This is a genomic window from Pauljensenia sp. 20925_1_25 (assembly GCF_041433955.1).
Classification (GTDB): Bacteria; Actinomycetota; Actinomycetes; order Actinomycetales; family Actinomycetaceae; genus Pauljensenia.
Genome location: NZ_JAPWCL010000002.1, coordinates 115,183 through 172,853, shown reverse-complemented (window position 1 = coordinate 172,853; position 57,671 = coordinate 115,183). Strand labels below are relative to the sequence as shown.

General features: G+C 65.7%; 47 protein-coding genes, 2 tRNA genes and 1 riboswitch (2 of these 50 only partly in view). Of the genes, 32 read left to right on the top strand and 17 right to left on the bottom strand.

What is annotated here, in order from left to right; all coding sequences use genetic code 11:
• From O3932_RS02060 to fbaA, 3 genes are all read left to right on the top strand, one after another.
• Positions 1 to 224, top strand: the final stretch of a protein-coding gene (locus O3932_RS02060; RefSeq protein WP_314735908.1) for a TrmH family RNA methyltransferase. It extends 520 nt beyond the left edge of the window; only the last 224 of its 744 coding nucleotides appear in the window; its start codon lies beyond the left edge, outside the window; its stop codon occupies positions 222 to 224.
• A 281-nt stretch (positions 225 to 505) separates the two neighbouring features.
• Positions 506 to 3,448, top strand: coding sequence for a family 20 glycosylhydrolase (locus tag O3932_RS02055; protein ID WP_371535839.1), 2,943 nt, complete (start codon positions 506 to 508; stop codon positions 3,446 to 3,448).
• A 147-nt stretch (positions 3,449 to 3,595) separates the two neighbouring features.
• The gene (fbaA, locus tag O3932_RS02050) at positions 3,596 to 4,621 is read left to right on the top strand and encodes a class II fructose-bisphosphate aldolase (protein ID WP_009648940.1); all 1,026 of its coding nucleotides are present in this window, start codon (positions 3,596 to 3,598) and stop codon (positions 4,619 to 4,621) included.
• A 336-nt stretch (positions 4,622 to 4,957) separates the two neighbouring features.
• Here the strand turns inward: fbaA and O3932_RS02045 are convergent, their stop codons facing one another.
• Positions 4,958 to 5,380: a hypothetical protein gene (locus O3932_RS02045; protein WP_371535837.1), complete on the bottom strand. Its 423-nt coding sequence runs from the start codon at positions 5,378 to 5,380 to the stop codon at positions 4,958 to 4,960.
• Between the two features lie 451 nt (positions 5,381 to 5,831).
• Entirely contained in the window at positions 5,832 to 7,298 is a 1,467-nt protein-coding gene (locus O3932_RS02040) for a flotillin family protein (protein WP_371535834.1), read from the bottom strand.
• Positions 7,299 to 7,549: 251 nt separating this feature from the next.
• On the opposite strand from O3932_RS02040, the gene O3932_RS02035 reads away from it, so the two are divergent.
• Together O3932_RS02035 and O3932_RS02030 are read left to right on the top strand one after the other, a co-directional pair.
• Complete coding sequence (locus O3932_RS02035) at positions 7,550 to 8,320, top strand: hypothetical protein (protein WP_371535831.1); 771 nt, start codon at positions 7,550 to 7,552, stop codon at positions 8,318 to 8,320.
• Between the two features lie 102 nt (positions 8,321 to 8,422).
• On the top strand, positions 8,423 to 9,628 hold the full coding sequence (locus tag O3932_RS02030) for a hypothetical protein (protein WP_371535829.1): 1,206 nt from the start codon (positions 8,423 to 8,425) through the stop codon (positions 9,626 to 9,628).
• 85 nt (positions 9,629 to 9,713) lie between these two features.
• On the opposite strand, the gene O3932_RS02025 is transcribed toward O3932_RS02030, so the two are convergent.
• The 3 genes from O3932_RS02025 to O3932_RS02015 all read right to left on the bottom strand — a co-directional run bounded on the left by O3932_RS02025 (position 9,714) and on the right by O3932_RS02015 (position 13,046).
• On the bottom strand, positions 9,714 to 10,457 hold the full coding sequence (locus tag O3932_RS02025) for a glycerophosphoryl diester phosphodiesterase (protein ID WP_009648938.1): 744 nt from the start codon (positions 10,455 to 10,457) through the stop codon (positions 9,714 to 9,716).
• Positions 10,458 to 10,493: 36 nt separating this feature from the next.
• A complete protein-coding gene (locus tag O3932_RS02020) occupies positions 10,494 to 11,756 on the bottom strand; it encodes a DUF4032 domain-containing protein (RefSeq protein WP_009648942.1) in 1,263 nt (420 codons plus the stop codon).
• Between the two features lie 159 nt (positions 11,757 to 11,915).
• On the bottom strand, positions 11,916 to 13,046 hold the full coding sequence (locus O3932_RS02015; RefSeq protein WP_296502001.1) for an ABC transporter ATP-binding protein: 1,131 nt from the start codon (positions 13,044 to 13,046) through the stop codon (positions 11,916 to 11,918).
• 270 nt (positions 13,047 to 13,316) lie between these two features.
• On the opposite strand from O3932_RS02015, the gene O3932_RS02010 reads away from it, so the two are divergent.
• The 3 genes from O3932_RS02010 (at position 13,317) to O3932_RS02000 (ending at position 16,787) form a co-directional block, all read left to right on the top strand.
• The gene (locus tag O3932_RS02010) at positions 13,317 to 15,536 is read left to right on the top strand and encodes a protein kinase (RefSeq protein ID WP_371535826.1); all 2,220 of its coding nucleotides are present in this window, start codon (positions 13,317 to 13,319) and stop codon (positions 15,534 to 15,536) included.
• Positions 15,537 to 15,596: 60 nt separating this feature from the next.
• Complete coding sequence (locus tag O3932_RS02005; protein ID WP_009648949.1) at positions 15,597 to 16,532, top strand: thioredoxin; 936 nt, start codon at positions 15,597 to 15,599, stop codon at positions 16,530 to 16,532.
• Between the two features lie 182 nt (positions 16,533 to 16,714).
• Positions 16,715 to 16,787 (top strand) — tRNA-Thr (locus tag O3932_RS02000).
• A 133-nt stretch (positions 16,788 to 16,920) separates the two neighbouring features.
• On the opposite strand, the gene O3932_RS01995 is transcribed toward O3932_RS02000, so the two are convergent.
• Entirely contained in the window at positions 16,921 to 17,622 is a 702-nt protein-coding gene (locus tag O3932_RS01995) for a uracil-DNA glycosylase (protein WP_296501998.1), read from the bottom strand.
• Positions 17,623 to 17,756: 134 nt separating this feature from the next.
• Here O3932_RS01995 and O3932_RS01990 point away from each other — a divergent pair, with 134 nt between their 5' ends.
• Together O3932_RS01990 and groL are read left to right on the top strand one after the other, a co-directional pair.
• Positions 17,757 to 18,308 (top strand): LytR C-terminal domain-containing protein, encoded by a 552-nt coding sequence (locus O3932_RS01990; RefSeq protein ID WP_034505216.1) that lies wholly within the window; start codon positions 17,757 to 17,759, stop codon positions 18,306 to 18,308.
• A 274-nt stretch (positions 18,309 to 18,582) separates the two neighbouring features.
• Positions 18,583 to 20,211: a chaperonin GroEL gene (gene groL, locus O3932_RS01985; protein WP_009648536.1), complete on the top strand. Its 1,629-nt coding sequence runs from the start codon at positions 18,583 to 18,585 to the stop codon at positions 20,209 to 20,211.
• Positions 20,212 to 20,349: 138 nt separating this feature from the next.
• Here the strand turns inward: groL and O3932_RS01980 are convergent, their stop codons facing one another.
• The 4 genes from O3932_RS01980 to O3932_RS01965 form a co-directional block, all read right to left on the bottom strand.
• The gene (locus O3932_RS01980) at positions 20,350 to 20,637 is read right to left on the bottom strand and encodes a WXG100 family type VII secretion target (RefSeq protein ID WP_009648554.1); all 288 of its coding nucleotides are present in this window, start codon (positions 20,635 to 20,637) and stop codon (positions 20,350 to 20,352) included.
• Positions 20,638 to 20,851: 214 nt separating this feature from the next.
• Positions 20,852 to 21,814, bottom strand: a complete 963-nt coding sequence (locus tag O3932_RS01975) for a hypothetical protein (RefSeq protein WP_299239530.1) — start codon at positions 21,812 to 21,814, stop codon at positions 20,852 to 20,854.
• A gap of 175 nt (positions 21,815 to 21,989) precedes the next feature.
• Positions 21,990 to 23,456 (bottom strand): cell wall metabolism sensor histidine kinase WalK, encoded by a 1,467-nt coding sequence (locus O3932_RS01970; protein ID WP_299239529.1) that lies wholly within the window; start codon positions 23,454 to 23,456, stop codon positions 21,990 to 21,992.
• Between the two features lies 1 nt (position 23,457).
• Positions 23,458 to 24,162 carry a response regulator transcription factor gene (locus O3932_RS01965; RefSeq protein ID WP_009648563.1) on the bottom strand — a complete coding sequence of 235 codons (705 nt, stop codon included), beginning with the start codon at positions 24,160 to 24,162 and terminating at the stop codon, positions 23,458 to 23,460.
• A gap of 150 nt (positions 24,163 to 24,312) precedes the next feature.
• Here O3932_RS01965 and O3932_RS01960 point away from each other — a divergent pair, with 150 nt between their 5' ends.
• From O3932_RS01960 to O3932_RS01935, 6 genes are all read left to right on the top strand, one after another.
• On the top strand, positions 24,313 to 24,813 hold the full coding sequence (locus O3932_RS01960) for a PH domain-containing protein (protein ID WP_371535822.1): 501 nt from the start codon (positions 24,313 to 24,315) through the stop codon (positions 24,811 to 24,813).
• The gene (locus O3932_RS01955) at positions 24,810 to 26,369 is read left to right on the top strand and encodes a PH domain-containing protein (RefSeq protein ID WP_371535819.1); all 1,560 of its coding nucleotides are present in this window, start codon (positions 24,810 to 24,812) and stop codon (positions 26,367 to 26,369) included. Before O3932_RS01960 ends, O3932_RS01955 begins: the two co-directional genes overlap by 4 nt.
• Positions 26,370 to 26,394: 25 nt before the next feature.
• Complete coding sequence (locus O3932_RS01950; protein ID WP_299238763.1) at positions 26,395 to 27,282, top strand: Rossmann-like and DUF2520 domain-containing protein; 888 nt, start codon at positions 26,395 to 26,397, stop codon at positions 27,280 to 27,282.
• Positions 27,283 to 27,397: 115 nt separating this feature from the next.
• Positions 27,398 to 28,342: a pantoate--beta-alanine ligase gene (panC, locus tag O3932_RS01945; RefSeq protein ID WP_314567386.1), complete on the top strand. Its 945-nt coding sequence runs from the start codon at positions 27,398 to 27,400 to the stop codon at positions 28,340 to 28,342.
• Positions 28,339 to 28,773, top strand: coding sequence for an aspartate 1-decarboxylase (gene panD / locus O3932_RS01940; protein WP_009648537.1), 435 nt, complete (start codon positions 28,339 to 28,341; stop codon positions 28,771 to 28,773). Before panC ends, panD begins: the two co-directional genes overlap by 4 nt.
• A 355-nt stretch (positions 28,774 to 29,128) precedes the next feature.
• Positions 29,129 to 30,748 carry a lysine--tRNA ligase gene (locus tag O3932_RS01935; protein ID WP_034505221.1) on the top strand — a complete coding sequence of 540 codons (1,620 nt, stop codon included), beginning with the start codon at positions 29,129 to 29,131 and terminating at the stop codon, positions 30,746 to 30,748.
• 117 nt (positions 30,749 to 30,865) lie between these two features.
• On the opposite strand, the gene O3932_RS01930 is transcribed toward O3932_RS01935, so the two are convergent.
• A complete protein-coding gene (locus tag O3932_RS01930) occupies positions 30,866 to 31,807 on the bottom strand; it encodes a sugar-binding transcriptional regulator (RefSeq protein WP_034505223.1) in 942 nt (313 codons plus the stop codon).
• Positions 31,808 to 32,117: 310 nt separating this feature from the next.
• Between O3932_RS01930 and O3932_RS01925 the strand changes: the two genes are divergently transcribed.
• Both O3932_RS01925 and glpK read left to right on the top strand, forming a co-directional pair.
• A complete protein-coding gene (locus O3932_RS01925; RefSeq protein WP_314735919.1) occupies positions 32,118 to 32,903 on the top strand; it encodes an MIP/aquaporin family protein in 786 nt (261 codons plus the stop codon).
• Positions 32,904 to 33,058: 155 nt separating this feature from the next.
• Positions 33,059 to 34,582 carry a glycerol kinase GlpK gene (gene glpK / locus O3932_RS01920; protein ID WP_009648566.1) on the top strand — a complete coding sequence of 508 codons (1,524 nt, stop codon included), beginning with the start codon at positions 33,059 to 33,061 and terminating at the stop codon, positions 34,580 to 34,582.
• Between the two features lie 78 nt (positions 34,583 to 34,660).
• Here glpK and O3932_RS01915 read toward each other — a convergent pair whose 3' ends face one another.
• On the bottom strand, positions 34,661 to 36,949 hold the full coding sequence (locus tag O3932_RS01915) for an FAD-dependent oxidoreductase (protein WP_371535813.1): 2,289 nt from the start codon (positions 36,947 to 36,949) through the stop codon (positions 34,661 to 34,663).
• Between the two features lie 91 nt (positions 36,950 to 37,040).
• On the opposite strand from O3932_RS01915, the gene O3932_RS01910 reads away from it, so the two are divergent.
• Both O3932_RS01910 and O3932_RS01905 read left to right on the top strand, forming a co-directional pair.
• The gene (locus O3932_RS01910) at positions 37,041 to 37,664 is read left to right on the top strand and encodes a TetR/AcrR family transcriptional regulator (RefSeq protein WP_009648544.1); all 624 of its coding nucleotides are present in this window, start codon (positions 37,041 to 37,043) and stop codon (positions 37,662 to 37,664) included.
• A 48-nt stretch (positions 37,665 to 37,712) separates the two neighbouring features.
• Entirely contained in the window at positions 37,713 to 38,285 is a 573-nt protein-coding gene (locus O3932_RS01905; RefSeq protein ID WP_009648561.1) for an NYN domain-containing protein, read from the top strand.
• A gap of 107 nt (positions 38,286 to 38,392) precedes the next feature.
• Here the strand turns inward: O3932_RS01905 and O3932_RS01900 are convergent, their stop codons facing one another.
• Together O3932_RS01900 and O3932_RS01895 are read right to left on the bottom strand one after the other, a co-directional pair.
• Positions 38,393 to 39,109 carry a PspA/IM30 family protein gene (locus tag O3932_RS01900; RefSeq protein WP_291449393.1) on the bottom strand — a complete coding sequence of 239 codons (717 nt, stop codon included), beginning with the start codon at positions 39,107 to 39,109 and terminating at the stop codon, positions 38,393 to 38,395.
• Positions 39,110 to 39,334: 225 nt separating this feature from the next.
• On the bottom strand, positions 39,335 to 41,362 hold the full coding sequence (locus O3932_RS01895; RefSeq protein WP_371535809.1) for a TPM domain-containing protein: 2,028 nt from the start codon (positions 41,360 to 41,362) through the stop codon (positions 39,335 to 39,337).
• A gap of 236 nt (positions 41,363 to 41,598) precedes the next feature.
• On the opposite strand from O3932_RS01895, the gene O3932_RS01890 reads away from it, so the two are divergent.
• From O3932_RS01890 to O3932_RS01875, 4 genes are all read left to right on the top strand, one after another.
• Positions 41,599 to 41,976: a cold-shock protein gene (locus O3932_RS01890; RefSeq protein ID WP_009648571.1), complete on the top strand. Its 378-nt coding sequence runs from the start codon at positions 41,599 to 41,601 to the stop codon at positions 41,974 to 41,976.
• Entirely contained in the window at positions 41,969 to 42,832 is an 864-nt protein-coding gene (locus O3932_RS01885) for a DUF3027 domain-containing protein (protein WP_371535807.1), read from the top strand. Before O3932_RS01890 ends, O3932_RS01885 begins: the two co-directional genes overlap by 8 nt.
• Positions 42,833 to 42,952: 120 nt before the next feature.
• Positions 42,953 to 44,404 (top strand): NCS2 family permease, encoded by a 1,452-nt coding sequence (locus O3932_RS01880; RefSeq protein ID WP_371535804.1) that lies wholly within the window; start codon positions 42,953 to 42,955, stop codon positions 44,402 to 44,404.
• A gap of 143 nt (positions 44,405 to 44,547) precedes the next feature.
• Positions 44,548 to 45,837 (top strand): MFS transporter, encoded by a 1,290-nt coding sequence (locus O3932_RS01875; RefSeq protein WP_371535802.1) that lies wholly within the window; start codon positions 44,548 to 44,550, stop codon positions 45,835 to 45,837.
• Positions 45,838 to 45,868: 31 nt separating this feature from the next.
• Here O3932_RS01875 and serC read toward each other — a convergent pair whose 3' ends face one another.
• A complete protein-coding gene (gene serC / locus O3932_RS01870; RefSeq protein ID WP_371535800.1) occupies positions 45,869 to 46,996 on the bottom strand; it encodes a phosphoserine transaminase in 1,128 nt (375 codons plus the stop codon).
• A gap of 174 nt (positions 46,997 to 47,170) precedes the next feature.
• Here serC and O3932_RS01865 point away from each other — a divergent pair, with 174 nt between their 5' ends.
• From O3932_RS01865 to O3932_RS01835, 7 genes are all read left to right on the top strand, one after another.
• Positions 47,171 to 47,848 carry a metal-dependent transcriptional regulator gene (locus O3932_RS01865; RefSeq protein ID WP_371535797.1) on the top strand — a complete coding sequence of 226 codons (678 nt, stop codon included), beginning with the start codon at positions 47,171 to 47,173 and terminating at the stop codon, positions 47,846 to 47,848.
• Between the two features lie 257 nt (positions 47,849 to 48,105).
• Positions 48,106 to 48,245: riboswitch (cyclic di-AMP (ydaO/yuaA leader) on the top strand.
• A 2-nt stretch (positions 48,246 to 48,247) separates the two neighbouring features.
• Positions 48,248 to 49,018: a C40 family peptidase gene (locus O3932_RS01860; RefSeq protein WP_009648560.1), complete on the top strand. Its 771-nt coding sequence runs from the start codon at positions 48,248 to 48,250 to the stop codon at positions 49,016 to 49,018.
• Positions 49,019 to 49,151: 133 nt separating this feature from the next.
• On the top strand, positions 49,152 to 50,084 hold the full coding sequence (locus O3932_RS01855) for a universal stress protein (RefSeq protein WP_034505241.1): 933 nt from the start codon (positions 49,152 to 49,154) through the stop codon (positions 50,082 to 50,084).
• Between the two features lie 155 nt (positions 50,085 to 50,239).
• A tRNA-Arg gene (locus tag O3932_RS01850) sits at positions 50,240 to 50,312 on the top strand.
• Between the two features lie 15 nt (positions 50,313 to 50,327).
• Positions 50,328 to 51,245 (top strand): DMT family transporter, encoded by a 918-nt coding sequence (locus O3932_RS01845; protein WP_296501965.1) that lies wholly within the window; start codon positions 50,328 to 50,330, stop codon positions 51,243 to 51,245.
• Between the two features lie 25 nt (positions 51,246 to 51,270).
• Complete coding sequence (locus tag O3932_RS01840) at positions 51,271 to 55,542, top strand: prevent-host-death family protein (protein WP_371535793.1); 4,272 nt, start codon at positions 51,271 to 51,273, stop codon at positions 55,540 to 55,542.
• Complete coding sequence (locus O3932_RS01835) at positions 55,535 to 55,759, top strand: hypothetical protein (protein ID WP_009648553.1); 225 nt, start codon at positions 55,535 to 55,537, stop codon at positions 55,757 to 55,759. Before O3932_RS01840 ends, O3932_RS01835 begins: the two co-directional genes overlap by 8 nt.
• 551 nt (positions 55,760 to 56,310) lie before the next feature.
• Here O3932_RS01835 and mscL read toward each other — a convergent pair.
• Positions 56,311 to 56,703, bottom strand: a complete 393-nt coding sequence (mscL, locus tag O3932_RS01830; protein WP_371535791.1) for a large conductance mechanosensitive channel protein MscL — start codon at positions 56,701 to 56,703, stop codon at positions 56,311 to 56,313.
• Between the two features lie 271 nt (positions 56,704 to 56,974).
• Positions 56,975 to 57,619, bottom strand: coding sequence for a 5-formyltetrahydrofolate cyclo-ligase (locus tag O3932_RS01825; RefSeq protein WP_291449354.1), 645 nt, complete (start codon positions 57,617 to 57,619; stop codon positions 56,975 to 56,977).
• Between the two features lie 39 nt (positions 57,620 to 57,658).
• Here O3932_RS01825 and O3932_RS01820 point away from each other — a divergent pair, with 39 nt between their 5' ends.
• Positions 57,659 to 57,671: the 5' end (the start) of a UTP--glucose-1-phosphate uridylyltransferase gene (locus O3932_RS01820; RefSeq protein ID WP_198002824.1), read on the top strand. It continues 911 nt past the right edge of the window; only the first 13 of its 924 coding nucleotides appear in the window; the start codon lies at positions 57,659 to 57,661; its stop codon lies off the right edge, out of view.

Genomic DNA, 57,671 nt, shown 5'->3' with positions numbered 1-57,671 from the left:
ATGTCGAGGGGTCCGTCGCCCTCGAAGGGGTACTCCTGCCCGAGCGCGCCTGCCTGGTCTTCGGGTCCGAGGCCTCGGGCCTCAGTGAGGAGATGCTGGCTGCCTGCCAGGTCGTCGTCGCCATCACCCAGCGGGGATCGACGCGCTCCATGAATGTCGGCCACGCCGCCGCCATTGTCATGTGGGCGCACGCCTCGCGTTTAGGAGCGCTCAACCAGGCCTGACAATGTCACGTTTTTGCAATTTTCTATGGGTTTTTTCTGAGTTCCGTGGTAAGTGTAATCTGACCATTGGTATTGTATTTGAGCAGTAAGTGTCGGTAGCATTGGTGCTCCAAAGGCTCGATGGAATGGGTATCTGTTACCCATTTTTATTTGCACGTTGGAAAGTTTGCGTGGAAGCAAATCGCTGAACAGGAGAATTAATGCTTCAGTCATCACCAAGCCATGTGCGGGTACCACGGCTCGCACGCACCCGAGCGAAAGTCGCGCTCATCCTCACATCCGTGTGCGCCCTCGTCGCCGCGGTCCTCATCCCTCTCACATCCCATCTGAACGCGCAGGCGGCTACCCAGGTTCCCGGAACCATCCCGTCCCTCGAAGGTTGGACCCCGGCCTCGGGCACGTGGACCCCCGCCGGCGGTCTGCAGATCGTTCACACGGACTCCGCCGAAGCCGCCGGAGTCAGCGCCCTGCTGAGCCGCGCCCTCACCGACTCCGGCATTACCGGCATCACCGACGGTACCGGCGCTGCCCCCTCAACCAACGCCGTCAGCCTGACAATCGACCCCTCTCAGTCAACCCTCGGCGATGAGGGCTACCAGCTGACCGTCACCGGAAACGGTGCCCAGGTCGTGGCCGCCACCCGCGCCGGCCTCCTCTGGGGTGCCCGCACCCTCGAGCAGGCAGTTCGCTCGGGCAAGGGAACCGTGCCCACCGGTAGCATCACCGACATCCCGCGCTTCCCCGATCGCGGCGTCACCCTGTGCGCGTGCGGCACCCACATCACGCCGGACTGGATCAACCGACAGATCGACCGCATGTCCGACCTGAAGATGAACTACCTGTCCCTCGAGCTGCGCATCAAGTCCGACAAGTACCCGGCCACCACCTCCTTCTCCTACTACACGAAGGATGAAGTCAAGGCCATCGTCGAGCATGGCCGCGAGGTCGGCGTCCGCGTCGTCCCGCTCCTCAACGCTCCCGGCCACACCGGCACCATCCTCGGTAACTTCCCGCAGTTCCAGGTCGCTGACGACTCTGGTACGAAGAGCGCCAACCACCTCAACTTCATCGACCCCGCCGCCCAGCAGTTCTACTTCGACCTCATCGACGAATACATGGACGCGTTCGGCTCCACCGAATGGCACATGGGTGCCGACGAGTTCTTCTTCCAGCAGGGCCCCGAGCACTACTCCAAGTACCTCGCACAGATCCGCGACGCATACGGCGACCAGTCGATGACTTTCGACGCCGCATTCAACGACTTCATCAACAAGGTCAACGCGCACGTCAAGTCCCGCGGCGGCACGCTGCGCCTGTGGAACGACGGTATCGCCGACATCTCGCGCACCCCCATCGACAAGGACGTCATCATCGAATACTGGGGTAAGGGCGAGTCCAGCCAGAAGGACGCCAACCGAGGCCTGCCCGCCAAGACCCTCGTCGACGCCGGCTACACCCTCGTGAACGCGTCCTCCGCCCTGTACTACTACCGCGATCAGCCCTCCTCCTACGTCATGCAGGTGCAGGGCCTCGACGGCGTGTACGGAAAGTGGACGATGAACTCGTTCTACCAGAACGAAGACTACACGGTGCCCGACGCCTCCATCCGCGGCGGCAAGGTTTCCATTTGGCAGGGAGGTCACGGCAAGGTGACCGACCATGAGACCGAGGCGTGGATCGCCGACGGCCTGCGCTACGGCGCTCAGATGTTCTGGAATGGCAAGACCCCGAAGGCTGACCCTGATGCGCAGGCCTTCAAGGCTCGCATTGATGCGCTCGGCGAACCTTCCACCTACACCGACCCCACCCGTGACACCCTCACTCCCGGCCAGTACACGATCACATTGGCCGACGGACAAGGCCTCAGCGTGACGGGCGGCACCCCGACCGTGGGCGCATCCTCTGACAACTGGGAGTTCGTTGCCACCCCCGACGGCTACTACCAGATCCGCTCGGTCAACTCGAACCGCTGCCTCGCCGTCTACTCTGAAGACACCCCCAACTCTGAGACACACGTGTCCACCACCCCCGGCCACCCGGTGGTCGCCTACGCGTGCGCCGATGCGAGCCAGAAGTTCACCCCCACGGCTCAGGGCGACTACGCGACGCGTAACCCCCAGAAGTGGGTCGCAGAACCAGCCGGCGACGGCTTCCGCCTGCGCAACGCCATGACCAACCAGTACCTGAGCGTCATCGACTCCGGCTACCTGTCTCGCCGTCCCAACGGCGGTGAAAAGACCGCCGAAGGCACCGTCGCGCAGCTGCCCCTCGACGTTACTGTCGACAGTGGCTCGGTCTTCACCCTCACCTCCCAGGCCTCCTCGACCCTCGACGTGAGCATCGCGCGCGAGGGCGACGAGGCGTACCCGAAGAACGCCCTGTCCGGCATGGACCGTGCCTCCCTGCCCATCATCGGCGACGACAACTGGGGCGAAAGCGTCCTCAATGTCTCCGTCACCAACAAGGGCACGGCAGAGGTCACCGGCATCCACCTGACCCCCTCGGTCTCCAACTCCTGGGTCCTCGCCAACGGCCCCCAGCCCATCGACCGCCTCGCCCCCGGCGAGACCCGCGTCGTGAAGTTCTGGGCGCGCCCCACCACCGAATTCGGTGAAGCGACCTTCACAGTCGACGTCTCTTACGCCGGCCAGAAGACCGTGGCCAGCGAAGGCCTCGTCGGCGTGTGCGGTCCCCGCATTAAGGCCGAGGCCGTGGCCGCCGACTCCGTCGAAACCCGCTGGGAGTATGGTGAGGAATACAAGGCCACCGATGGCGACCCCGCGACCTACTGGCACTCCCAGTACATCGACGCCAACAAGGCCAGGCTGCCCGAGACCGACACCGCCCGCAAGTGGCCGCACTGGATCGACCTGAAGATCGGTGACGGCAGCACCGGATACGACGTCTGTGCGCTCAGTTACACGCCTCGCGCCGGTGACGGTCCCAAGGCCTCGGGCCGCGCCAAGGACGTCCAGATCTACCTCGCGGGTAGCCTCGACGGCCTCAAGGGCCAGGGCGACAACAAGGGCAAACCGGATGCACAAGGCAACCCCGCCCTCGCCACCACCCTGGCGAACGTCCCCGGCACCGTCGACATCCCCGTCGCCGGCAACGGCTCCTACCTCCGATTCCGTGGCACGAATGCGCAGGGTGACGTCGCGGAGACCCTTACCGACGTCATGTCTGTCGCCGAACTCGGAGTCCGCGTCGGTCACGCCAACTGACACATAACAGAGGTGTCAACCGACGCATAACGACAGGGGAGGGGTTGGAAGAAAACCGTCCAAACGGGACTTCCTGCCCCTCCCCACACGTACAAAATGTGAGAGAATCGATCTCGACAAAACTGTCACTCGATTAGGAGGCTCCAAGTGCCTATCGCAACCCCTGAGGTCTACGCAGAGATGCTGAATCGCGCACGGGATGGCAAGTTCGCCTACCCCGCGATCAACGTGACCTCGTCCCAGACCATCACCGCTGCCCTCCAGGGCTTCGCCGAGGCAGAGTCCGACGGCATCATCCAGGTGTCCGTCGGCGGCGCCGAATACGGCTCCGGCTCCACCATCAAGAACCGCGTCACCGGCTCGCTGGCCCTCGCCGCCTACGCCTACGAGGTTGCCAAGAACTACGGCATCACCGTCGCCCTGCACACCGACCACTGCGCCAAGCAGAACATCGACTCCTGGGTCCGCCCCCTCCTCGAGATCGAGGCCGGCCAGGTTGCCGACGGCAAGCTCCCCACCTTCCAGTCCCACATGTGGGACGGTTCCGCGATCCCGCTCGACGAGAACCTCGAGATCGCGAAGGAACTGCTCGCCATGTCCGTCAAGGCCAACACCATCCTCGAGATCGAGGTCGGCGCTGTTGGCGGCGAGGAAGACGGCGTCGTTGGCGAGATCAACGAGAAGCTCTACACCTCCACCGCAGACGGCATCAAGACCGTTGAGGCCCTGGGCCTCGGCGAGAACGGCCGCTACATCACCGCTCTGACCTTCGGCAACGTGCACGGCGCCTACAAGCCCGGCCACGTGAAGCTGCGTCCCGAGCTGCTCGGCACCATCCAGAAGGAGGTCGCGGAGCACTTCGGCCTCGACCACCGTCCCTTCGACCTGGTCATGCACGGCGGCTCCGGCTCCACCGCCGAGGAGATCGCCACCGCTGTCGCCAACGGCGTCATCAAGATGAACGTCGACACCGACACCCAGTACGCGTTCACCCGCCCGGTCGTTGACCACATGCTGCGCAACTACGACGGTGTCCTCAAGATCGATGGCGAGGTCGGCGTCAAGAAGCAGTACGACCCGCGCACGTGGGGCAAGTCGGCCGAGGCCGGCATGGCCGCCCGCGTCGTCGAGGCTTGCCAGCGCCTGGGTTCCGACGGCACCCAGATGCGCTGAACCTTTCGCTGATGGCTGCCTAGCGGCCTGACGCGTGAGCTGCCCGGCCCCCTGTGGGGCCGGGCAGCTTCGTTGTGCCTATGTGCTTGTGGCTGAGTGTTTGTGCCTGCGTGTTGGTGCCGGTGGGCGGCGTCCCGCCCGCGAGATCGCCACACGCGAGCTTCGCTCGGAGTGGTCAATCTCGAAGCCCGGCCAGGCCCTGCCGCCGCCCACCGGCACCGCGGCCTGGCCCTCCTCTGGTCCCTGCGACACTACGCCAATCCCAACAGCGCTGACCGGCCTCGTGGCGGCCTCCAGTCGGTCGGGGTTGTTGTCTGTGTGTTGCCTGCCCTGGCTCTATGAGGATTTCGCGGTGCGTGCGCCGAGCGTGAGGAGGCGTGCGATTGTTGCCGACAGTATGAGCGTGCCGACGCACACGTACATAAAGGGGCCGGGTGCCTCTCCGATAAGGAACCCCTCAAGCAACCAGGTGAGCAGGAAGAGACCGAAGAAACCCCACATGCATCTCGCTGCGCATGTCATCAGCTGCTGTAGCGACAGCGTGTGGATGCGCACCGTGATGAGACCGAAGAAGAATGCGAGCGGCAGTGGGATGAGTACGCCGAGGACAGTAAAAACAGTGCGGTAACCGAGGTACGGATACGTGTCGTATGTGTCGGTGACAAACAGGTAGGCCAGTCCTGACACACCAAGAAGAACGAGGCCACTCAGGGCAGCGCCAACCCTCACGAGGAGGGAACCTTTCGCTATGCGTTCCATGCTTAAGTATAAGCATGGTGGCTACGTAGTGTAAAGGGTGTCGGTGGCTTTTTGCTCTAGGTTCTAGCTAGGTTCTGCTAGATTCTAGTGGTTCTTGTAACGCCGGGAAGCCAGGTCGCGACACATTATGGTTTCCCTCCAATGTCGCACGTAATTCCCCCGTGGCTACTTAAAGGTATGAAATAGCATCGTTGGAATTACAGTGCTTTTGGGCTGTTTCTAAAAGTTACCGGATTAAATTACGTGCGACTTTTGTGGGGGAGGCGGGTGTAACAGTGGGGTGGAACGCCGATAGCTGGGTGGGTCGCCGACGGCGGGAAAGCTGGGCAGAGCAGCGGGGCGGGACCCCGAAGGATCCCGCCCCGTGTCGCTAGCGACCCGCCTCACGAGCGGTTCGCCTCGTGCGCTCGCATCACAGACGGCTACTGCCCGCGTTGAGCACGAGCCGCGCTCACTGCTGCGGAGGCTTCGGGACGGAGGCGTCGCGCACGCCCTCCTCAACAGCCTCGGAGATGGTGGGGGAGACGACCTTGGCACCTACGAGCGCCGTGAACATCTGCTGCAGGTCCAGGCCCAGCGAATCGCCCAGGCCCGCGTTGATCTGGCTGATCGACTTCGTGATATCGCCGACCATCTGAGCGTTGTTGCCCTCGCCGTACATGGTGATCGTGTCGACCTTGGACAGCGGCTCGGCCACGGCGCGAGCGACCTCAGGCAGGGCACGGAAGTACATCTCCAGGACGGCCGCCTGGTTCATCTTCGTCATGGCCTCGGCCTTCTTTTCGAGGCCCTCGGCCTCGGCCGTCAGCTTCGCGCCAATCGCGGACGCCTCGGCGCGGCCACGCGCCTCGATACCCTGGGCCTCGGCGAGCATGGCCTGCTTGTCGGCGTCGGCCTTCTTGGTGCGCTCGAAGGCCTCGGCCTCGGCCTGACGCTGACGCGCGTACAGGGCCGCGTCGGCCTTCTTCTCGGCGGCGTAGCGCTCGGCGTCGGCCTTCGCGTTCACTTCGGCCTGCAGGGCCTGCTTGGTGACGACGACTTCCTTCTCCTTGATGACCGCCTGCTGCTCCTGCTTGACAATGTCGGCCTGCGCGGTCTCGCGCTCAATGTCGCGGCGCTGAATCTGCGACTGGATCTCGTAGGCGGCGTCCGCCTTCGCCTTCTCGGTGTCGGCCTCGACCTTCAGAGCCGCCTGGCGCTTAGCGAGGTCCGTCTGCTTCTGGGCGATTTCCAGCTGCGAGGCGACCTGCGCGTCGTTCGCTTCCTTCTGGGCGATGGCGGTCGCCTGCGCGACCTCCTTCTGCGCGTTCGCCTTGGCGATGGCGGCGGTCTTGCGGATCTGCTCGGTGTTGTCGATACCGAGGTTGTCGATGACGCCGTTCTGATCGGTGACGTTCTGGATGTTGAACGCGACGATCAGGAGGCCCATCTCCTCCAGGTCCTGCTTCGCGTTCTCCTGGACGCGCTCGGAGAAGGCGGCGCGGTCGGTGATGATGTCGGTGAGCTTCATCTGGCCGATGATGGCGCGCAGGTGCCCCTCAAGGGTGTCACGTACCTCCTCGGAGATTTCGGAGGTCGTCTTGTAGAGGAAGTTACGCGTCGCTGCCTTGAACAGCGTGTCATCATCGGTCGCGATGCGGACCTTGACGGCCGCGTCGACGCGCACGTTGATGTAGTCGTTGGTGGGAACGAAGTCCGTGGTCTGAGCGTCGACGGAGATCATCGAGGCGGTCATGGTGTCCACGCGCTCGAGGAGGGGAATCTTCCACCCCGTCTTGCCGTGGAGGACGCGCTGGCCGCGCGGGCCGGAAATGACCTTGACTTCGCCCGGGGAAGCGGACACGAAGCTTGCCCACAGGAAGAGGGAGATGAGGACGAATGCAGCGACGATGAGTGCCGCGATGGTTACGAAAGGCATGATTGGTGCTTTCAGGTGAGGGGTGCGACGCGCTCGTGGGTGGCGCCGCGCAACTGGTCAGAATAGCAGCGTCGGGCGTGTGACTCAATGCATCGTCTCATTCTCGGGTGACGAGGCCGTGGCTGGGTGCCGGTGGAAGGTAGGAACGTTGAAAGCGCTGGAAGGGGTTGCTTATGATGGTGCCACGCGGGCCGACTGCCGCGACTGAGTGAGCGCCCACCGCTGGGCCGCACGGGAAGGACACGGGTGTCATGAGGAAAACGCTGATCATCATTGTGTCGGTCATCGTCGGAGCGATTATTGGCACTGTTGTTCTCGTGTTCGGGGTGCTTCCCACGTTTGAAGATGAGTGCGCGGGGGACGAGTGCACGCAGACGGACAGCCCCACTCTCGTTCCTGTTCCGCTTCCGACGAGGATGCCCACACGGGAAAAGGCTTATAAGCCGGTCCTGTACCTGTATCCGCAGGAGGAGCGGCAGCTGGCGGTGACACTGGACGTTGAGGGTGAGCTGGGGACGGTGTATCCCGCCCCGGAGCGTCAGGTGCAGACGGAGGAGGGGACCCGGGCCTCGTGGACCATCAGTGCCGCGCCCGACGGCACGCTCACCGACGCGAGTGGGCGCACCTATCCCTCCCTGTTCTGGGACGGGCCGGTCTCCTTGACGTCTCCCGAGCAGGGCTTCGTCGTTGCGCGTGAGGATGCGGTGCCGTTCCTGGAGGAGAAGCTGGGACAGTTGGGGCTGAGCGACAAGGAGGCAGCTGACTTCATCACCTACTGGGCACCGCGCATCCGCGCGAACGAGTACACGTTCGTGTCCTTCGACGCCTCCTCCTACGCTCAGCAGGTGACCTATTCGTTCGCGGACGAGGCCGGTAACCAGGTTACGCCCGACACCTTTATTCGGGTGTTCATGACAATCCGTGCGGCGGACGCCTCCACGGTTGTCACGCCGCAGAATTTCGCTCCGACACCGACGCGCAGCGGTTTCACGGTCGTCGAGTGGGGCGGCACGGAACAATAACTTTCTCGGAACTGACCGCGCGGCGAGCGAAAACGCATGCCACGCGACACAATGGAACAATGTGTGGTGAGATGACCTCGCCACGAACAGGAAGGTAGTGACATGGCCCAGGACTGGACCCGCATTGAAGGCATGATCATCGGTCACGAGCTGGACCCCAGCGCCGTCGCCGGCGAACTGAAGAAACGCGCGATCCTCACTCAGATCGAATGGTTCCCCTCCTCGCCGCAGCTGCTCGGCCTCAATGTCGCGGTTGCCGATGAGCGCGTCGCTACCGTCCCCGCGGGCGCGACGACAGTCGTTCCCGGCCCGACCCCCGCGGAGCTGGCCGACGAACTCGCCATTCTCTTCAAGGCTGAAGTCCGCATCGGCAACGCCAGTGCCGACCACCTGCCCGAGGGAGATTCGCCACTGGGTAAGGTGTGGCCCTCGGAGGAGGAAACGACCGAGGCCACAGAGGCAAAGCCCACACGCATCGTTGAGATTGGCCGCACCCCCGCGTCGTCCGTACCGCTCCTGGCGGCCCTTGAAGGCGTCGACCTGGGGGACCTGGAGCTTGCCGACGATCACCGCGCGCTCCTCGCGGAGCTGCCCGCCGAGAAGGAAGGCTGGAACTTCGGCGACCTGCCGCTCGTCACCCTATCCGTCACAGACGGCGAGTTCCAGGTATTCCTGGTGACCGACGACCACCTCGAGCACATCGTGTCCCACAACTGGGGCATGGACGCGGCCATCGTGCCCGGCGGCCACGACAAGGCCCAGGACCTGCCCGGCGAGATCATCGACCTGGTGGGCGATCGCCTCGACCTGCTGGCCATCGCCCGAGCCGTGCCCGGTGCCGACGCTGACGCCCTGTGGGCCTCCGTGGCGACCACGGGCGAAGAATCCGTGTGGAAGGTCGTGCGCGCCCTCGGCCTGCCCGGCTCCGTCGCGGGATTCCTCCTGGGCACTACCGATGCTGAGGACGTCGAAGGCGTCACCGTGCACCTCGCGCGCGGCATTTCCAACGCGATCGGCCGCAGCGTGGACATCATGATGGGGCAGCCGCAGTCGATGGTCAAGCCCCTGTGGAACTCCTACGAGTCGGTCGCCGTCGAACGCCCGTGGATTATCCACGCCGCCGTCGCGGCCGAGGCCATCGTCGGCGTCAGCATGCTGGTGGCCGCCGTGCGCGCTCCCGCGCCCCGCTCCGGCTGGCTGCGCTTCGCTGGCATCGTTGGTGGCCTCATGGTCGTTGACTCGATTGCGGAGCTGTCGCTCGCCAAGCACGTCTCCAAGCGTTTCGCGCGCCGCGCGGGCGAGGCGTAAGCCCTCACGCTTGATGAAGGACGGCCGGGGTCGCGTGAGTGACCCCGGCCGTTGTGTCTGTCGCGAGCGAGCGCGCACGCTCCCCTTACCGAGCCAAGGCCTCGGCGGGGAAATCCTGCGGGCGGTCGGTGAAGATGCCGGTGACGCCCCACGAGGCCAGCTCGCGCGCCTGATCCACGTCGTTGACCGTCCACACGTTAACCTCGAAGCCCGCGTCGCGCATCGCGCGCACGTCGGAGGCCGTCAGCCCCTTGACGCCGGGATGGATGGCGCTCGCGCCCAGCGCGGTCGCGCCTTCACGCCACTCGTCGGACGCGCGCTCGATGAGCCAGCCGAGCGCGACGGTGGGGCATGCCTCGTGGAAAGCGGTGAGCAGCTCGTGATCGAAGGAAGAGACGATGAGGCGGGAGGGGACCTTCTCCCCGCGCAGCGTGACAGCCAGCGACTCGATGAGGCGCTCGCGCAGGCGCGCACCACCCGCGCAGGGCTTGATCTCCAGATTGACCCCCATCTGCTGAGCGTGGGCGAAGGCGAGGGCGTCAGCCGCCTCGGGGATACGCTCGAAACGATAGGTGTCGGAGAACCAGCGGCCCGCGTCTAGGCGGCGAATATCCGAGAATCCGAGCTGGTAGTAGGATCCGGATCCGTTCGTCGTACGGTCCAAGGTGTCGTCGTGAATGACGATCAGCGAGCCGTCGCCGATGATATCCACATCGAACTCGAACCAGCGAGCACCGACCTCCATGGCCTTGGAAAACGCGGCGATCGTGTTTTCCGGCGCGAGCGAGGACGCGCCACGGTGGGCGAAAATACGGGGAAAATCGGACATGGATGCTCCTAGGGTGATCGGTGCGGGGCTACCCCGTCACCAGAGGTCGGGGTGCGTCGCCGCACTAAACATGGAGGAACGGCCGGGCCCGGGTTCGATGAGGACGGCCTCGTCTCGCTTGGACGGCAAAATGTTATGCACGTACGAGGCCAGAGCCTCGTCACGCGACACATCGTGGCCGACCTGCTGGGCCATGTACCAGCGGTGCTCCAGGTACTCGTGGTAGAGCTGGGCGGGTTCGAGCTTGCCGGCCAATTCTCGGGGAATTGCGCGCACGACGGGCGCAAAAACGTCGGTGAGCCACTCGTGCGCAGCCTGTTCGAGGGGCACGTCCTGCATATCGTGTGTGGCACGCCATGCATCAATGTCACCGAGGAGTCGACGCGCCTGGTGCTCGCCGACATCCATGCCGGTCAGGCGCATGAACTTACGGTTGTGATGGCCGGCGTCGACCACCTTCGGTTGAATGACCAGGTGCTCGCCCGCATCATCCGACGCCATGTGCAGCTCGGCGACGTCAAAACCCAGCTCGTTGAGGCGACGGATACGCTCACTGACCAGATACTGGCGCTGGTCATTGGGCAAGTACTCTTCGGCGGTGACCTCGTTCCACAGCAGGTCGTACTGGGTGCGGATGCGGTCGCCGACGTCAATCGGGTCGGCGTCCATGGTGAAATAGCCGCCAGCCTGAAGGTCCATAAGTTCGCCGATGATGTTCGTACGCGCCAGGTCCACGTCGTATTCGCGCTGGCCGGGGGTCAGCTTGGGGTGCAGCTCGCCTGTTTCGGCGTCCACCAGGTAGGCGGCGAACTCTCCCGCGTCGCGACGGAAGAGTGTGTTCGACAGGGAGACGTCGCCCCAGTAGAAGCCGATGAGGTGCAGGCGCACGAGCAGCAGGGCGAGGGCGTCGATGAGGCGGGTCGCCGTGTCCTCGCGCATCGACAGGGAGAACAGGGCGCGGTAGGGGAGCGAGAACTGCAGGTGCTCGGTGATCAGGACCGCGTTGAGTTCCTCGCCGTCGCGCCCCACCCGTCCCGTGATGACCGCGACCGGGTCGACGGAGGGTGCGTCCAAGCGCGAGAGGTCGCGCAGGATGTCGTACTCGTGGTGTGCGACCGTCTCACCGATCTCCTTGACCGCCAGGACGCGGCCGGACAGGTTCACGAACCGCACGATGTGGCGGGAAATGCCGCGGGGGAGCGCTGCGAGCAGGGACGACGGCCACTCCTCCAGTGGAATATCCCAGGGGAGGTCGAGGAGCGCGGGGTCGACCGCGGCAGCCGTAATGTCCAGAGCCATATACCTATTGTCTCATTTCCTGACCGTCATGACTAACTCGCAGCTCAGCGGCCATCACTTCGCGGTGTAGAACACGTACGTACGAACGTGCCCCGGCCTCGTCCGGGAGATGAACAGACGAGGCCGGGGCAAGTCAGCAGGGCAGCGCGGGCTTGCGCGTCACTCGGGCAGACGAACGCCCGTGGCAGCCGAGAAGTTGTGCTGCTGGCCTTCGCGGATGCGCACGTACAGGACGCCGCCGCGACCGGGGGCGGTACGCGGGGGAACGCGCACGATCAGCTGCTTGTTGGTGCCCTCGGCGCCGGAACCCAGACCCTCACCACGCTCGTCGCCGACCAGGTGGCCGTAGACGTAGGCGTCGGAGCCGAGTTCCTCAACGAAGTCAACCTCGACGGGGATGGTGCCCTCGACGCTCTCGTCGACGACGTCCAGGCCCTCGGGGCGGAAGCCGATCTTGATCTTTCCGCCGTCCTCGGGGGTCAGTGCCGCGCGGGTGGCCTCCGACAGGGGCACGCGCGCCGGTCCGATCTTCGCCCACTCGCCGTCCACCGTGAAGGTACCCAGGTTCATGGCGGGGGAGCCGATGAAGCCGGCAACGAACTCGTTGGCGGGACGCTCGTACATTTCCTGCGGGGTACCGACCTGCTGGAGGAGGCCGCCGGCGAGGACCGCGATGCGGTCGCCCATCGTCAGGGCCTCGGTCTGGTCGTGGGTGACGTACACGGTGGTGACGCCGAGCTCACGCTGCAGGGAGGCGATCTGCGTACGGGTCTGCACACGCAGCTTCGCGTCCAGGTTCGACAGCGGCTCGTCCATGAGGAACACCTGGGGCTTACGAACGATCGCGCGGCCCATGGCGACGCGCTGACGCTGGCCACCGGACAGAGCCTTGGGCTTGCGGTCCAGGTAGGGCTCCAGGTCGAGGATCTTCGCGGCCTCTTCAACGCGCTTGTTGATCTCCTCCTTGGACACGCCTGCAATCTTCAGGGCGAAGCCCATGTTTTCGCGCACGGACATGTGCGGGTAGAGCGCGTAGTTCTGGAAGACCATCGCGATGTCGCGGTTCTTCGGGGGAACGTCCGTGACGTCCTTGTCGCCGATGAGGATGCGGCCGCCGTTGACGTCCTCCAGGCCTGCGAGCATGCGCAGGGAGGTGGACTTACCGCAGCCGGAGGGGCCGACGAGGACGAGGAACTCACCGTCCGCAATGTCGAGGCACAGCTGGTCGACAGCAGGCTTATCGGCACCGGGGTACACGCGGGACGCGTGATCGAAGGTTACGCTTGCCATGTTCAATTCCTTCCCACCGGCAGGTACGTGCCGGACGATCCGTTGTGGGGCGACCGTGGAGCGTCTTCGCCCACGGGGTACGAACGCGGATCGTTCCGCGCGCGACCAAGATTGAACGTACCATGTCTGCGCGTTTCTGTATAGTTCCGGCCATCAGGTGGATTCCCTGGCCTCGACTCGGGTGTGGGGGCCGCCTCGTTTCTGTGTCCGAGGTCGTGGTTTCCTCCGCCGGTGGACGCAGATGCGGGATGAGACCGGTAGGCTGGGAGCGTGGATGAAGGAAACGAACTGGGAGGCTACCGCCTGATTCGCCGGCTCGGTACGGGTGGCGCGGGCACTGTGTGGCTTGCTGAAGATGGGGGTGGCACGCGTGTCGCCCTGAAGGTCATGCACCCCGCGCTTGCGACGTCGGAGGAATCTCGGGCCCGCCTCGAGCGCGAGGTGCGTACCGTAAATTCCGTACGTTCCCCCTTCGTCGCGCACATCATCGATGCGGAGATTGACGCGAGCCAGCCTTTCGTGGTCTCCGAGTATGTCGAGGGTCCAACTCTGGCGGAGATCCTCTCCTCCGGCCCGATCCCGCTGCGCGGCGTCGCCGCGCTGTCCTATCACCTCGCGTCGACGATCGCTGCCGTCCACCACGCCAACATCATTCACCGAGACATCAAGCCCTCGAACATTATCTGTTCGTCGCGCGGTCCCGTCCTCCTCGACTTCGGCATCGCCATGGCGGTCGACGATCAGCACCTGACACGCACCGGCCTCGTCTCGGGTTCTGCCGGCTATACGGCACCCGAGCTCCTGCGCGGCAAGCCCGCCACAAAGGAGTCCGACTGGTGGGCCTGGTGCGCCACCCTGCTGTCCTGCGCGACTGGGCGTGCCCCCTTCGGTAAAGGCGACGTCATGGCGACCATGATGCGCGTCATCGAGGGCGAACCCGACCTGGCAGGTCTGCACCCGATGGTCTCCGATGCGCTCGGTGGCGGCCTGTCGCCCAATCCCGACGTGCGCCCCTCGCCGTCGCTGATCGTCGCGCACCTCATGAGCGCGGTTGGCTGGGCACCCGGCGAACTCGACTACGTCACCGTGAACTGGGCACAGCTGCTCGACACTGGCGAACGTACCCAGATGGTCAACTCCGACCCGCAGGAAATCGCAGCACCCCCGGAATGGGACGAGATCACATCGCGCCCCGACGCGGCCGGTGCGCGCCCCGTCACCTACCCCGTCCACCCGCGTCGCGACCCCTCAGAATTCACGGCCGCCAATGACCATACCGAACAGGTCGATACCGAATCGGTCTCCTGGGGAGACGACGAGTGGGACGAGGATGCCGAGGAAGAGACCTGGGACGATGAGGCCTCGGAGGGTAGCGACGAGGACTGGGATGAGTCTGGCGACGAGTCCTGGGAAGAGTCCGACGAGGGCGACCAGGAGTGGGAGGAATCCGGCGAGGGCGACCAGGAGTGGGAGGAATCCGGCGAGGGCGACCAGGAATGGGAGGGTTCCGACGAGGGCGACCAGGGCGACGAGGAGTGGGACGAAGCTGACGACGAGGATCAGAGCTGGACTGGTGCCGAACCCGCGGACTCGACCGGCTCGGTGCGGCCCTACGGCCAGGGTGGCTACCCCGGGCAGCAGGGCGGATACAGTGCTTCTCAGGCCCCGTTCGCCGGTGCCCAGAACGCCTACGGCTACCCGCGCGGCGCTTACGGTTCCGCGGAAACGGCACCGTCGGGCAGACCCGTCCCCATGGGCGCTCCGCAACCCGGCCTGGCGGCCCCGACGGGCGATCCACGCGCAGGCATGCGGGTCCGCGCCAGCAACGCGGGACAGCCGCCAGCGTGGCAGGCTCGCGGGCAGCAGTACCCGAATCGGACCGATGCCTCGTCTGCTTCAGGCAGTGCTTGGGTCTCCGGCGGTGTCCTGCTGCTCACGCTTGCCGCGCTCCCTCTCATCTTCGGCCTCAGCGGTACGCTCATCGTCGGTGTCGCACTGACCGCCTGGGGGCTTGTCGGTGCCATGGACAGGTGGCTAGAGCGTCGGCGCGAGCAGTACGGCCCCCGCGCCAGCGACGATGCCGCCGCCATCGCCATGGCTCCGATCCTTCTTGCCCGCTCACTCGGTACGACACTCCTTGCGCTCGCGGTCGGAGCTGTCCTTCCCTACCTGGTGTGGATCGTTCTCTCCTTCGCGCACGACGGATCTGTGCAGTGGGGGTGGCCCACGGAGGTCGCGACGTCTCTACGTCTGTCGCGTAGTAACTTCTGGCTGAGCGATCCTGCAGGAGTCATCATCGTCTGGGCGCTTGGTGCGTCGATGCTCGTGACCGCGTGGCTCGTACCTTTCGCTGCCGACCTGCGCGTTGGACTCGCCAAAACAGTGCGTTCTAGCATTCGTCCGATCTGGGGGCGCGCCCTGTTGTCAATCGGTTGCGTTGGCTTCCTGCTGATCTCCTGGCTCATTGGGACGGGTGGTGCGTCTAACTAGGCGCGGGTCAGCCTTACTCGATAATATTGCAATATTCAACTAAGTTTGGAAGGTATCTTCATGGCTCAGAAGCAGCAGCGCAGCGTCGATCCCCTGCGCGCCAAAGCCTCCGAGATGCGGCTCGCGCAGCAGCGCGCTGAGCGTCGCACCCGCATCATCGTTATCTCTGCTGTTGGCCTCATCGTGCTGGCCATCATTGCCGCCGTTGGCGGTGTGATTTGGCAGCAGCAGAGCGAAGTTAGCGCCGCACGCAACGTCGAACCCTCCGATGTTCTCGGCGTATACGCCGACGGGCGACCCATTGTTGTCAACGGGAACGGTGTGTCCGCCGAGCCGGATCCCAACCTGCCGACGCTCACGGAGTACTTCGACTACTCATGCCATGCCTGTGCTGACGTCGATGCTGCCCTGGGTGAAGATCTGACGACCTGGGCGTCCGAGGGGCACTACAACCTCGAGCTTCAGCCCGTCATCACAGTGAATATGAACTACCTCAAGCCCGCCACGGGTGCCTCGCTCGTCGTCGCCCAGAAGGCACCCGACAAGTGGATCGAATTCCACCACGCACTCCTGGCCTACTTCCGTACCCAGTTCCAGGCCGGCAACGGCACGGTCGTGCAGAACCTTGACCCCTCGTGGAAGCAGGTCAAGCAGATCGCGACCGAGGTTGGCGTTCCTTCTGACGTGGTCGCGACCTTCCCGGTCAACGCCGTTGAGTCCTACCTCGAAGCCTCCTCGAATGCATGGAAGGACGCACAGTACAGCGGTCGTCAGCCCAACCAGCTCGGCACCCCCGAGTTCGTCAAGGATCACTCGAGCGTTGTGACCCTGGGGAAGACCATCGAAAGCACGCGTGAGTCGCTCAAGGAACTCTTCGGTTTCGCCGACTCCGCCACGCAGGCACCCAGTGATCTGCCCCAGTCCGAGGCCGCCGTGCCTTCCCGGAGTGGCGAGGAGGCGACGCAGAGCGCCGAGACGACGACCAGTTCCGACTGAGTCTCGCACTGAGGTGGGGTGGGTCCGAGGCATCGGACCCACCCCACCGTCGTATCTGGAGTCGCTATCCCACGCAGTGGTCGCGGGTGCGCGAGTTCGTCACTGTCACGCGTCACGTGTCGGGTACGAATGACGCTCGCCCGTGCGCGCTTACCCCAACCTGTGGCACACTAGTGTGCGCCGCCGGCTTAGCTCAGTTGGTAGAGCAGCTGTCTTGTAAACAGCAGGTCATCGGTTCGAGTCCGATAGCCGGCTCCGAGGAGTCCACAGTGCGGCACTGACGCCGCGCGCCCCTCAGGCCCCATCACAGATGCGCGAGGCCGGGGCAAGCCCCCGGAAGTGCCCCGCGGAACCGGCCACGGCCTCGTTCATCAGCCATCCGCCGCGCTCAGCCGAGCGACCAGTCGACGCCGCGCGCCCCCTGCTCATCCAACAGTGCGTTCGCACGCGAAAACGGCCGCGACCCGAAGAAACCGCGATACGCCGACAATGGGGAAGGGTGCGGGGACGCGATAATCGGCGTCTCGCCGAGCCGAGGCGCCAGCGACTGCGCATCCTTGCCCCACAAGATCGCCACGAGCGGAGCGCGTGAGCCGTCCGGGCGTCGGCGAGCCACTAGCGCGTCAATCGCACACTGCGTGACCTCCTCCCAGCCGCGCCCACGATGTGAGGCGGGCGCACCCGGACGGACCGTCAGCACTCGATTGAGCAGACACACACCCTGCTCGCTCCACGCCGTCAAATCGCCCGAGGTCGGGGCCGGGCAACCGATGTCATCCCCGAGTTCGCGGAAAATATTAATGAGCGACTTGGGCAGTGCCACCCCCGGGCGCACGGAAAACGACAATCCCATCGCGTGACCCGGTGTCGGGTATGGGTCCTGCCCCACGATCAAGACCTTCACCTCATCGAAGGGGTACGTGAACGCGCGTAGCACGTCCGTCCCGGCGGGCAGATAGCCGTGGCCTTCCTCGACGTCTTTCGCTAGCATGGTGCCCAATTCGTGGACGCGTTCCTCCACCGGAGCCAGTGCGCGGGCCCAGCCCGGATCGATCAACTCAGCCAAGGGGCGCGGATTGTAATCATTCATAGCACTAGACTAATGCTGCACATGGTGCCACACACTTCCCGCGTGCCACACGAGCCAGCCCAGCGCTTTTCCGATAGTCTGAAGACGTGAGTTCTCAGTACCCAAGGGATGAATTTGACCGCGCTGGCGAAGACATGCCCGTCGGCATGCACCGCCCCAAGCCGTCGAAGTGGAAGAACGTGTGGCCGTTTCTGGCCATTCTCGTGATCGTTCCCGCGCTCGGCTGGGTGGCAGCGACCGCCCTGTACCGCGGGCAGACCACAAATGTCAGCGTGCAGCCCGTCCCGGCAACGTCGAGCAGTGCCCAAGCGCCCGCCACCCGGGGGGCGTCACCGGGCGCTGCAGCGCCGAGTGCCGCTCCTTCAGTCGAACCCACCCCCTCGTCGAGTCCCTCGTCCTCCGCTGCCTCCGCTGAACCGGATCATGGTGCCGTGATTTCGGTTCTCAATGGCACCGAAACACAGGGCTTCGCTGCCCAGAAGGTGACCATCCTCAACGATGCGGGCTACGCCGGTACCTCCGCTGCCAACGCGGATGCCAATTGGACGAATACGACGTCTACCGTCTTCTATGAGGACCCGAAAATGGAGGCCACCGCGAAGGATATTGCGTCCAAGCTGGGCATTGACACCGTTCGTCAGCAGAGCGGACTCGGCAATCCTGACGTGGTGATCGTCCTGCGCTGATTGTTCGCTCTATCGCATCTGAGTCGCCCGTCTCCCGTGTGGGGGACGGGCGATGAGCGTCTATCGAGGCCACGTGGGTGCGTTACGCCCTGAGCGCATACGACTCAAGCTCAGTGACCTCGCCTTGCACTCTGGGGTGGTGAGTGCCAGAATCTTAGTTAGCACTCCGACATGGAGAGTGATAAGAGCATCGGTTCGATGAGGTCGTCTCACAAGGGCGGTCGTCCGTCGCGGGCATCGAACCCGATCCGCATCGCGGAAGGACACATTTTCAATGAGCAAGATCATCAAGTTTGATGAAGATGCCCGTCGTGGCATGGAGAGCGGCCTCAACCTGCTGGCCGACACCGTCAAGGTGACGCTTGGTCCCAAGGGCCGCAACGTCGTGCTCGACAAGAAGTGGGGCGCCCCCACGATCACCAAGGATGGCGTTTCCGTCGCCAAGGAAATCGACCTGGACGATCCGTTCGAGCGCATCGGCGCCGAGCTGGTGAAGGAAGTTGCCAAGAAGACCGACGACGTCGCGGGTGACGGCACGACCACCGCGACCGTTCTGGCACAGGCGCTGGTCCACGAGGGCCTGCGTAACGTTGCCGCCGGCTCCAACCCGATCGCCCTCAAGCGTGGCATCGACCAGGCCGTCGAGGCCATCGTCGCCCAGCTGCACGCCGACGCCAAGCCCGTCGAGACCACCGAGCAGATCGCCGCCACGGCTTCCATCTCCGCCAACGACCCCGCCATCGGCAAGCTTATTGCCGAGGCCTTCGAAAAGGTCGGTGCCGAGGGCGTTGTCACCGTCGAGGAGACCAACTCCTTCGACACTACCCTGGAGACCACCGAGGGCATGCGCTTCGACAAGGGCTACCTGTCGGCCTACTTCGTGACCGACCAGGAGCGCCAGGAAGCCGTCCTCGAGGACGCCTACGTCCTCCTCATGGACTCCAAGATCTCCAACGTTAAGGACATCGTCCCCGTCCTGGAGAAGGTTATGCAGACCGGCAAGCCCCTGGCGATCATCGCCGAGGATGTCGAGGGCGAAGCCCTCGCTACGCTGGTCGTCAACAAGATCCGCGGCACCTTCAAGTCCGTGGCCGTCAAGGCCCCCGGTTTCGGCGAGCGCCGCAAGGCGATGCTGCAGGACATGGCCATCCTGACGGGCGGCCAGGTCATCTCCGAGACCGTCGGCCTCTCCCTCGAGAACGCTGACCTCGAGCTGCTGGGCCGCGCCCGCAAGATCGTCGTCTCCAAGGACGAGACCACCATCGTCGAGGGTGCTGGCGACAAGGACATGCTGGACGCCCGCGTGCGCCAGATCCGCCAGGAGATCGAGAACACCGACTCCGACTACGACCGCGAGAAGCTGCAGGAGCGCCTCGCCAAGCTCGCTGGCGGCGTCGCCGTCATCAAGTCCGGCGCGGCCACCGAGGTCGAGCTCAAGGAGCGCAAGCACCGCATCGAGGACGCCGTTCGTAACGCTCGCGCGGCTTCCGAAGAGGGCCTGGTCGCCGGCGGCGGCGTCGCCCTGATCCAGGCTGCCGCCGTGGCGCTGCCCAAGCTCGATGCTCTCACCGGCGACGAGGCGACCGGCGTGAACATTGTGCGCCTGGCCGTCTCCGCTCCGCTCAAGCAGATCGCTGAGAACGCGGGTGTCGAGGGTGGCGTGGTCGCCGACCGCGTTGCCAACATGGAGCCCGGCCACGGCCTGAACGCTGCGACCGGCGAGTACACCGACCTGATGGCCGCCGGTATCTCCGACCCGGTCAAGGTCACCCGTTCCGCGCTGCAGAACGCCGCGTCGATCGCGGGCATGTTCCTGACGACCGAGGCCGTCGTTGCCGACAAGCCGGAGCCCCCGGCCGCCGGTGGCGACGACGCGGGCGCCGGCATGGGCGGCATGTACTGAGCCGCGTAGCGCTGAGCTGATACGCCTGGGGGCGGGACCTGTGAGGGGTCCCGCCCCCGACGCATCTGCGGATTCTCATCGGCTGGTGAGGCCGACGCATGGGGGCGGTCGGACCGGCGCGCGGGTTCAAGCGTGCTGCTACACGAACAATCCCATCGAGTGGGTCTCTGCGTCCGAGTAGGTGGTAGCCGCATCCTGCAACTGCGACGAGATCTGGTCGAGGGTGTCGTGCGTCTGCGTCTGAATGGCCTCCCACTGGCTGATGGTCGTCTCGAAGTTGATCTGCGCGCCGCCAGTCCAGGAATCCTGGAGGCCTAGCAGCTGTGTCATGAGGGTGTCGACTTCGGTGCGGATCGTGGCTGCGGTTGCGCAGGCCTGAGCGGATGCTGTCGAAATTTCCTCGGCGTCAACGGCGTAAGCGGTCATGATGTCACTCCTTCGTGGGACCCCGGGTGGGTCCGTCGCGCTCAACGCTAGGCGCAGGCTGGTAGGGGAGTCGAGGCGGAATTGTGGGCCTGTGGATAGCGGGATGAGGCGACGCATCCCTGTGGATAATCGAGATGTGGGTGTGTCCCTGTGGATACACGACGCCCGGCGCACCGCAGGGTACGCCGGGCCGTGAAACGCGCGTGAAACGAACTCAGTCGGCGTTGGGGAGATCCAGGGACTCCACGGCTGATTCAAGGGAGGACGTAGTCTCCACGTCTTCGCCCGAGTACAGTGGCTCCTCGATTTTGCGCGGCAACACGCCGGTCGACGTCACTTCATTGTCGGCGGAGTGGACCGGAATGCGCTTCTTGATGGAACGGCGCTTGATGATGAGCGTGCCGGTCGAGGTGACCGCCCCCTCCTGGGTCTCGTCCGTGTCATCCGAGTCATCCGGATCGTCGGTGTCGTCGGCCTGGGCGGCCTCGCACAGCTGCGCCTTATCGCGCTCGAGACGCGTCAGCTCGACCTCGAGGTTCGCGCGGGCGGTGTCCTCCCATGCGGAGCCGAGGGGGGACTGGTAGATGGTCTCGTAGCTGAGCAGCTTCTTGAGCAGGGCGATACGGGCCTTGATGAATTGCAGGTCGTCCAGCTCGACGAGTTCGGCACGCAGCGCAGTGCGGATCTTCTTATACTCCTGCGGGCTACAGGACAGGCCCGCCAGGTCTGCATCCACGAGGACCTGCGCGTCGAAATCCATCCGCGGGGCGCGGTGGCGCGTCACGAAGGCGATGAGTTCGTCGACGCGTGCCACGACCTCGTCAGAGACGCCGAGGCTGGTGAGGCGACTATGCGCGTGCTCGATACAGCGGGTCGCGGCGAAGTTCGCCTGAAAGCCGCCGAGCTTGATCTCAAGGGCCTTGTTGAGGAAGGCACCGTGGTACCACGCTGCGACGCGCAGGATGTCAGGGTCGTGCGCGGAGGAAGCGATTTCGTCGATATGGGTCAGCGTGTTCATGAGCCGACGCAGATTGTGCAGCTGACGATTGGGTGCGTTCCAACGCTGCATGAGGTCTGCGCCCTCATGTTCAAGGTCTGTTACGGCAGCAGTCGCGCCGATTTGCTGCATGGCGTCGACGAACGACGTCAGCAGCCACTGAGGTGCTTGTGCACCCATGGGCCACTCTCCTAGTTGAGGAATACCCGAGCCATGCTAGTGCGCTTTTTCCTCGCGGTCACGTTCGCGAGTAAGGAACCGAGCACAATTCGTGCGGTTCTTTCGAAACTGTCAGCTGGTGAACGGTAGAGATTGAGGGGAAAAGTAGCTGTCGCTCCGCTCATCGTTATGTCGTTCACGCCATCGGCAGTTCGATGCGGACGGTGAGGCCCCCGCCTTTGGTTTTCGTCAGGGAGGCGTTTCCTCGGTGGGCGGCTAGGATTCCGGAGACGATGGCCAGTCCCAGGCCGGATCCGCCCGAGCGCCGGTTGCGCGAGGAGTCAGCCCGGTAGAAGCGTTCGAAGACGCGTCCGCGGTCGGTTTCGTCGATGCCGGGGCCGTGGTCGCGCAGTTCCACGATGGCGGTGTCGCCGCTGCGGCCGAGCGCGATTTCGACGGGTGAACCGTCCGGCGTGTAGCGCACGATGTTCCCGATGAGGTTGGTGAAGACTTGGGAGATGCGGTCGCGGTCGGCGGGAACGATCAGGGTCATCGGGGGAGTGCGACCGTTGATGCCGGTGAGTCCGACGGTGCGCGTGGGGTCGAGGGCCTGCAGGTCGAAGACCGCGTTGTCAGCTAGCTTGACCAGATCAATGTCGGCAATGTCGAGTGGGCGTCCCTCGTCGAGCCTGGCGAGAGTGAGGAGGTCTTCGACCAGGGTGGCCATGCGGGCAGACTCCGAGCCGATGCGGCCCATGACTTCGTCGATGCGTTCGGCGGGCACGCCGCCCATTGAGTACAGCTCGCAGTATCCGGAGATCGCTGCCAGGGGGGTGCGCAGCTCGTGGGAGGCGTCGGAGACGAAGCGTTTGATCTTTCGTTCCGAGGCCTGACGCGCCTCGAAGGATTGCTCGACTTGGGTGAGCATAGAGTTGAGTGAGAGAGACAGGGAGCCGACTTCGGTCGTGGGCGGGTGGGGGGTGAGGCGCTTGGTGAGGTCGCCGGCGGCGATCTTGCCGGCGGTGGATTCGATGGAGCGCAGTGGCAGGAGCGCGCGTCGTACGAGGACGTGCCCCGCCCAGCCGCCGATGATGACGATAATGAGGCCGGCGACGGTGAAGTACGAGGCCGTGGTGCGCAGGGTGTGCTGGACGTCGGACAGGGGGAGGGCGATCGTCATGTATCCGGAGAATAATCCGGTGTCTTGGTCGTAGACGGGGACGACGAGTGCGCGCCAGCCGAGTCCGGTCTTTGAGGAGGGGACTGTGACGGGCAGCGTGCGGAAGGAGGAGATGGGCGCGGAGGACGTATCGATCAGCTCGGGCAGGATGGGTGTGCCCGACGCCTTGAGTGTGTCCTCCGAGTAGAGGTAGCGATCCTGGCCATCCACGTCGTGAATATGGACGTAGTAGAGAGTGGGGATGGCACCCTGGCCGTCGGCGGCGAAGGTGGCTGATGAGGCGGAGATCTGGATCGTGTGCGCGGTCGCGATGAGCTGGTCGTCGATCTGCGAGGTCAGGTGGCGTTGCAAGAGGCCAATCATGACGGTGCCGGACAGCGAGAGTCCGACGGCAAGCAGGAACGTGATGAGTGTAACGAGCTGTGAGGCGAGGGGTTTGGTGTCCCACCAGGCCTCGACACGTTGAGCCAGACTGGGGTGCACGTTACTCCTCGGCGCGCAGGATGTAGCCGACGCCCCGCTTGGTGTGGATGAGTTCGCCGGAGGCGCCCTCGACGGCGAGCTTGCGTCGCAGGTAGGAGATGTAGGACTCGACGATGGCGACCTCGCCGTCCCAGTCGTATTCCCACACGTGGTCGAGGATCTGCATCTTGGACACGACGCGCCCGGCGTTGATAACGAGGTAGCGCAGGAGCTTGAACTCGGTGGGGGACAGGTCGATCTGGACTCCGGCGCGTGTCACCTCGTGGGCGTCCTCGTCAATAACGAGGTCACCGACGCGCAGGAAGGCGTCGTCCTCCTCGGCACCCATGGTGCGGCGCAGGATGGCGCGGATGCGGGCGACGACCTCTTCGAGGCCGAAGGGCTTGGTGACGTAGTCGTCGCCGCCGACCGTCAGGCCCTGGATCTTGTCGCGCATGTCGTCGCGGGCGGTGAGGAAAAGGACGGGGGTCGTGATGCCGGCGTCGCGCAGGCGGCGGGTGACGGTGAAGCCGTCCATGTCGGGGAGCATGACGTCGAGGACGATGAGGTCGGGGCGCGAGGCCTGGGCTTCGTGGAATGCGCCGCTGCCGTCTTCGGCGGTGACGACGTCGAAGCCTGCGAAGCGCAGGGAGGAGGCGAGGAGGTCGCGGATGTTGGGTTCGTCGTCAACGACGAGCAGTTTTGCCTCTGTTCCGGTGGTGGTCATGGGTTTAGTGTCCTGCACGATGCTGAATGTTTCCTGATAGTTGGGTGGGAGAGGGGTGGGCCGCTAATTGTTTGCTTGGTCACAAATTTTATCGCGGTAATGGTATGTGTAACAAGGAAGAGTGCGGATGAATCGTGCAAGAATTGAAGCATGTCATCCCGTCACACAGTGGATATCCTGTCTCCCGCAGGTGTTGAATTCCAGCACGTATCCCCCACACTCGCTGCCCTGCGCCTGGGCAACGCCTTCGCCCTGTGCGGTGCCCTGTGCGGTGCGATCTCAGCGCTCGTCCTGATCGTTGATATTCCCGCACTGTGGTGGCTCATGGTCGTCCCCGCGGTCATCGCCCTGCTGTGCCTGTGGCTGATCCCCGCCCAGGTGCGTGCCCTGCGCTACGCCCTGGCTGAGACCGACTTCGTGATCCGCCGCGGCGTCATTAACCGCTCGCTCACGATGGTCCCCTATGGCCGCATCCAGTACGTCGACATCCACCAGGGTCCCGTCCTGCGCTTCATGGGCATCGCCACGATCAAGCTCTCGACTGCCAGCGCCAAGACCGATGCGACTCTCAGCGGCGTTTCCGTCGCCGATGCGGTGGGCCTGCGTGATGTCCTGGCCGAGCGCGGTTCCGCAGAGCTGATGGGCCTATGAGCAAGGATCTGTCCGCTGACGGGGTCGCCCCCGAGGAATGGAAGCCGCTTCACCCGCTGACCTACCTGCCCCGCGTTCTTGGATCAGTGACGGGCATTATCGGTGCAGTGACCCTGGCGAACGCGTCGGCGCTCGCGGCGTGGCTGTCGGGTGAGACACCGACGGGCATCGAGAGTGGGATCGTTTTCCTCGGACTCGCCGTTATCGCTGTGGTGATCCTGGCTGTCTCTGGCCTCTACAGCTATCTGGCCTGGAGAATGGCGCGCTACGCGGTGACCTCGACGGCTGTGTGGTACCGCGCGGGTATCCTCATGCGCACCCAGCGCCACGCGCGAGTGTCGCGCATCCAGACGGTGAACGTCTCCTATTCGCTCCTCGGCCGCATCGTGGGCCTGGGGTACCTCGACATCGAGGTCGCTGGCGGCCAGGACTCGAGCATCAAGCTCGGCCTGCTCACGAGCCGCCGCCTCGAGGAGCTGCGTGCCCTCCTGCTCGCCCTGGCCTCGGGCGCGATTGACGAGGCCGTGGATCCCAGCGCCGATGCCGTGGCCTCGACCGTGGGTCGCCGCTCCGGCACATCCCCGCTCGAGGCCTCCGAGCGCCGCGTCTTCACGGTCGGTGGCCTCAAGCTTCTGGCTTCCATGCTGGCGACCGTCGACAACGCCGTGGCGCTGTTCTTCGGTGTCTTCCTGCTCGGCTTGAACGGCTTCCTGGTCGGAGTCGTGGGCGTGACCTCGCTCATGAGCTTCTTCGGTATTCTCGCGGGTGCACTCAGTCTCCTGGCAGGCGTCTGGGCGCGCTTCGACCGCGAGTTCGGTTTCGCGGCGTCCATTGCGGCCGACGGCGTGCACATCAGCCGAGGCCTGACGGCCCAACGCCAGGTGACGATTCCCCCGGGGCGTATCCATGCCATCGAAGTGACCCAGCCCCTGATCTGGCGGATCTTCGACTGGTACCGCGTGGAGATCACGCAGGCAGGTAACGCCGCCCACACCAAGGATGAGAAAAACAAAGGCATGCAGGTCGACGTAGCCTCCGACGTGCTGCTGCCCGTCGGCAGCCGCACCGAGGTCCTTCAGGCGATCGCTATTGCTATCCCCGACCTGGGGGTCGATGACGCGACGGGCTTCATCGAATCCCTGCGCGCCGGAATGCGCGAAGACCGTTGGATGACCCCGATCCCGCGCAGCGCGCGCATCCTGGACCCCCTGGAGTACAACCGCCGCGCCTTCGGCCTGACCGACGCGGTGTTCGCGATCCGCGATGGGTTCTTCAACCTGCGCTTCTCGATCATCCCGCTCACGCGCATCCAGTCCGTGTCCGTGCGCCAGGGGCCGGTCCAGCGCTGGCGCGGCGTGGCCTCCGTCCGAGCCGAACTCGTCCCCGGTCCGGTCGCCTCCATGGCTGAGCACGTCGACGTCGAGCGCGCCCTACAGCTGTGGGCCGACCTGTCCGCCGCCTCGAAGGTCCGACGCGAAGCCGAGAAAAGCGAGCGCTGGCTCTCCCGCGTCACCGAGGTCGTCGAGGCAACCACAGGCGACGCGAGCGACAAGTAGGACGCGGATCGGCGACAATATGACCATGAGTACCCCCGGACGCCTCGGCATCGGCATCATCGGCATGGGCCACGTCGGCCCCGTCATTGGCTCCGCTCTGCGCGCCGTCGGACATCAGATCGTCGCCGTCTCCGCGTCCTCGGACGCCTCGCGCGAGCGGGCCGACGCGATGTTGCCCGGAGTGCCGCTCGCCTCCCCCGAGGAGGTTGTGCGGCGCTCCGAAGTCGTCATCCTGGCCGTCCCCGACGACCAGATCGGTCCCCTCGTCTCCGGACTCGCCGACCTCGGCGCGTGGCAGACCGGGCACATCGTCATCCACCTATCCGGCGCCTCGGGCGTCGGCCTGCTGGCCCCGGCTTCGGCCGCCGGAGCGATCCCCCTGGCCATCCACCCGGCGATGACCTTCACGGGGACCAGCGTCGACGTGGCGCGCCTGGTCGGCACCCCCTTCGCGGTCACGGCTGCCGCCCCCTTCCTGCCCATCGCCCAGGCCCTCGTCGTCGAAATGGGCGGCGAACCCGTCATTGTCGCCGAAGAGGACCGCCCCCTCTACCACGCGGGCCTCGCCCACGGTGCCAACTTCATCGCCGGCATCACCGTGCAGACGACGCGCATCCTCGCCGCGGCTGGCATCGATAACCCTGCCCTGTACGTGCGGCCCCTCCTCGAGGCCGCCCTCGACCGCGCCCTCACCGAGGGCGTCACCGGCATCTCCGGACCCGCCGCCCGCGGCGACGCCGGTACCATCGCCGCCCACGCCTGCTGCCTCGCCTCTCGCGAGGAACTCGCGGGGGAACGCGACACCTACGCGGACATGACCCGCGCCCTCACGCGCCTCCTGCGCGACGTCCGGCTCCTCGACGAACGCGCCGCAACAGCCGTCGAGGCGGCCCTCCTCGACCCCGGCGCGTAACCTCCCCCTGTGGGAACGATCCCGCGCGACCCAGCCCAGGCCTCGTCCATAACACAGGCGTGAGGATAGCGACTCTATTTCGCGTCGGCAGGTCAGTATTTGCAAGAATAGAAATATGACCCACCGTCCCATCCTGACACACACACGCGCCCAACTGGCCGAGGCACTGACGAAGATGCCCGGCACGAAGGCACTCGTCATGACCATGGGTGCCCTGCACAACGGACACCTGCAGCTCGTGCGCGAAGCCCGCGAGCTGGCCGATCACGTGATCGTCACGATCTTCGTGAACCCGACGCAATTCGCGCCCGGCGAGGACTTCGACGCCTACCCGCGCACCCTGGAGGCGGACATGGACGCCCTCGAGACGGTCGGCGCGGACCTCGTATGGGCACCCGCGCCGCAGGACGTGTACCCGACCCCCGTGACCGTCACCATCGACCCGGGTCCCATCGCGCGCGTCCTCGAAGGCAAGACGCGTCCCACGCACTTCGCGGGCGTCGCCCTCGTGTGCTCTAAGGTCGTCAATCTCGTACGCCCTGACGTGGCCCTCTACGGGCAGAAGGACGCCCAGCAGCTGGCCGTCCTGCGCACCGTCTTCACCCAGCTTGACATTCCCGTGCGCGTCCACGCCGTGCCGATCGTGCGCGCCGAGGACGGCGTGGCCCTGTCCAGCCGCAACCAGTACCTCAGCGACGACGAGCGTGCCCGCGCCCGTGCGCTGTCCCGCTCGCTGCGCCGCGGCGTTGAGGTCGCCGAGGCCGGTGCTGAGCCTGCGGCCATCGTGGAGCAGTGCCGCGCGGTCATCGAGGCCGAGGGCGGCATTGACGTGGACTACATCGCGCTCGTCGACGCCGGGACCTTTGAGATCCTCGCCGGTACCGAGTCCGTGCCCGTCGGCGAAGGAGCAGGCGCACCCACCGTGGCAGCCGACGGCACGCGGCAGGGACGCCTCCTCATCGCCGCCAAGGTCGGCACGACCCGCCTCATCGACAACATGGAGGTGGCGCTGCACGCCGCCCCCTGTTCCTGCTCCACCCACGCGGGGGACCTCGCATGATGGAAATGACCCGCGAGATGGCGATCGGCAAGATCCATCGCGCCGTTGTCACCGGTGCCGACCTGCACTATGTCGGCTCAATCACCGTGGACGAGGATCTGCTGGACGCCGCGAACATCGTACCCGGCCAGAAGGTTGACATCGTCAACGTCAACAACGGCGAACGCCTGTCCACCTACACGATTGCCGGATGGCGTGGCTCTGGCACCATCCAGCTCAACGGTGCGGCCGCCCACAAGGTAAACGTCGGCGACCTCGTCATCATCATGGCCTACGCCCAGGTACCCGAGTCCCTCGTGCGCCAGGTCAAGCCCTCCGTTGTCTTCGTCGACGAGGCCAACCGGATCGTCAGCGCCGGTGACCACGCGGGCACCGTCCCCGAAGACTCCGAGCGCGCCCGCGCGCTGGGCCTGAAGAGTTCCGGCGTGTAACCGGAACGCAGTGCTAGCGCCCACACGCCTGAGCGGACGCTAGCTGAGGCTGCGCGCACGCGGATAGGTTGCGGGCACGCGGATAGGTTATACGCATCCGGATAGGTTAGTAACCTATCCGGATGTTCGTTACCTATCCGGATGCGTGTTGCTGCCCGCAGACGGCAGCCACAACGTGCGCTGAATGGCGGCCACAACGTGCGCCAGTAGCATCTGACCCGCGCCAATGTACTGGTTACAGCGGTGTAGCAAGCAAGCCCCTTTGCGGACGCACCCCCGACGCTCGCGCGCCTGCGTGACCTGCACAACCGGGCCACTGCCTCGTCGCCTCCTCAGAACCCGCTACGATAGGCGCATGACCGATTCTTCTTCTATGCCCACGCAAGCCCCCGCCGACGACACCCCCGAGCAGGTCAAGGTCCGCGCGGCGAAGCGCGAGCGCCTCATGGAGGCAGGCATCCCCGCCTACCCTGTTCTCCTGCCCATCACGACGACCATCAAGAAGGTGCGCGAGCAGTACTCCCACCTTCAGCCCGGTGAAGAGACCGAGGACTACGTGGGCCTGGCTGGCCGCGTCGTCCTTGCTCGCAACGGCGGCAAGCTCTGCTTCGCGACCCTCATGGACGGCGAAGGCAACAAGATCCAGGTTATGCTCTCCGCCGCCTCCGTCGGTGCCGAGTCCCTGGCTGCCTACAAGAACGACGTCGACCTGGGCGATCACCTCTTCGTCCACGGGCGCGTGATCTCCTCGCGCCGCGGCGAGCTGTCGATCTTTGCGACCCCCGCCGAGGTTACCCCCGAGGCTCAGGCCGCCTACGAGGCCGCCTCGAGCGCCCTGCCCGCCCCCGACGCCTCGTGGGCTATCGCCTCCAAGGCGCTGCGCCCCCTGCCCAAGACCTGGACCACCGAGGACGGCGAAGAAATCACGCTGTCCGAGGACCAGCGCATCCGCCGCCGCGAACTCGACCTGATCACGCGACCCGCCGCACGCGATATGGTCCGCATCCGCGCGGCCGTCAACCGCTCGCTCCGCGAAAACTTCTTCCGCCGCGACTACATCGAGCTTGAGACGCCGATGCTGCAGATGATCCACGGTGGCGCGGCTGCCCGCCCCTTCACGACGCACATGAACGCGCTCGACACGGAACTCTACCTGCGCATCGCGACGGAGATCTACCTCAAGCGCGCGGTCGTCGGCGGCGTGGATCGCGTCTTCGAAATCAACCGTAACTTCCGTAACGAGGGCATGGACTCCTCGCACAGCCCTGAGTTCACGGCGCTGGAGGCCTATGAGGCCTACTCGGACTACAACGGCATGGCCGACCTGACGCGCGACCTCATCCAGCAGGCTGCCCGCGACGCCTTCGACCTGTCCGAGGGTGAGGAAATCGTGCGCCTGGCCGATGGCACCGAGTACGACCTGTCGGGCGAGTGGGACCGCATCGACCTGTACGGTTCTACCTCCGAGGCCCTGGGCGAGGAGATCACGGTGGAGACGCCGCGCGAGACTCTCGTCAAGTACGCGGAGCGCGTTGGCCTGGAGGTCGACGACTACGCGGTTTCCGGCAAGATCGTTGAGGACATCTTCGAGGAGCTCGTCGGCTCTAAGCTGTGGGCCCCGACCTTCGTCTATGACTTCCCGGAGGATACCTCCCCGCTGACCCGCTACCACCGCTCGCGCCCCGGCCTCACTGAGAAGTGGGACCTGTACGTGCGCGGTTTCGAGACGGGTACCGCCTACTCTGAGCTGGCCGACCCGGTCGTCCAGCGCGAGCGCTTCGAGGCGCAGGCCCTCGCGGCCGCCAACGGCGACCCGGAGGCCATGGTCCTCGACGAGGACTTCCTCATCGCCATGGAGCAGGGCTTCCCGCCGTGCGGCGGCATGGGCATGGGCATCGACCGCCTGCTCATGGTCCTGACCGGCCAGGGTATTCGCGAGACGATTCCGTTCCCGCTGGTCAAGCGCCTGGGCTGATTTGAGCCGATAAAGGGCCACGGCCTCGTTCCTTCGATGGACGAGGCCGTGGCCCTTCGCGTTGTTGAGTGCGCCTGGGTGGGCGGCGTGGGGGTGGCGTGCGTGGGGGAGAAGAGTCTAGCCGCGCGGCTGGTGATGCAGTGCGCGCGTGTGGACGAGGTCGAGGAGTTCGTGCGCGGCTCCGTCGTCCAGGACGAGGTCGGTGGCGACCCCGGCGCGCAGGGCCCCGAGGAGGGGGAGGGCCTTGGAGGCTCCGGAGACGACGCACAGGCGCTTCGGTATCTTTTTGAGGGTGTCGGGCGTGGGGCCGGAAGCGCGCTCGTTGAGGTGCATGTCGGTGGAGCCGTCCTCGCGGATGAGGACCGTGCACACGTCGCCGACGACCCCGTCGTTTTGGGCCGAGGCGATCTCGATGGGTTCGAGGAAGCCTCCCGAGTAGACGTGGGAGGGCAGGCGCGCAGACATGGATCCGACGCCGAAGAGGGCGACGTCCGTGTTGTCGATCGTGTCGAGGACGGATTGGACGGAGCGTTCGCGCCACAGTGCTTTCTTGGTGTCCGCGTAGTCGAAGAACGCGGGGACCGGGAAGTTGACGATTCGTCCCCCGATGGCCTTGGCGGCGCGCGAGATGATGGCTTCGGCGTAGGGCATACCGGATTCGGTGGCTGTTGAGGCACCGTTGAGCTGGACGACCGTTGAACCCGCGAAGGACACGTGCGGCATGGCTCGTGTGACTTCGGCGGTCGTGTTGCCCCACGCGATGCCGAGGGTCACGCCGGGGAAGAGCATGTCGATGAGGTGCTCGGCGGCGACCAGGGCGACGTTGTGGAGGCGGTTGACCTCGGTGTGGACGTCGTGAACGGGCACGACCGAGACCTGCACGCCGAAAAGGTCCGCAATCTGTCCGGCAAGCGTGCCTTTGGTCCCAGGGGACGCAGAGACGGAGATGCGGACGAGTCCGACTTCTCGCGCGTGGGCGAGCAGTCGGGACACGGAAGAGCGCGATATCTGCAGGTGGCGGGCGATTGTCTCCATCGTCTGCCCCTGCAGGTAGTACATTGAGGCCGCCTCGTGCGCCTGTTCGTCACGTATTGTCACGTTTTCTAGTGTGCCATGCACAAGCGTGCAGATGTGTGATTTTGAGTATCCATTCCTGTGTCGGCGGGTTACATTTGTCTGCGACAGATGGTCAGGGTCACACCCGAAGCAATGAACGAACGTGCACTCAGTTTGGGCTAACGTGCATGGAGTGCCATACTTGGTGTGACCCGTCAACAATATCTGCGTGGATACTGTTCGATGGCACACAGTTATCGGCGGAATACCACCGTGACCCGACGTGAAGGCGCGTCGGAGAAAGATAGGAAACATGCTCTCAACACTGTTCCCGGCAGCCGCAGAAACGGCTGTCCCTACCGTGAGCCAGATTTTCATGTCTGAGTTCCTCGGCACAGCCGTGCTGCTGCTCCTCGGCGGCGGCGTCGTCGCCACGAACCTGCTGCCCAAGTCCAAGGGCAAGGGCGGCGGCTGGCTGCTCATCAACTGGGGATGGGGCCTCGCGGTCTTCGCAGGCGTCTACGTCGCGTTCCGAACCGGCGGCCACCTCAACCCCGCCGTCACGATTGCCAAGGTCGTCGCCCACGTGTTCGACCCCAGCGTCACCCTGGCGGGCAGCATCCCCGTCACCGGCGTCAACGTTGCCGTCTACATCGTTGCCCAGTTCCTCGGTGCCTTCGTCGGTGCCGTCCTGTGCTGGCTCACCTTCAAGCAGCACTTCGATGAGGACTGCGACCCCGCCCTCAAGCTGGGCGTCTTCTCCACCGGCCCCGAGATCCGCTCCTACGGTTGGAACTGCCTCACTGAGGCCATCGGCACCGCCGTCCTGATCCTGTGGATCTTCGTCTCCGGCTACACCGAGACCGCCGTCGGCCCGCTCGGCGTCGCCCTCATCATCGTCGTCATCGGCAACTCCCTCGGTGGCCCCACCGGTTACGCCATCAACCCGGCCCGTGACCTCGGCCCCCGTGTTGCTCACGCGATCCTGCCCATCAAGGGCAAGGGCGGCTCCGACTGGGGTTACTCCTGGGTTCCGGTCGTCGGCCCCATCGTCGGTGCCATCGTCGGTACTGTTCTCTACTACGTCACCCTCGCCTGAGGGTGAGTGTGCGGGCGAGGTCGCCACGGCCTCGCCCGCACGATCCCCAGCGTTGGGGACCAACAAGTTCATAGGGGCACCGATGCCCCGCAAGCCGCGCAGGTGGCCCGGCGCGGCCTACACAACGACGTGAAAACGCCTCCGAAAGGATACTCATGACCACCACCGAAAAGTTCGTTCTCGCCATCGATCAGGGCACCACCTCGACCCGTGCGATCATCTTCAACCACTCCGGCGAGATCATCTCCGTTGGACAGAAGGAATTCACCCAGATCTTCCCGAACCCGGGCTGGGTCGAGCACAACCCCCTCGAGATCTGGGAGACCACGCGTCTGGTCGTCGCCGAGGCTCTGCAGGCGGCGGAGATTAACCGTCACCAGCTGGCTGCCGTGGGTATCACCAACCAGCGTGAGACCACGGTCGTGTGGGACAAGAACACCGGCGAGCCCGTGTACAACGCGATCGTCTGGCAGGATATGCGCACCTCCGACATCGTTAAGGAGCTTGAGGGCGACGAGGGGCCGGATCGCTTCCGTCAGATCTGTGGCCTGGGCCTGTCCCCCTATTTCTCCGGCTCGAAGATCAAGTGGATCCTGGACAACGTCGAGGGTGCTCGTGAGCGCGCCGAGGCCGGCGACCTGTACTTCGGCAACACCGACTCCTGGGTCCTGTGGAACCTGACGGGCGGCGTCAACGGCGGCGTGCACTGCACGGACGTCACCAACGCCTCGCGCACCATGCTGATGGATATCCGCACGCTCTCCTGGCGCGAGGATGTCTGCGAGATCTTCGGCATCCCGATGTCGATGCTCCCCGAGATCAAGTCCTCCTCCGAGATCTACGGCTACGGCCGCAAGAACGGCCTGCTCATCGACACCCCGATCGCAGGCATCCTCGGCGACCAGCAGGCGGCCACCTTCGGCCAGGCCTGCTTCGAGAAGGGCATGGCGAAGAACACCTACGGTACCGGCTGCTTCATGCTCATGAACACTGGCACCGAGCCCGTCTTCTCTGACAATGGTCTGCTCACCACGGTTGCCTACAAGATCGGCGACCAGCCGGCCGTCTACGCCCTCGAAGGCTCGATCGCCGTGGCCGGCTCGCTCGTGCAGTGGCTGCGCGACAACCTGGGCATGATCGTCAAGTCCTCGGATATCGGCAAGCTGGCCAGCACCGTTGAGGACAATGGTGGCGTCTACTTCGTGCCTGCGTTCTCCGGCCTGTTTGCTCCCTACTGGCGTTCGGATGCTCGCGGCGCGATCGTGGGCCTGACCCGCTACGTAAACAAGGGTCACATCGCCCGCGCCGTCGAGGAGTCGACCGCGTTCCAGAGCGCCGAAGTTCTCGACGCGATGAACGCCGACGCCGGCGTGCCGCTCAAGGAGCTCAAGGTTGACGGCGGTATGACGCACGACGACCTGGTTATGCAGTTCCAGGCCGACCTGTGCGGCGTGGATGTCGTTCGCCCGAAGGTCATCGAGACGACCGCCCTGGGTGCTGCCTACGCGGCCGGTATGGCGGTGGGCTTCTGGTCGGGAACCGACGACGTCGTGGCCAACTGGCAGGAGGGCAAGCGCTGGACGCCGTCCATGGAGCCGGCCGAGCGTGACCGTACCTACCGCCTGTGGAAGAAGGCTGTCACCCGCACCCTGGACTGGGTGGACGACGACGTGAAGTGATGACGTTCCTGATGTAGGGACGAGGCCGGGGCTGCGCGAGCGGTCCCGGCCTCGTCGTGCGTGGGGCGGGGTGAGGAGCTAGAAGGATTCGGTGTGAACGTATCCGCCTGCGGCTCGTATGAGGTGGGCGACGTCGGTGACCATGAGGGGCGAGCCGCAGGCGTAGTAGTCGGCCTGGGGGTCGATGCCCGTGGTGCGCAGGTAGTCGGTGACGCGGCCGTGGAAGGTTTCGGGTGTTTTCTCGCGGCTCACGCAGCGGATGACGCGGGGGAGGGGAGCATCCAGGTGTGTTGTCAGGTCGTCGCTCGTGGTCGCCAACCCGAGGAGGAGGACGTCGTCTGCTCGTATGCCACGCTCGAATTCTGCGAGGAACGGTGCGATACCTGTTCCAGTAGCGACGAATACGCGGCGGCAGGGCGAGGGAGTGTCCGCGTGCGTGCCTCCTGCCGCCGTGTCGTGGAGGAAGTGCCCGTACGGGAGTTCAAGATCCACCTCGTCCCCGCTTTGCGCGCGGCGTGCCCACGTCGCACCATGCCCCTGGGTGCGCACGTCCACGAGCAGGCGCACGGCTTTCCCGGGTGCACAGGCGATGGAATAGGGCCGCCATTCGAAAGGGGCGACCCGCACGAGCGCGTACTGACCCGCATCCCAGGTTCCATCCTGTGGGAGCTGGAGCGTGATGTCGCGGATAGTTGGGGTGATCCAGTTGGCACGCTGCACTGTTGCTCGGTAGCGCCTCGCTCCGGCGCTGTGCTGAGCCTCGAATCCGTGAGAGTGTTCGGGGCTGGTTCGCTTGGTACGCTCCGCTCGCAGCGCTCGGTTGATGCGCGGATACCCCGAGGGTCCCAGGACCTTGCAGGCAGCGGACATGCCCGCCAGAGCGGCCCCGACAATTCCGGGCATTCCCGCATCCTGCCCGGTGAGGAAAAGTCCGGTGATGGGGGTCGAGGGGGTGGCCAGGTCGGCCCTGAATCTCTCGGGGGTGAGGGGGAGGCCATAGAAACAGCCGAGGGAGTGGGACGTGAAGTGCTCGATGGTCAGCGGCGTGCCCACCTCGGCGTAGCGGACGGCGTCTTTCAGGCCCGGTACGGCTGTGTCTGCGAGATCGATGAGTCCTTGAGACATGGCCGACGTGAGGGCCTCGTAATCCTCCCCGCGCAGCCCCAGCCTTGTCCCCGCCCAGCGTTGGAAGGCCTCGGGCTGTGCGAACGATACGATCTCGGCCGTCGCGTGCGTATCTCCGGACTTGATGCCCGGGAAGGAGATGAACGCCGAGTGGGGGTGCCCGCCGAGGAGGTCGGCGCTCATCCGGGCCGGGTCGGCGCGCCCCGTGGCCGTGTTGATCCAGACGTTCGACCCGTCCACGCCATCGGGGTAACGGTCGAGGGTGAGGTAGAGCGTGACAGCCGAAGCGCCGTGCCCGAGGCGGGCGATCCTCTCGCGTACGCGCGCGGTGATCGCGGCGGTCGGACCGGTCGTGGGCAGTAGGCGGGTGTATGTTTCTCGGGCGCCGATGCCGGAGATAATGATCGGGGCCCGCTCCTCGTAGGAGACGGGGGCAAGACCCGAGCGGTCGGTGACGCGTACGCCCACGGCGGTCCCGTCCTCGACGAGGATCTCCTCGACGTCCTGCGCGAGACGGATCTGACCGCCGGCCCCCACGATCCCCTCCTCGATCATGCGTGCAATCTGACCGCTCCCGCCGCTGGGGAACCACGCGCCGTTCATGTAGTGGCAGACGATCATCGCGTGGGCGACAAACGCACTGCGCTCGGGCTCGACACCGTAGTCGCCCCAGTGCGTGGTGAGGAGGGCACGCAGGGCGGGGTCTTGGAATCGGCGCTCCATGTAGTGTTCCGTCAGCTCGAGCGCGCAGCCTGCGAGCACTCGCTGGGCGAGGCGCACGGCGGGGGCTGCGCGCGGGGGAACCATCTCCCGGACATACCCGAGGGACATCCAGGAATAGGCGCGTTGAACGTCCGCGCAGTAGCGTCGAATCGCTCTCTTCTCACGCGGAAACAGGGAGGTGAGGAGGCGGCGGTACTCCTGGAGGCTGGAAGGGATCGTCACGTCGAGGCCGTGGCCGGGCAGGTAGAAACGGTCGTAGCCCGTCGGCATGCGCGTCCATGACAAGGCTCCGCCGGTGAGGTAGTCCAGCAGCTGTCGTGGGCGCGAACCGGGTTCCATGTCTCCCACGTAGTGCAGGCCCACATTCCATGATGCTCCCATTGCGCGGAAGGAGTGCGTGAGTCCGCCTGGGGTGGAGTGTTTCTCAAGGATGAGAACGCGCAATCCGGCGGTTTGTGCGAGTAGGCCGGCCGTCGTGAGTGAGCCGATTCCGGAGCCAATGATGAGTGCGTCGTACATGGGGTCCCCAAAACTAGACAGTGTCTAATTATGGGACCATGCCCATCTAGACACTGTCAAGTCGGGGTTGTCTCTCGGTTACACTGTCATCATGACGCGCTCTACCGATCCCGAAGGCCTGCGCGAAGCAATCCTCGCCATCAGTCGCAACCTGCTCAACGAGGGCGGGCCGGCCTCCCTGTCCATGCGTGAGGTTGCCCGCCGCGCGAGCTGCACACACCAGGCTCCATATCACTATTTCAAGGGACGAGAAGGGATTCTCGCCGCCCTCGCCGAGGAGGGGTACCTCGCCCTGGAAACGACGCTGCGCGAGGCGCGGCGGCGTAGTACGGGTGCGTCGCCGGACGCGGTGACTCGCACCGCGGGACACGCCTACCTGACGTGGGCTCTGGCCAACCCCGGTGTCTTTCGGGTCATGTTTCGATCTGATATGTACGACTTCGACGCTCACCCGCAGTTGCGCGAGGCCAGCCTGGCCGCCCGCGCGCAACTGCGGTCCCTGGCCCGCCTCGCCTATGGAACGGAGGATCCCCACGCGGAGGTCACCCTGTGGGCGTACATCCACGGCCTCGCGACCCTCGTCCTGGACGGGCCGCCCGCCCTCGGGGCTGGCGATGAGGTGCAGCGCTTCGCTCATGACGCCATCGATGCCCCGTACTTCACTCAGGGCACCACGACGGGTCACGATCCTCGGCGCGCCGAGGTGCTTTCCTAGGACCCAAGGCCGACAGTGGCCTTAGCCGCGTCGTCTACAATTGACCCTATGGAAAGCTCTAATAATCAAACGACATATCTCGTCGTTGACGGCGAAAATATTGACGCGACGCTGGGACTGTCGGTCCTGGATCGACGTCCGAACCCCGAGGAGCGTCCCCGCTGGGACCGCGTCCTCGAGTCCGCGCATGGCCGCTGGAATCAGCGCGCCAAGGGCCTGTTCTTCCTCAACGGCTCCTCAGGCTTCCTGCCGATGGGCTTCGTCCAGGCCCTGACCGCCATGGACTACCAGGTGATTCCCCTGTCGGGTCCCGCCGACATGAAGGTCGTCGACGTCGGCCTGCAGCGCACGATGGACGCGATTGCGCAGCTTGGCTCGGGTGACGTTATCCTCGCCAGCCACGACGCTGACTTCCTGCCCCAGATTGAAGCCCTCCTGGACCAGGGCCGCCGCGTCGCGGTCATGTGCTTCAAGGAGTTCCTCTCCTCCCAGCTCCACGATCTGGAGGAGCGAGGCCTGGAGATCATCGACCTCGAATACGACGTGCACGCCTTCCAGGTCCGCCTGCCCAGGCTCCACATCATCGACATCGACGACTTCGACCCCATGTCCTTCCTGTAAGGACTACGGGGGAGCGGGCACGCCCGCTCACGCGACGCAACACGGTCGGGCGGCCCCACGAGGGACCGCCCGACCGTGCGTCTGTCACGCGGCGAGGGCCGCGCCGCTCACTGCTTGTTCTTCAGAGCGGCGAGGCGAGCCTCGATCTCCAGCTGCGAAGAATCGGTCTCGAGCTCCGCGAACTGGGCGTCCAGGCTGGAGGCAGCCAGCTCGGCCTTGCCCTGGGCCAGGGCCTCCTGGCGACGCACGCGGTCCTCGAAGCGACCGAGCTCGCTCGTGGGATCCAGGATGTTAATGGCACCGAGAGCCTCGGTGACCTGAGCCTGGGCCTTGGCGGTCTTCTCGCGGGCGATCAGCTGGTCGCGGCGGGACTTCAGTTCGGCGAGCTTGTCCTTCATCTGGGCCAGGCCCTGCTTGAGGCGCTCGGCTACCTCGCGCTGCGCCTTCAGGGAGGGTTCCTCGGCCTTGATCTCGTTCTCGAACTGGATCTGCTTGCCGATGGCCACCTTGGCCAGGTTATCCCACTTGTTTGCCCCGGCCTCGTCACCGGTGGCGCGCATCGCATCGGCCTTCGCGGAGGCGGCAGCGGCCTTCTGACCCCAGTCTGCGGCGGCCTTGACATCTTCCTCGTAGTCCTTCTCGGCCATGCGCAGGTTGCCCAGGGTCTGGGCGATCGCGTTTTCAGCCTCGACGATGGAGTTGGTGTAGTCGCGGACCAGCTGGTCGATCATCTTCTGCGGGTCCTCAGCCTTGTCGAGGAGCGCGTTAATGTTCGCCTTGGCGAGCTGGGTGATGCGGCCCATGATCGTCTGCTTCTCAGCCATGATGTTCTCCTTTGATGTGGTGTGCGCTCGTGCGCGGGTTGAGCGCGAGGCCATGGCCCCGCAGGTCGGTGGGTAGGTGCCGTCTGCCGCAGCAGGGGCGTCGTTATCCCCGCCCCTGCTGGGAGGGGGATGGCCCTGTCCGTGTTGATGGCGAACAGATTAAAATACACTCTCCCGCCGTCTGACGTTGATTATTCTATATAATGTACGTCACATAACAGAATCTTAGAAGCGTCCGGACCCCGTCGTCCACCCAGAATCGGATGAGCCGCCGGACGAGCCACCCCAGCTGGAGCCGGAACTCCACGAGTCGTTATCGTCCCACCTGCTCCTGTGGTGGTGGGAGGAGGACCCTGTGTTGGAGAAGAGGATCGACCACAGGAGGGCCTCGCCAAGCGAGGAGCCGATCGAGGATCCAGGCGAGGTGGGTCTGCCGGAATAACCGGCGTTCCAGGAGTCGGCTGCGTTGGGCAGAGGCGTCGCAAGGACGCGGTCCGCCTTGGCGCGGGCATCCGAGGCCAGGGCGGACGCCTTGGCGGGGTCGCTGCTGATCGCTGCACGCGCAGCCTTCAGGGACTGCTCGGAGTCGTGAAGCGTCGAGCGCACGCTGAGATCTATTGCGCCGCGTCGGCCCTGCACGTAGCGTTCTGCTCGCTCGAAGGCGGTTTCGGCCAGCGAGATCTGAGCCTGGGCGTTCGCGCGCGCCTTCTCGGCGTTTTCACGCTGCGAGCGCAGGGGAGCAAGCGCCGCGTCGATATTCGCTTCGGAGGTACGCAGGTGCTCGAGGGCGGCCAGCGGGTCGCCGTTGTCCATGAGGGCGGCCTGGCCCTCGGCAATGGCGGCGCGCGCGTCCGCGACGAGTGGGTCGAAGACGGTGGGTTCTGCCTTCAGAGTCGTGACGTCGGCAAGGTCGGCGGAAATAGAGCCGATTGCCGCGCCGAGGCGGTCGCGGATCGCATCTAGGTCGGACTTGGCAGAGAAGATCGCATCGGTTTGGTGCTTGGCCATCATGAGCGCGCGGTGGGCGGTGTCAAGCGTGCTTTCCGCGAGGGCGCGATCAGTGTCGACCGCCTGCTTCGCCGCTTCGATGGCTGACGCTGCCGTCTCCAGGAGTGCGTGAGCTTGCTCGGGATTGTCTTGGAGGGACGTGAGCATCTGGGCGGGATAGATGCCCGCGATGGCGGCGAGTTCGGCGGTTGCCCGATCCAAATCGCCGCGCTGTTCGACGAGGCGTTCGCTGGCCTCGGTGATGCGGCTGGGCAGTGTTGCCTGCTCGGAGCGTCGCTGTTCAAACGCAGCCTGGACGGCGCTCAGGGGGTTCATGTTCTCGCCGAGGTCGCGCATGATGGTGGAGGCCATGGCTCTCTTCTCGGCGTCGCTCGTGGCGTCTTCCATCTGCTTTTGGCGTTCGAAACCGCGCGCAACGGCGGCTTTGGCGGCCTCGAGGGTCCGGGCAAATTCGTCGGTCGCGGCGATTCCGAATTGGGCGCGCGCGAAGTCGAGTTCGTCCGCGGCGCTGCGGACCTGTTCGTCGGCTGACAGGAGCTGACGATTGGCCAGGGTGACCGTCTCGGCCACGCTCATGCCGGGCATGTTCGCGGCCTGAGCGGGAGTCTGCGCGCTACCTGCGCCCCGAGATCGGCGCGAGTTGTTGTGCACGAGGAGCGCGATGACGACGCCGCCGACGATGATGAGTATGACGAGCATGCTGCCGCTGCCCGGCGATGAGGTCCTGGATGAGGATGAGCGCGACGACGAGCTTCCAGTGCTTGACGGCGACTGGTATCCCGACACGACGGAGTTGATGAATGTTTGTGCGCCGATGGCCGTATCAGAAGCCGTGAGAGGATTGCTGGTCAACGTGGCCTCGGCCTGTCGTTGGGCGTTGTCCAGCACGGTCTGTGACACGGGGGCCTTTTTCGAGCAAAAGACGTCGGAGCGCTCGTTGTAGGCGATGGCGTACAGGATGTCGCTGTCCTTGGAGGAGGACGCTGTTGCGGAGGCCTTGCACCATGCGTCGGGCTTTTGCCCGGAGAAATCGGGGACGACCACGACGTCGATGGTGATGCCCTTGGTTCTGGCGGTGCGTGCAGCGGTCTCGATGGCTGATCGATCCGAGTCGGACAGCCAGCCGCCCGGATCGGTGACGATGCCACTGGTCGTGACGGGTGAGGTGGCGAACGCGGGAGCGCCGAGCGCGATCAGGAACGTGGAGAGTAAAGCAACGATGCTGAAGCGGCGGGTGCGTGACACGGGGTCCTCCTGCGTTGTGGCGAACAGGCAAACATACATCACGCGGCGCGTATTCGTCGACGATGTGACGCAGAGTACGAAACGTGATCGCTGCCGTGAGGTCAGTCTACGTGATTGAGGGGGCAGCGGTGCTGTTCGCTACAGGCAATAGCACGCTCAGACGCCGGGCGGGCGTGCACCTTATGATATAGGGGGAGTCCTTTGGGCCTACAGACTATGGAGAGAAGGAGGAGACCATGCCCACCGGTAAAGTGAGGTTCTTCGACGCTGATCGCGGTTTCGGCTTCATTACAGGAGACGACGGGGCGGATGTTTTCCTCCACTCGTCCGCGCTACCGTCCGATGTTCGCAGTCCCAAGGTGGGTGCTCGCGTGGAGTATTCGGTGGCCGACGGACGTAAGGGGCCGCAAGCGCTGAGTGTGCGGTTCCTGAAGGAGACAGCTTCCGTTGCCCGCGCTAAGCGCCGCAAGCCGCAGGCGATGGTGCCGGTTGTCGAGGACCTCATTAAGCTCCTCGACTCCTCGAGTGCCTCGCTGCGCCGCGGTTCCTACCCGGACAACGCGACCAAGATCGCGAAGGTGCTGCGCGCCGTCGCAGAGGAATTTGATGCCTAAGACTGGTGCCCGTACGCGGGCAGTGAAGAAGGACGCCGTCCTGGAGGCAGCCGTCGATGTCGCACGCGCCGGGGCCGAGGCCGTGGCGTACCCGCGCCCGGTCGGCGAGCATGTGGGCTTCGAGATGGTGTCGGAGCGCTTGGCCACCCACTTTTTCGCGTCCACGGACGCGGGGTACGTGGGCTGGTGCTGGGCCGTCACCGTCGCCCGCGTGCCGCGCGGGCGCGTCGCCACCGTGTGTGAAGTCGACATGACCCCTCGTGAGGGTGCACTTCTCGCCCCCGAGTGGGTTCCGTGGGAGGAACGCCTGCGTCCCTCGGACATTTCTCGCGACGATGTCCTGCCGTACAAAGCGGATGATGAGCGCCTCGAGCAGGGCTTCGAGGACACCAGTGAGGATCTGGATCTGCCGGTCGTGCGCGAGCTGGGCTTGGGGCGTCCCCGAGTCCTGTCCAAGACTGGGCGGAGCCAGGCGGCCAAGCGCTGGTATGAGTCGGAGCGCGGCCCGAAGCCGGGTCGTCGCCCGCGCAACACCTGTTCAACCTGCGGCTTTCTCATGAAGATGAGCGGCGGCATGCGCACGATGTTCGGCGTGTGTGCCAATGAGTGGGCGACCGATGACGGGGCCGTGGTTTCCCTGGATCACACGTGCGGTTCCCATTCGGAGACCGACGTTCCGAAGAACGGTACGGCGTGGCCGGTGCGTCCTTCGCGCGTGAATGAGGGGGCGCTCGACGCCGAGCCGATGCCGCGCGCTGCCGAGAAGGACAGCGACGAGGCCGGGGCGAAGCAGGCGCAGGATACGACGCACTCCGAGGGAGAGCGCGAGGAAGCGACGCAGAGCGAAGCCGACTGAGGCCTCGTGGATCATAGGCGGTGAGAAAGCACTCGGGGAGGTCCCCGGGTGCTTTCTCAACAAGTGGGAACACAGCGGGTATGTTTGCGTACAGGGGGCGTGACCAGGCACGATTAACCAGTGAACACCCAAGAAAAGACCGCCCCTTCCCGCGGCGGCTTCGCACAGTCACTTGATTCGTTCTTCCAGATCTCCAAGCGCGGCTCGACCATCGGTCATGAAATCCGCGGCGGGATCGTCACCTTCTTCGCGATGGCTTACATTCTGGTCGTTAACCCGGCGATCCTGAGCAACGCTATTCCCGACGACGGATCCATCACCACCCAGGGTATCGCCGCAGGCACCGCGCTGGTCGCAGGCGTCATGACGATCCTCATGGGCGTTGTTGCGAACTACCCGCTGGCGCTCGCCGCCGGCCTCGGCCTGAACGCGGTGGTTGCCTTCACCCTGGTCCTCGGTGCGGGCCTGAGCTACGGCGAGGCCATGGGCATTATCGCGTGGGAAGGTATCCTCATCTTCCTGCTGGTCCTCACGGGCTTCCGCGAGGCTGTGTTCCGTGCCGTCCCCGCCGCCCTCAAGACCGCAATCACGCTCGGCCTGGGCCTCTTTGTGGCCCTCATCGGCCTGGTCAACGCCGGTATTGTGCGCACGGGTGCGACACCCGTTCAGTTCGGCATCTCGGGTTCGCTCGATGGCTGGCCTGCCCTGGTCTTCGTCTTCGGCCTGTTCCTCATGATCATCCTGTACGTGCGGGGCGTGCAGGGCGCTGTCCTCATCTCGATCATCTCGGCCACAGTCCTCGCGGTGATCGTCCAGGCATTCGCGCACATTGATCGGATCTCCGACACGAACCCGACCGGTTGGGGGCAGACCGTTCCGGAGCTCAAGGGTTCCCCGATTGCGGTCCCCGTCTTCGACACCCTTGGCAAGGTGGACCTTTTCGGCGGCTTCGGCAAGCTCGGCGTTGTCTCCGTGATCCTCCTGGTCTTCTCCCTCATGCTCGCCGATTTCTTCGACACGATGGGCACCATGGTGGCTGTCGGTGCCGAAGGCAACCTGCTTGATGAGGATGGCAACCCGCCCAAGACGCGCCAGATCCTGATCATCGACTCCCTGGCCGCCGTGGCCGGCGGCATCGGCGGCGTCTCCTCGAACACCTCCTACGTCGAGTCCGCCTCGGGCGTCGCCGAGGGCGCACGCACCGGCCTGGCCTCCGTGGTCACCGGCGTCCTCTTCCTGCTCTCGACCTTCCTGGCTCCGCTCGTCGAACTGGTCCCGACCGAGGCCGCTTCCACGGCCCTCGTGTTCGTCGGCTTCCTCATGATGACCCAGGTGACTGACATCGACTGGAAGTCCGCCGAGGTCGCCATCCCGTCCTTCATGACGATGGCCTTCATGCCTTTCGGCTACTCAGTGTCCGTCGGCATCGGCGTGGGCTTCGTGACCTACGCGCTCATCCAGCTCGTCAAGGGCAAGGCTCGCACGGTTCACCCGCTCATGTGGCTGGTCTCCGTCCTGTTCATCATCTACTTCCTGATGGGTCCGATCCAGCGTCTCTTCGGCGTCGCCTGATTGCTCACCTATCGCGAACTTGTTGCCCCGTCGCAGCGTCGCTGCGGCGGGGCAGTCGTATTCTGAAAGAACGCGTACGAACGAGGACCGCGCGCTTCGCCCAGGCCTCGTTCGTGGAGGGGCACAGGATGAGGAGGAAAGACATGTCGGCTACGTTTGCATCGTTGCGCTATGTCAACTATCGGTACTGGTTCGCCGCAACGTTGATTGCATCGACGGGCATGTGGCTACAGCGCGTGGCTCAAGACTGGTACGTGCTCACGGTCCTCACCGACCACGATTCCTCGCAGGTCGGCATCGTAACCGCCTTGCAGTTCCTGCCGATTATCCTGTTCTCCGCGTGGGCGGGCGTGCTCGCGGACCGTATCCCGGGGCGGCGTCTCCTACAGTGCACGCAGACTGGCATCGGCGTTGTCTCTCTCATCATGGGTCTCGTCGTCCTGACGGGAACGGGGCAGCTGTGGCATCAGTACATCCTGGCGTTTGTCTCGGGAACGATCTCCGCGATGGATACCCCCGCGCGTCAGGCCTTCGTCGGCGAGCTTGTTCCGCTTGACAAAATGGCGAACGCTGTCGCTCTGAACTCCACGGCGTTCCACGCGGCGCGTCTCATTGGCCCTGCCTCCGCGGGCTTGTTCATCGACTGGTGGGGGGTGGGTCCCGTCTTCCTTATTGACGCCGGTATGTTCGCCGCCCCCGTCATCGCGCTGATGCTCATGCGCGGCGACCGCCTCTACCCGCGCACGCTCGTGCCGCGCGCCCGCGGCCAGCTGCGCGAAGCCGTGGTCTACGTCCGCCGGCGTACGGACATCCTTATCATCCTCGTGCTGATTGCCATCGTGAGCGCCCTGGGTATGAACTTCCAGATGACCAGCGCGCTCATGGCGACCACCGTGTTTGGCAAGACGGCCGGCTCCTTCGGGATACTCTCCTCGTTCATGGCTTTCGGCTCGATTCTGGGGGCGACGGGTGCTGCACGCCGCATCCCTCGCCTGCGCACGATCATCCTGGGTGCCGCCTTCTACGGGTGCGCCGAGATCATGCTGGGCCTGTCCCCCTCGTACTGGTGGTTCGCTCTCCTGTCGATCCCGACGGGTTTTGGGATGCTGACGATGAACACGAGTGCAAACGCCCTCATGCAGACGCGTACGGATCAGGAGATGCGTGGGCGTGTCATGGCGATGTACTCGCTTGTGTACCTGGGCGCGACGCCGATTGGATCGCCGATTATTGGCCGTGTGGGCGCGGTTTTTGGAGCTCGCTGGGCGATCCTGGTGGGCGGGATCGCCTCCCTGGGTATCGCGCTCATCTGCGGTGCGTGGGCGATGATCCACTGGAAGGGGCGCGTCGCGGTTCGTCCCTCTTTCCCATGGGTGGGCGTGGAGGGTGGTTCCTCTGCGGACGCACCGCGCCGCTCGGTCGACCCGAGCTGAGAGTCGGGGACCGCGCGGCGGCGCGAGGCGCTTAGAGGACCCGCTCCAGGCAGTAGTCGATACACTCCAGGAGGGCTTCGACGTCGCCGATCTCGACGCTGGGCCAGGTACCGATGCGCAGCTGGTTCGCGCCCACGCCGCGGTAGGCGCCGATGTCCACGATCTCGTGGGCGCGCAGGTGCGCTGCCAGGTCTGTGGCCTTCACGTCGGCGTTGATCTCGATTGTCGCGGTGACGGGGGAACGCCACGCCTCCTCGGTGACAAAGGGGGAGAGCGCCGGGTGCGCGGTCGCCCAGTCGTAGATGAGGGACGAGGCCTGGGCGCAGTGGGCGGCGACGGCATCCATCCCGCCGCGTTCGTTGAGCCACGCGACCTGACGCTGCGCCATGATGATGGTCGCGACCGCGGGGGTGTTGAGCGTCTGGTCCTTGCGCGAGTTATCAATTGCGGCGGACAGCGACAGGAACTGCGGGATCCAACGGCCTTGGGGGGCAGCCTCGATGCGCCGGGCGCGCTCGATGGCGGCGGGGGAGAGAACAGCGACCCACAGGCCGCCGTCCGACCCGAGGGCCTTTTGCAGAGAGAAGTAGTAGGCGTCGACTCCGGTGAGGTCCACGGGCGCGGCACCCGCAATCGACGTGCCATCGACGAGAGTGAGCGCTCCGGGTGCGTCGACCCGGTAGACGGGGGAGGCCACGCCCGTTGAGGTCTCGTTGTGCGGGTAGGCGTAGACATCGACGCCCTCCGCGGCATCGCGCGGTGTGAGCGTGACCAGGGAGCCAGCCTCGGCCTCGTCGATGAGGGGCGTGCGCAGGTGCGGCGCACGTTCCGCTTCCAAGGCGAACTTTGCGCCGAATGCTCCCCAGGAACCGAAGGCCGCGCGCGAGTCCATGAGGCACGCGCAGGCCACATCCCAGAAGGCGGAGGCACCGCCGTTACCGAGCACGATCTCGTAGCCTTCGGGGACGCTCAGGAGGGAGCGCAGCCCGTCCTTGAAGGAAGCGACGACGTGTCGCACGGGCGCTGCGCGGTGGGAGGTGCCCATGAGGAGGGGTGTGAAGAGGGCTTGAAGCTGGTCGGGGCGCACTTTCGAGGGACCGCAACCGAAGCGACCGTCGGCGGGCAAGAGGGCCGGGGCAATGTCGGGGAAAACCACCATGAACACAGCGTAACCCGCCTTGGCACGCTATTTCCATCATGCTCATTAATCGAATTAGCGTGAAGAAGCACACGTGGGCACGCGCACTTTTTCGCGTCATTGTGTCGTTTGCTTCCAAGAAAAGGAAGGTCAACCTATCCTGTTGTTAGTTCGTAGCCGTCAAAGGAGGATGCCGTGGCAGACCTGATCGACACCACCGAGATGTATCTCAAGACCATTCTCGAGTTGGAAGAGGACGGGGTGACGCCCCTGCGCGCCCGCATCGTGGACCGCTTGGGCCATTCGGGGCCGACGGTGTCGCAGACGGTCGCCCGCATGGAGCGTGACGGCCTGCTGCACGTGATGGGGGATCGGCGCCTCGAGCTGACCGAGGAGGGTCGCAGCCGCGCGACCGAGGTGCTGCGCAAGCACCGCCTGGCTGAGCGTCTGCTTCTCGACGTGATTGGCATGGAGTGGGCACAGGTTCACGACGAGGCCTGCCGCTGGGAGCACGTCATGAGCGACGCTGTTGAAGCGCGCCTGGTGGAGCTGCTGCACGACCCGAGCGTGGACCCCTACGGTAACCCGCTGCCCGGCGTGGGTGAGAGCGGGCGTCTGCAATCCGCGGAGCTCGCAGTGCGTTCCTTCGAGTCGGGTGCGCTGACCCTGGCGCGTATCGGCGAGCCGATCCAGGCCCAGGCCGATCTGCTGGCTTCCTTCGGTGAGCTGGGACTGCGCCCGGGCGCGCGCGTGGGTCTGTCTGCGCACGGTGACATCGTGCGGGTAGCGGCGCTGGACGAGGCGGGGGAGGTCAGCGGGTATCTGACGATCCCGATGGCACTGGCCGCTCACCTGTTCGTTCGCGGCGACTAAGCGCGACCGTAACGAGGCCGGGGTCCGTGTGGGGTCTCGGCCTTCGTTATGCCCAGAATCGAGGGCATCTCGGATGGTGGAATGAGTGTGATGAGTCGGTGATTGGCTGAGTTTTTCCTGTTGTTGCGCGGCATAAATGTCACGAAATGGTAACGGTCGAGGATTGAGGTGTTATAGGAACGTGACACTGACCGCCTGTGCAGGGTATAGTGAGAACCGGTCATCAGACCAACCGCTCATCCGGTACCCGAAGTGAGACAACGGATGACGCGGAAAAAGCGTCTCACGCGGGGAACCCATCATCGGCTCCTCGTAGCCTAGGGGTGAAGCTCGCATGCCGAGCCGGGCCTCCCGCCCGAACCCGACAGCTAACCTCGCAGGGAAACAGGGAGAAAACGAGTGAAGACTTCTAAGCCTGCTCCGCGTCACCGCCAGGCACGTCGCCCCATCGCCGCTGCTGTGGTCGAGGGGGTCACCCCTATGAACGCCGCTCGCCCGATCGCCTTCGCATCGGCCGCCGGTGTTGCGCTGACCGCTATTGCTGCCGGTGTTGCAAACGCCGCGCCGGCCACCCCCCAGTCCGAGCCGCAGAGCGCGGACCTGAACACCACGACCATTGCCGTCGACGACGTCACCACGGTTGAGGTTCCGGATATCGCGTGGACCGCCGAGGATGGCATCGCCGAGTCCGTCACCGCCGAGGCCCCCGCAGCCCCCGAGCCGGAGGCAGCTCCCGCCGATGAGACCGACGCGAACGCCTCTGATGGCGCTGCCTCGCGTTCCGAGTCCCGCGGCGAGATGTCCACCGCGTCTTCGGATACCTCGGCCCGTCAGGCCGCCGTCAACGCCGCTGGATCGGACATCGTCTCCGTCGCCCTCGGCCTGACCGGCATTCCCTACGTCTACGGTGGCGAGACCCTCGCCGGCCTGGACTGCTCCGGCCTGGTCAAGTACGCCTACGCGGCTGCCGGCATCAACCTGCCGCACTCCTCGTCCGCTCAGGCCGCTGGCGGCACCATCGTGTCCAACCCGCAGCCCGGCGACATCGTGGCCTACCCCGGCCACGTCGCCATCTACATCGGCGGCGGTCAGATGGTTGAGGCGACTATGCCCGGCTACAATTCGAAGGTTTCGCCGGTTCGCGGTGGCGCGACCTACGTGCGCTACTGAGCCGTTTGAACGATAGGCAATCGCCGCAGCCCCGAGGGGGTTGCGGCGATTGTTTTATCTTCCTCCACTTGGGCTTTCGCCCACCGTCAAAATGCGGCACAATATAAGTGACTGCCACCACGAGGAGGACATGATGAGTTCCACCGAAGTCATTCTGGTCGGTGTCGATGGCTCGAAGGAGAGCCTTGCCGCCGTCACATGGGCCGCTGATCGCGGCGCGCGCACCGGAGCGCGCATCCATTGCCTGTGCACCTACGCGCTGGCTTCCTACTCTGCCGCCGCCCTCGACGGTGGGTACGCCGTCCTCGACGACGAGGCGCTCAAAGCGGGTGCCGAGCAAGTTGTTGAGGAAGCGAAGGCCGTGGCTCGCGAGCGTGGAGCCGCGCACGTGTCCGGTTCGACCGAGCCGGGCGACCCCGCAGGCGTCCTCATCGATTTCTCCGCTGAGGTCGACATGATCGTCGTCGGCTCTCGCGGAGGCGGTGGCTTTGCGGATCGTCTCCTCGGTACCGTCTCCTCTGCGCTGCCCGCGCACGCCAAGTGCCCGGTCGTCGTGGTGCCTCGCCACACCTCGGGCAAGAAATTCACGCCCATCGAACGCATCGTCGTCGGCATTGACGGAACCGACCAGCCGTCCTGCGCCCTCAAGCGCGCGATCAGCGAGACCGATCTGTGGGGTGCCCGTCTGACAGCTGTTTCAGCCGTCCCCATCGCCGCGGGTCCCTCCGTCATGGCGTGGACCCCGACGGGCGTCGACCACTCCGCCCTCCTCACCCAGGTTCGTCAGGGTATGGACGCCGCCATCGACGCCGCCCTGGACGGGCGCGACGTACACGTGTCGCGCCACGCCCTCGACGGTTCCGCGGCCTCGCTACTCATCGAGTTCTCGACCGCAGTCGACCTCGTCGTCGTGGGCACCCGCGGGCGCGGCGGCCTGGCTGGCGTGCTCCTCGGCTCGACCTCGCAGACCGTCCTGCACCACTCGACCTGCCCCGTCATGGTCGTACCCTCCGCCCACCTGGGCGAAGGCACCACGGCGGTGCACACGGAGTGGGAGCGGCGCTAACTCCTCACCGCGGACGAGGCCGGGGGACCCCACGCGCTCACCCCGGCCTCGTCCGTGTGTGCTCAATATCCCCGCCCCCAGAGTCTCGTTCGTGGGCGGGGTGACGCGACGGGCGGGCACCCACTTTGCTAGAGTTGGCCCGGACAAAGTGTCACGCCCTCGTAGCTCAGGGGATAGAGCACCGCTCTCCTAAAGCGGGTGTCGGACGTTCGAATCGTCTCGGGGGCACTGTGAGGGGACCTCATGCGTAACGCCATCGGATATATCGTGACCGTCGTGGCCGCGCTGTGCTGGGGCGCTTCCGGGGTCTCCGCCGACTATCTGATGACGTCCCACGGCGTCGAACTGACCCTCGTCAGCTTCTTCCGCATGTTTACGGCCGGCATCCTCACCCTCGGCTGTGCGCTCGCCCGCTCGCGCAGGATCACCACCCAACACCGCGAACTGGTGACAACGAGGCGTAACTGGCCCCCACTCATCTCCTACGCCATCTTCGGCCTGGCGGCCTGCCAACTCAGCTACATGGGCGTCATCCGCGCCTCCAACGCCGGCACCGGCACCGTCCTGGAATACCTGGGCCTCATCCTCATCGTCGTGTGGGTATGCCTGAGCCACCGGCGCTGGCCGCGTACCTCCGAACTGATCGCCATGATCCTGGCACTGACCGGCACGTTCCTACTGTCCACGCACGGCACCCCAGGTACCCTCGCCCTGACCCCCGTGACCCTCGCGTGGGGTGGCGTCGCCGCCCTCACCCTGGCAACCTACACGCTGCTACCCGCCCGCCTCATCGCCGTATACGGTGCCGAACTCGTCGTCGGCTACGGCCTGGTCATCGCTGGAGCCGGGGTCGGCCTCGTCGGGCGAGTCTGGCGTTACTCGATCACATGGACGCCCGACGTCATCCTCGCCATGACAATCACCGTCGTGCTGGGCACCGCCGTCGCCTTCACCGCCTTCCTGTGGGGCGTCGACCGCATCGGACCCGTGCGCGCCAGCCTCGTCGGCTGCGCCGAACCCATCGCGGCGACCGTGTTCTCCGCCCTCATCATGGGAAGCTCCTACACGGGTGCCGACATCGTCGGCATGGCCCTCATCGTCAGTGCTGTTGTGACCATTTCCGTTGTCGACCTCATCCGGGCGCGCCGCGTCACACAATAAGGCGGTGCTGCCGTAGGGTTGAATCGTGGTTCCTAGTATCTTTTCGCGCCGTTCCGCCCCCGAGCCCGAGGCCCCCGAAGCCTCGTCCACGTCGACGCACCCGACCACCCTTGTCGGTCAGGCGCGCTCCGCGTGGCGCACACGACTCGAGGAGACCATCGCTGCTGACAGCAAAAACCTGCCGACCCTCTCGCTCACCGAGGCCCACCCCGGCGGCCTCGCCCAGCTCTTCACCGAGCACCCCGTCCGCCTGAGCCTGCTCATCCGCGAACCCATCGCCCTGGGCCGCGCGCTCGACCGCGCCCGCGCGATCATCGCCCGCTCTGAGAAACGCGCCGCCAGCCACGGAACCGGCCCGATCCACCTGGCTATTGGAACCGCCACGTGGCGCCACGGCACCGAACTCATCACCGTGCCCGCCCTGCTGCGCCCCGTACGCCTCGTGCGCCGCAACGACGACGTCCTCATCGCCGTGGGGCACGGTGCCCTCCTTGCACCCGAACTTGAAAACGCCCTGCGCGCGGCCGGAGAAGACATCGACGGACGCGATATTCTCGCCCAGGCCAGCGGACACCACGGGTTCTCCTCCTCGCAGGCCATGAGCGCCCTGCGCCAGGCATGCAGCGTCCTCAACCGCTTTGAGCTGCGCGACGAACTAGTCGTCGGTCTCTTCATCCACCCCGCCGGCCCCCTCGCCGCCAGCCTCGACACCGACGTCGAGGCCCTGGCTGACTCCGCGGTTATCCGCGCGCTCGCGGGCGACCAGGACGCTCGCCGAGAGCTGACCGCCACGCCGCTCACGCGCAATCCCGGCGACCGCGACCCGTGGGCCGAAAAGGGGATCGGCGACCTGCTCCCCACTCAGCAGGACGCAGTCGAGGCCGCATCCGATGGCCGCAGCGTCCTCATCGACGTGCCCGCATACGCCGACGACGCCTCCATCGTCGCCGCCATCCTCGCGGACGCGGCTGCCACCGGGCACTCCGTCCTGCACGTGTCCACCGCACCCTCGCGCTCGATTGCCGCCTACTCGCGCCTAGCCGACCTGGGCCTGTCCGACGTCATCGCCAACATCGACGGATACTCCGACGCGCGGCGCAGCCTTGCCCCGCGCGTCAAGGAAGCAATGGACGACATGGCTCCCGTCGTCGACCAGGTGAGCGTCGACGCGATGCGCGCCCGCCTGCGCCACGTGCGTTCCTCGCTGAGTTCCTACGCGAAGGCCCTGCACGAACCCTACGGACGCTTCGGCGTATGCGCGGCCGATGCCCTGCGTGCGCTCACCGACCTCACCAGCAGCGAGGGCGCACCCACGACCCGCGTCCGCCTGTCTGATCAGACCCTCTTTGAGATCGCCATGGACCAGGGCAAGTCCGCCCGCGCCCTCCTCCGCGAGGCCATCGCCTCCGGACGCTTGACCAGGGGTGCATCCTCCGCCTGGGCAAAGGCCATCCTGACCTCCGACGAACAGGCCTCCGACGCCCTCACGCGCGTCAACCGCCTGTCCCAAACGCTGCCCGAGCTGCTTGTCTACATTTCCTCCGTCGCTGGCGAGGCCGGTATCAAGCCCGCGGGCACCCTCGCCCAGTGGGACCGCCAGCTCGCCATGTTCGACGGAATCGCCGACGTCCTCGACGTCTTCAAGCCCCGCGTGTTCGAACGCAGCGCCGCTGACATGGTGATCGCTACCGCCCCCAAGCAGTGGCGCAAGGACCACGGCATTGCCATGAGCCGAGCCGAGCGCACCCGCCTGGTCAAACAGGCCCAAGACCTCGTCCGCCCCGGCGTCCACGTGCCCGACCTGCACCGTGCTCTCATCCGCGTTCAAGAACGCCGCGACGCCTGGTGCGCCGTGTGCGGCGACGACTCCTGGCCGATCCTGCCCGCTAAAATCGGCGAAATCTCAGCCCTGACCGACTCCGTGCGCGACGACCTCGACGCCATCGCCCCCGTGTTCGTGGACGAAGAACCGGACCTGGTCGCCACCCACGTGCAGCGCCTGTCCACCCTCATTGAACGCTGGGCCGGCGACACGAGCGCCGCCCGCGAGATCCCCGCCCGCCTGGAGATGCGTTCGCGCCTGGCAGCCCACGGCCTCGACGCCCTTGCCCAGGACCTCGCCGACCGACGTGTCGACGAATCCCAGATCGACACTGAACTCGACCTGGCCTGGTGGGCCTCCCTGCTGCGCTCCATGCTGGCCTCCCAGCCCGCCCTCGGCGGCGTCGACCCTACCTCCCTTGAAGACCTCGCCCGCGAAGGCCGCGAGCTCGACGAAGCCCAGGTCGCGTCGCTCATCCCGCAGGCCATCACCGGCGTGCGTAGGATCCGCGCGAACGCCCTCGCCGCGCGCCCCAGGCAATACGAGGAACTGCGCGAACTCCTCGAAGACGGGGGCGCGCCCTCCGACCTCGAGCTGCTCATCGCCTACCCGCTCGTGCGCCACCTCCTGCCCGTCCTCATGACGGTCCCCGCCATGGTGCCCATGCTCGCACCCACCGGGCGTACCGTCGACATCGTCGTGCTTGACGGCGCAGACGGCCTGCCCCTCGCCGAACTTGTGCCCATCATCGCGCGCGGCCACCAGCTGGTCGTCATCGACGACCTCGCCGCCGCCTCCGAAGGTGGTGCCACTCGCGCGCTCGCCGACGTCCTGCCTACCCTGCGCGTCGACCCCGGCCCGCGCCGCCTCAACGATCAGGTCGCGCTGCTCCTCGCTCGCTACGGCTACGAGCACGCCGGCATCCCCGTGCCGTGGACCGCCGCGAACGCTCCCGTATCCGCGCGCTGGGTCGAGGCCACCGGCATGCCCGCCCCCGGTGCCCACGCCATCGAATCGACGTCCGCGGAGGTCCGAGCCGTCGTCGACGCCGTCATCGAGCACGCCGTCGAATCCCCCGAACGGTCCCTCGCCGTTGTCGCCCTGTCCGACCGCCACGCCCAGCGTATCTCCGAGGCCCTGGCAGCCGTGCGCTCGAAGGAACCCGGGCTGGCCTCGTTCTTCGACCCAGCAACGCCCGAACCTTTCGTCGTCATCGGCCCGCAGCAGGCCCTCGGCCTGACGCGCGAGTCCCTGATCCTGTCCGTCGGCTTCGCGAAAACTCCGCACCGTCGCGTCATCCACGACTTCGGGATCCTATCCACCGAAAAGGGTGCGGACGCCCTCGCTGAGGTCCTCCGCATCGTGCGCGGCGACCTTACGCTCGTGTCCTCACTGCGCTCCGACGAAATCGACCGCGACCGGTTGCACCACGAGGGCTCCCGGATGCTCGTCGACCTCCTTGAGATCGCCGAGGGGCACGCGGGCGAAGGAATGGACGCCTGGCCGGTCCTCGCCGGCGAACCCGACCGACTCCTCGTCGACCTGGCGGACCACCTCTACTCCCGAGGCCTCGAAGTCGTCGCCAACGTCGGCATTCCTGGCGGCATGCGTGTCCCCCTGGCCATCGGACACCCCGCCTTGCCCGGCCGCCTCCTACTCGCCATCCTCACCGACGACGAGGAATACCTGTCCGAGCCCAGCCAGCGCGTGCGCGACCGCGCCCGCCCCCGCTGGCTCGAAGCCCAAGGCTGGCACGTCTACACCGCCCTGTCCATGGCCCTGTTCATCGACCCGGAAAAGGAAACCAACACAATCGTCGACGCCGTCCTCGACGCCCTCGACGAACTCAACGTCAGCTCCGACACGCCCGCCGTCGCCGTGCCTGCACACGTTGACGACGACGAGGCCGAAACCTCGTCCGCAACCGGGGGTGCGGACGACTCGGCGGTGAGTGCTGGCTCCGCTGAGGCCTCGATCCCCGTCGCCGCGAAGGACGCTCAGGCACCTGCGACCGAACCCGCCTCCGAGTCTGGCGACGATACCCCGTCTGCGCCCGCCAAGCCGCGCCCGCCCATGCTGGACGACGGCCTCGACGAAGAATCCAAACGCCGCAAGAAAGCAGACGAAGACACGACCGGCATGCTGCTGGAAATCAAGCGCAAGGAACGCGCCTCTGAGAAGAACCGCGGCCCGCGTCCCGCGATTGCCAAGGGCCTGCCACTGGCCGCCTACTCCGACGACCAGCTCGACGAAATGGCCGCCTGGGTTCGCTCCGACGGCGTCGAACGCACCGACCTGGAGACCGCAGAAGAACTGCGCGAAGCCCTGGGCATCACGCGCCGCGGCTTCCAGTCCGACGCGGTGCTCGGCAACGTCGTGCGCCGCACCAAGCCGAAGGCCTCTGCCGCGTCCACGGAGGACACTGCTCCCGGCGACGAGGCCGAGCCTGGCGACCAGGATCCCTCCGATGAGTGAGGCGCCCGCACCGCGCAAGCGCCGCCGCGTCGCACGCTTCGTGTCCGAGGTCGACCTGCGCCTCATCGCCGAGGGCCTGCCGCCCTCCTGGGAAGACCGCGTGCGCCCCGAAGACACGCGCCCCGGCTCCATGGCCGACGCCCCCGACCGGGGCGACGGTGCCAACGACGCGCGCCTGCTCGACAACGTGCCCCCGCACGCACAGGCCCGCGCCTAGGGGCGAGGTCGTCCGCGCGGCGGCTTCCCCCGGACCTGTCCGGGTGGCGGTGCCCGGTGGCGGCGGCCCGCGTGGGGAACTATCGAGTGCGCACGGGTGGCCACGGTAGTCGGCGGAAGGCAACCAGCTGCCCATCGGGAGCTATCGAGTGCGCACGGGTGGCCACGGCAGTCGGCGGAAGGCGGCCAGCTGCCCATCGGGAGCTACCGAGTGCGCATGGGGGCCATGAGATCGAGGCGCGTGCAGCCCACCACCGGGGCGCGCTCGCACACAACCCCTCTCACCATGCACCTCAATCCCCTTTGATACGCGCGCGAACACGCTATGTGGAGTCTGGGCCTTCTCATCCGCACGTGGGCCTGCTATTCCGAGCCTGGGCAACCCCGCCCGCGTGCGGAATAGGGGGTTCACGTGCGGGACAGGCGGCCCGCGTGCAGAACCAGGTGGAGTCGTGTTCTATAACCCAGTTGCCGGGGCACGTCGGTGGATACAAAAATGCGGGGCCGATGCACGCATCGGCCCCGCATTCCCTCGCGAAGAGGGCAAGAGAATCAGGCGCGGTCGCCCTTGGCGAGGGCATCGCGGATCTCCGTGAGGAGCTTGACCTCGTCGGAGATCTCCTTGGGTGCGCCGTCCTCGGCCTTCTTACGGCGGGCGTTGAGGGCGTTCATGGGCACAACGATGCAGAAGTAGATCGCGAAGGCCATGAGGAGGAAGTTAATGATTGCGGTGATCAGGACGCCGAACTTCACGTCGGTGCCATTGAGGGTGAGGATGAATGCATCCGAGAAGTCGGGCTTGCCGATGACGGCTGCGATCAGCGGGTTGATGATGCCGTCGACGAGGGCGTCGACGATGTTCTTGAAGGCGGCACCGATGATGACACCGACGGCCAGCTCGATGACGTTGCCGCGAGCGATGAATTCCTTGAAGCCCTTAAGCATGGGTTCTCCTGTGTGAAAGGTCGGCGAGGCCGACGAGTCTGAAACGCCGAAAGCTTCGGCGTGGCGGGCGGGAGCCGCCGGGGCTGGCGCCGCGCGGGCGCGCTGTTACCACGGAGAACATTAGGGGGACTTTCGTCGTGATGATAGCGAGTAGGGGGGTAATGTTTGTCGCAGTATCGCCAATTTGCGGCGGCGTTACTGCAATGCCGCAGATAATGGGCCTCTGAGAGATAGGTGACAAACGATTGATCGATGTGGCCTGGCGCGTTTGTTAGGGCCTCGTGACACGGATCGTGCGCGTGGGCGTGATGATCGCGTCGATGGGCATGTCATGCGCCTCAAGGGGGATCTGGCCGGGTTCCAGCACCTCGTCGTCAAAAATGACGGCGACGACCGGCGCGGTGGGGCAGCGGTGGGGGAGCGTGCGATCGTACCAGCCGCCGCCCTGCCCCAGGCGCGTCCCGTCCAGGCCCCCGGCCAGCGCGGGCACGAGAATCAGGTCGGCCCGAGCCAGCGCTTCCGACGCCAATGCCTCGCCCGATGGCTGAGCGGGAGGCCTCCCCGGCATCACCAACGCCTGCCCTGCCTCCCACAGTCCCCAGCGCGGTCCGCTCAGAGCCACCCCGGCCTCGTCAACGAGGACCGGAAGAAGCGCGCGGGGAAAGAGGCCGAGCGTCAGGGACAGGTCCGGCTCAAGCGGAGTGGGCACGAAGAGTGCGGGCAAGGCGACGGACCCCATCGACGAGGCCAGGGCGCGCACCTGGAAGGCGATCCCTTCCGCTTCGGCACGGTGACGTACTGGCAGGGGAGTTTGGTCAGTATCTGACGACGGTGCGCCAATCGAGGTGCCGGGGAGTGCTCGGCGACCCCGGCGCCGACCTCGAATCTCCGCGCGGAGAGTTGTTTTTGTGGCCATCGTCTCCCTCTTCGGTCGTTTCTTCGCTACCCTTGCAGTATGTCAGAGAAAA

What these genes read in the sequence shown, in the direction of transcription:
- O3932_RS02045 (WP_371535837.1), bottom strand. Translation starts at nt 5,380, where the DNA reads ATGGAACGCATAGCGAAAGGTTCCCTCCTCGTGAGGGTTGGCGCTGCC.
- O3932_RS02040 (WP_371535834.1), bottom strand. Translation starts at nt 7,298, where the DNA reads ATGCCTTTCGTAACCATCGCGGCACTCATCGTCGCTGCATTCGTCCTC.
- O3932_RS02035 (WP_371535831.1), top strand. Translation starts at nt 7,550, where the DNA reads ATGAGGAAAACGCTGATCATCATTGTGTCGGTCATCGTCGGAGCGATT.
- O3932_RS02030 (WP_371535829.1), top strand. Translation starts at nt 8,423, where the DNA reads ATGGCCCAGGACTGGACCCGCATTGAAGGCATGATCATCGGTCACGAG.
- O3932_RS02025 (WP_009648938.1), bottom strand. Translation starts at nt 10,457, where the DNA reads ATGTCCGATTTTCCCCGTATTTTCGCCCACCGTGGCGCGTCCTCGCTC.
- O3932_RS02020 (WP_009648942.1), bottom strand. Translation starts at nt 11,756, where the DNA reads ATGGCTCTGGACATTACGGCTGCCGCGGTCGACCCCGCGCTCCTCGAC.
- O3932_RS02015 (WP_296502001.1), bottom strand. Translation starts at nt 13,046, where the DNA reads ATGGCAAGCGTAACCTTCGATCACGCGTCCCGCGTGTACCCCGGTGCC.
- O3932_RS02005 (WP_009648949.1), top strand. Translation starts at nt 15,597, where the DNA reads ATGGCTCAGAAGCAGCAGCGCAGCGTCGATCCCCTGCGCGCCAAAGCC.
- O3932_RS01995 (WP_296501998.1), bottom strand. Translation starts at nt 17,622, where the DNA reads ATGAATGATTACAATCCGCGCCCCTTGGCTGAGTTGATCGATCCGGGC.
- O3932_RS01990 (WP_034505216.1), top strand. Translation starts at nt 17,757, where the DNA reads ATGCCCGTCGGCATGCACCGCCCCAAGCCGTCGAAGTGGAAGAACGTG.
- groL (WP_009648536.1), top strand. Translation starts at nt 18,583, where the DNA reads ATGAGCAAGATCATCAAGTTTGATGAAGATGCCCGTCGTGGCATGGAG.
- O3932_RS01980 (WP_009648554.1), bottom strand. Translation starts at nt 20,637, where the DNA reads ATGACCGCTTACGCCGTTGACGCCGAGGAAATTTCGACAGCATCCGCT.
- O3932_RS01975 (WP_299239530.1), bottom strand. Translation starts at nt 21,814, where the DNA reads ATGGGTGCACAAGCACCTCAGTGGCTGCTGACGTCGTTCGTCGACGCC.
- O3932_RS01965 (WP_009648563.1), bottom strand. Translation starts at nt 24,162, where the DNA reads ATGACCACCACCGGAACAGAGGCAAAACTGCTCGTCGTTGACGACGAA.
- O3932_RS01960 (WP_371535822.1), top strand. Translation starts at nt 24,313, where the DNA reads ATGTCATCCCGTCACACAGTGGATATCCTGTCTCCCGCAGGTGTTGAA.
- O3932_RS01955 (WP_371535819.1), top strand. Translation starts at nt 24,810, where the DNA reads ATGAGCAAGGATCTGTCCGCTGACGGGGTCGCCCCCGAGGAATGGAAG.
- O3932_RS01950 (WP_299238763.1), top strand. Translation starts at nt 26,395, where the DNA reads ATGAGTACCCCCGGACGCCTCGGCATCGGCATCATCGGCATGGGCCAC.
- panC (WP_314567386.1), top strand. Translation starts at nt 27,398, where the DNA reads ATGACCCACCGTCCCATCCTGACACACACACGCGCCCAACTGGCCGAG.
- panD (WP_009648537.1), top strand. Translation starts at nt 28,339, where the DNA reads ATGATGGAAATGACCCGCGAGATGGCGATCGGCAAGATCCATCGCGCC.
- O3932_RS01935 (WP_034505221.1), top strand. Translation starts at nt 29,129, where the DNA reads ATGACCGATTCTTCTTCTATGCCCACGCAAGCCCCCGCCGACGACACC.
- O3932_RS01930 (WP_034505223.1), bottom strand. Translation starts at nt 31,807, where the DNA reads ATGTACTACCTGCAGGGGCAGACGATGGAGACAATCGCCCGCCACCTG.
- O3932_RS01925 (WP_314735919.1), top strand. Translation starts at nt 32,118, where the DNA reads ATGCTCTCAACACTGTTCCCGGCAGCCGCAGAAACGGCTGTCCCTACC.
- glpK (WP_009648566.1), top strand. Translation starts at nt 33,059, where the DNA reads ATGACCACCACCGAAAAGTTCGTTCTCGCCATCGATCAGGGCACCACC.
- O3932_RS01915 (WP_371535813.1), bottom strand. Translation starts at nt 36,949, where the DNA reads ATGTACGACGCACTCATCATTGGCTCCGGAATCGGCTCACTCACGACG.
- O3932_RS01910 (WP_009648544.1), top strand. Translation starts at nt 37,041, where the DNA reads ATGACGCGCTCTACCGATCCCGAAGGCCTGCGCGAAGCAATCCTCGCC.
- O3932_RS01905 (WP_009648561.1), top strand. Translation starts at nt 37,713, where the DNA reads ATGGAAAGCTCTAATAATCAAACGACATATCTCGTCGTTGACGGCGAA.
- O3932_RS01900 (WP_291449393.1), bottom strand. Translation starts at nt 39,109, where the DNA reads ATGGCTGAGAAGCAGACGATCATGGGCCGCATCACCCAGCTCGCCAAG.
- O3932_RS01890 (WP_009648571.1), top strand. Translation starts at nt 41,599, where the DNA reads ATGCCCACCGGTAAAGTGAGGTTCTTCGACGCTGATCGCGGTTTCGGC.
- O3932_RS01885 (WP_371535807.1), top strand. Translation starts at nt 41,969, where the DNA reads ATGCCTAAGACTGGTGCCCGTACGCGGGCAGTGAAGAAGGACGCCGTC.
- O3932_RS01875 (WP_371535802.1), top strand. Translation starts at nt 44,548, where the DNA reads ATGTCGGCTACGTTTGCATCGTTGCGCTATGTCAACTATCGGTACTGG.
- serC (WP_371535800.1), bottom strand. Translation starts at nt 46,996, where the DNA reads ATGGTGGTTTTCCCCGACATTGCCCCGGCCCTCTTGCCCGCCGACGGT.
- O3932_RS01855 (WP_034505241.1), top strand. Translation starts at nt 49,152, where the DNA reads ATGAGTTCCACCGAAGTCATTCTGGTCGGTGTCGATGGCTCGAAGGAG.
- O3932_RS01845 (WP_296501965.1), top strand. Translation starts at nt 50,328, where the DNA reads ATGCGTAACGCCATCGGATATATCGTGACCGTCGTGGCCGCGCTGTGC.
- O3932_RS01835 (WP_009648553.1), top strand. Translation starts at nt 55,535, where the DNA reads ATGAGTGAGGCGCCCGCACCGCGCAAGCGCCGCCGCGTCGCACGCTTC.
- mscL (WP_371535791.1), bottom strand. Translation starts at nt 56,703, where the DNA reads ATGCTTAAGGGCTTCAAGGAATTCATCGCTCGCGGCAACGTCATCGAG.
- O3932_RS01825 (WP_291449354.1), bottom strand. Translation starts at nt 57,619, where the DNA reads ATGGCCACAAAAACAACTCTCCGCGCGGAGATTCGAGGTCGGCGCCGG.